53 protein-coding genes, 1 tRNA gene, 2 rRNA genes and 1 pseudogene (2 of these 57 running past the window's edge) are annotated in these 55,740 nt (G+C 68.9%); 38 read left to right on the top strand and 19 right to left on the bottom strand.

Annotation, left to right across the window (positions count from 1 at the left end):
* From ABNQ38_RS21195 to ABNQ38_RS21140, 12 genes are all read left to right on the top strand, one after another.
* Positions 1-249, top strand: a 23S ribosomal RNA gene (locus ABNQ38_RS21195) (it extends 2,495 nt beyond the left edge of the window).
* A gap of 148 nt (positions 250-397) precedes the next feature.
* Positions 398-513 (top strand): 5S ribosomal RNA (gene rrf / locus ABNQ38_RS21190).
* Positions 514-594: 81 nt separating this feature from the next.
* A tRNA-Met gene (locus ABNQ38_RS21185) sits at positions 595-671 on the top strand.
* Positions 672-1,031: 360 nt separating this feature from the next.
* The gene (locus ABNQ38_RS21180) at positions 1,032-1,691 is read left to right on the top strand and encodes a hypothetical protein (protein WP_377810048.1); all 660 of its coding nucleotides are present in this window, start codon (positions 1,032-1,034) and stop codon (positions 1,689-1,691) included.
* A 159-nt stretch (positions 1,692-1,850) separates the two neighbouring features.
* On the top strand, positions 1,851-3,488 hold the full coding sequence (locus ABNQ38_RS21175) for a hypothetical protein (RefSeq protein WP_377810047.1): 1,638 nt from the start codon (positions 1,851-1,853) through the stop codon (positions 3,486-3,488).
* Positions 3,476-5,005, top strand: coding sequence for a GspE/PulE family protein (locus ABNQ38_RS21170; protein ID WP_377810046.1), 1,530 nt, complete (start codon positions 3,476-3,478; stop codon positions 5,003-5,005). Before ABNQ38_RS21175 ends, ABNQ38_RS21170 begins: the two co-directional genes overlap by 13 nt.
* 27 nt (positions 5,006-5,032) lie before the next feature.
* The gene (locus tag ABNQ38_RS21165) at positions 5,033-5,500 is read left to right on the top strand and encodes a hypothetical protein (protein ID WP_377810045.1); all 468 of its coding nucleotides are present in this window, start codon (positions 5,033-5,035) and stop codon (positions 5,498-5,500) included.
* A gap of 183 nt (positions 5,501-5,683) precedes the next feature.
* On the top strand, positions 5,684-6,412 hold the full coding sequence (locus ABNQ38_RS21160; RefSeq protein WP_377810044.1) for a hypothetical protein: 729 nt from the start codon (positions 5,684-5,686) through the stop codon (positions 6,410-6,412).
* 125 nt (positions 6,413-6,537) lie between these two features.
* On the top strand, positions 6,538-7,089 hold the full coding sequence (locus tag ABNQ38_RS21155; protein WP_377810043.1) for a hypothetical protein: 552 nt from the start codon (positions 6,538-6,540) through the stop codon (positions 7,087-7,089).
* The gene (locus tag ABNQ38_RS21150; RefSeq protein WP_377810042.1) at positions 7,077-8,612 is read left to right on the top strand and encodes a type II secretion system protein GspD; all 1,536 of its coding nucleotides are present in this window, start codon (positions 7,077-7,079) and stop codon (positions 8,610-8,612) included. Before ABNQ38_RS21155 ends, ABNQ38_RS21150 begins: the two co-directional genes overlap by 13 nt.
* Before the next feature lie 13 nt (positions 8,613-8,625).
* Positions 8,626-9,807 (top strand): type II secretion system F family protein, encoded by a 1,182-nt coding sequence (locus tag ABNQ38_RS21145; protein WP_377810041.1) that lies wholly within the window; start codon positions 8,626-8,628, stop codon positions 9,805-9,807.
* A gap of 20 nt (positions 9,808-9,827) precedes the next feature.
* Positions 9,828-10,220: a hypothetical protein gene (locus ABNQ38_RS21140; RefSeq protein WP_377810040.1), complete on the top strand. Its 393-nt coding sequence runs from the start codon at positions 9,828-9,830 to the stop codon at positions 10,218-10,220.
* Between the two features lie 6 nt (positions 10,221-10,226).
* Here ABNQ38_RS21140 and ABNQ38_RS21135 read toward each other — a convergent pair whose 3' ends face one another.
* The gene (locus tag ABNQ38_RS21135; protein WP_377810039.1) at positions 10,227-10,742 is read right to left on the bottom strand and encodes a lytic transglycosylase domain-containing protein; all 516 of its coding nucleotides are present in this window, start codon (positions 10,740-10,742) and stop codon (positions 10,227-10,229) included.
* Between the two features lie 189 nt (positions 10,743-10,931).
* On the opposite strand from ABNQ38_RS21135, the gene ABNQ38_RS21130 reads away from it, so the two are divergent.
* A complete protein-coding gene (locus ABNQ38_RS21130; protein WP_377810038.1) occupies positions 10,932-11,882 on the top strand; it encodes an MBL fold metallo-hydrolase in 951 nt (316 codons plus the stop codon).
* Positions 11,883-11,897: 15 nt separating this feature from the next.
* Here the strand turns inward: ABNQ38_RS21130 and tyrS are convergent, their stop codons facing one another.
* The 9 genes from tyrS to ABNQ38_RS21085 all read right to left on the bottom strand — a co-directional run bounded on the left by tyrS (position 11,898) and on the right by ABNQ38_RS21085 (position 20,001).
* Positions 11,898-13,160, bottom strand: a complete 1,263-nt coding sequence (tyrS, locus tag ABNQ38_RS21125) for a tyrosine--tRNA ligase (protein WP_377810037.1) — start codon at positions 13,158-13,160, stop codon at positions 11,898-11,900.
* Between the two features lie 217 nt (positions 13,161-13,377).
* Positions 13,378-14,037, bottom strand: coding sequence for a DUF882 domain-containing protein (locus ABNQ38_RS21120; RefSeq protein WP_174472645.1), 660 nt, complete (start codon positions 14,035-14,037; stop codon positions 13,378-13,380).
* Positions 14,038-14,154: 117 nt separating this feature from the next.
* The gene (gene radC / locus ABNQ38_RS21115; protein WP_377810036.1) at positions 14,155-15,045 is read right to left on the bottom strand and encodes a DNA repair protein RadC; all 891 of its coding nucleotides are present in this window, start codon (positions 15,043-15,045) and stop codon (positions 14,155-14,157) included.
* A gap of 99 nt (positions 15,046-15,144) precedes the next feature.
* Positions 15,145-15,708, bottom strand: a complete 564-nt coding sequence (locus ABNQ38_RS21110) for a cytochrome b (protein ID WP_377810035.1) — start codon at positions 15,706-15,708, stop codon at positions 15,145-15,147.
* A gap of 17 nt (positions 15,709-15,725) precedes the next feature.
* Positions 15,726-15,953: a hypothetical protein gene (locus ABNQ38_RS21105; protein WP_377810034.1), complete on the bottom strand. Its 228-nt coding sequence runs from the start codon at positions 15,951-15,953 to the stop codon at positions 15,726-15,728.
* A 75-nt stretch (positions 15,954-16,028) separates the two neighbouring features.
* On the bottom strand, positions 16,029-17,486 hold the full coding sequence (locus ABNQ38_RS21100) for a sensor histidine kinase (RefSeq protein ID WP_377810033.1): 1,458 nt from the start codon (positions 17,484-17,486) through the stop codon (positions 16,029-16,031).
* Positions 17,483-18,196, bottom strand: a complete 714-nt coding sequence (locus tag ABNQ38_RS21095; protein WP_377810032.1) for a response regulator transcription factor — start codon at positions 18,194-18,196, stop codon at positions 17,483-17,485. The genes ABNQ38_RS21100 and ABNQ38_RS21095 overlap by 4 nt, the downstream gene beginning before the upstream one ends.
* A 143-nt stretch (positions 18,197-18,339) precedes the next feature.
* Positions 18,340-19,293, bottom strand: a complete 954-nt coding sequence (locus ABNQ38_RS21090) for a hydroxyacid dehydrogenase (RefSeq protein WP_377810031.1) — start codon at positions 19,291-19,293, stop codon at positions 18,340-18,342.
* A gap of 39 nt (positions 19,294-19,332) precedes the next feature.
* Positions 19,333-20,001 carry a 4-carboxy-4-hydroxy-2-oxoadipate aldolase/oxaloacetate decarboxylase gene (locus tag ABNQ38_RS21085; protein WP_376958288.1) on the bottom strand — a complete coding sequence of 223 codons (669 nt, stop codon included), beginning with the start codon at positions 19,999-20,001 and terminating at the stop codon, positions 19,333-19,335.
* Between the two features lie 334 nt (positions 20,002-20,335).
* On the opposite strand from ABNQ38_RS21085, the gene ABNQ38_RS21080 reads away from it, so the two are divergent.
* Entirely contained in the window at positions 20,336-21,394 is a 1,059-nt protein-coding gene (locus ABNQ38_RS21080; RefSeq protein ID WP_377810030.1) for a tripartite tricarboxylate transporter substrate binding protein, read from the top strand.
* A gap of 88 nt (positions 21,395-21,482) precedes the next feature.
* On the opposite strand, the gene ABNQ38_RS21075 is transcribed toward ABNQ38_RS21080, so the two are convergent.
* Positions 21,483-22,451 (bottom strand): tripartite tricarboxylate transporter substrate binding protein, encoded by a 969-nt coding sequence (locus ABNQ38_RS21075; protein ID WP_109490633.1) that lies wholly within the window; start codon positions 22,449-22,451, stop codon positions 21,483-21,485.
* A 664-nt stretch (positions 22,452-23,115) separates the two neighbouring features.
* On the opposite strand from ABNQ38_RS21075, the gene ykgO reads away from it, so the two are divergent.
* The 9 genes and pseudogenes from ykgO to ABNQ38_RS21030 all read left to right on the top strand — a co-directional run bounded on the left by ykgO (position 23,116) and on the right by ABNQ38_RS21030 (position 34,574).
* Complete coding sequence (gene ykgO, locus ABNQ38_RS21070) at positions 23,116-23,241, top strand: type B 50S ribosomal protein L36 (protein WP_012973122.1); 126 nt, start codon at positions 23,116-23,118, stop codon at positions 23,239-23,241.
* 234 nt (positions 23,242-23,475) lie between these two features.
* Positions 23,476-24,963 carry an FAD-linked oxidase C-terminal domain-containing protein gene (locus ABNQ38_RS21065; protein WP_377810029.1) on the top strand — a complete coding sequence of 496 codons (1,488 nt, stop codon included), beginning with the start codon at positions 23,476-23,478 and terminating at the stop codon, positions 24,961-24,963.
* Positions 24,964-24,979: 16 nt separating this feature from the next.
* Complete coding sequence (gene glcE, locus ABNQ38_RS21060) at positions 24,980-26,170, top strand: glycolate oxidase subunit GlcE (protein ID WP_377810028.1); 1,191 nt, start codon at positions 24,980-24,982, stop codon at positions 26,168-26,170.
* A gap of 17 nt (positions 26,171-26,187) precedes the next feature.
* Positions 26,188-27,512, top strand: a pseudogene (glcF, locus tag ABNQ38_RS21055) (glycolate oxidase subunit GlcF).
* A gap of 195 nt (positions 27,513-27,707) precedes the next feature.
* A complete protein-coding gene (gene pcsA, locus ABNQ38_RS21050; protein ID WP_098740557.1) occupies positions 27,708-28,415 on the top strand; it encodes a phosphatidylcholine synthase in 708 nt (235 codons plus the stop codon).
* Positions 28,416-28,502: 87 nt separating this feature from the next.
* The gene (locus tag ABNQ38_RS21045) at positions 28,503-29,480 is read left to right on the top strand and encodes a cation diffusion facilitator family transporter (RefSeq protein ID WP_377810027.1); all 978 of its coding nucleotides are present in this window, start codon (positions 28,503-28,505) and stop codon (positions 29,478-29,480) included.
* Entirely contained in the window at positions 29,480-30,229 is a 750-nt protein-coding gene (locus tag ABNQ38_RS21040; protein ID WP_377810026.1) for a DUF72 domain-containing protein, read from the top strand. The genes ABNQ38_RS21045 and ABNQ38_RS21040 overlap by 1 nt, the downstream gene beginning before the upstream one ends.
* Positions 30,230-30,362: 133 nt before the next feature.
* A complete protein-coding gene (locus tag ABNQ38_RS21035; protein WP_377810025.1) occupies positions 30,363-33,173 on the top strand; it encodes a DUF2339 domain-containing protein in 2,811 nt (936 codons plus the stop codon).
* A gap of 84 nt (positions 33,174-33,257) precedes the next feature.
* Complete coding sequence (locus ABNQ38_RS21030; RefSeq protein ID WP_377810024.1) at positions 33,258-34,574, top strand: hydroxyacid-oxoacid transhydrogenase; 1,317 nt, start codon at positions 33,258-33,260, stop codon at positions 34,572-34,574.
* A 9-nt stretch (positions 34,575-34,583) separates the two neighbouring features.
* On the opposite strand, the gene ABNQ38_RS21025 is transcribed toward ABNQ38_RS21030, so the two are convergent.
* Together ABNQ38_RS21025 and ABNQ38_RS21020 are read right to left on the bottom strand one after the other, a co-directional pair.
* A complete protein-coding gene (locus ABNQ38_RS21025) occupies positions 34,584-35,030 on the bottom strand; it encodes a GFA family protein (protein WP_377810023.1) in 447 nt (148 codons plus the stop codon).
* Positions 35,031-35,243: 213 nt separating this feature from the next.
* Entirely contained in the window at positions 35,244-37,040 is a 1,797-nt protein-coding gene (locus tag ABNQ38_RS21020; protein ID WP_377810022.1) for an acyl-CoA dehydrogenase, read from the bottom strand.
* Positions 37,041-37,268: 228 nt separating this feature from the next.
* On the opposite strand from ABNQ38_RS21020, the gene ABNQ38_RS21015 reads away from it, so the two are divergent.
* Positions 37,269-38,315, top strand: a complete 1,047-nt coding sequence (locus ABNQ38_RS21015) for a transglycosylase SLT domain-containing protein (RefSeq protein ID WP_377810021.1) — start codon at positions 37,269-37,271, stop codon at positions 38,313-38,315.
* A gap of 82 nt (positions 38,316-38,397) precedes the next feature.
* A complete protein-coding gene (gene cobT, locus ABNQ38_RS21010; protein WP_174472664.1) occupies positions 38,398-39,423 on the top strand; it encodes a nicotinate-nucleotide--dimethylbenzimidazole phosphoribosyltransferase in 1,026 nt (341 codons plus the stop codon).
* 50 nt (positions 39,424-39,473) lie between these two features.
* Here the strand turns inward: cobT and ABNQ38_RS21005 are convergent, their stop codons facing one another.
* From ABNQ38_RS21005 to ABNQ38_RS20985, 5 genes are all read right to left on the bottom strand, one after another.
* Positions 39,474-39,638, bottom strand: a complete 165-nt coding sequence (locus ABNQ38_RS21005) for a hypothetical protein (protein WP_377810020.1) — start codon at positions 39,636-39,638, stop codon at positions 39,474-39,476.
* Positions 39,608-40,042: a hypothetical protein gene (locus tag ABNQ38_RS21000; protein WP_377810019.1), complete on the bottom strand. Its 435-nt coding sequence runs from the start codon at positions 40,040-40,042 to the stop codon at positions 39,608-39,610. The genes ABNQ38_RS21005 and ABNQ38_RS21000 overlap by 31 nt, the downstream gene beginning before the upstream one ends.
* 22 nt (positions 40,043-40,064) lie before the next feature.
* A complete protein-coding gene (dapE, locus tag ABNQ38_RS20995; RefSeq protein WP_377810018.1) occupies positions 40,065-41,213 on the bottom strand; it encodes a succinyl-diaminopimelate desuccinylase in 1,149 nt (382 codons plus the stop codon).
* A 138-nt stretch (positions 41,214-41,351) separates the two neighbouring features.
* Positions 41,352-42,194 (bottom strand): 2,3,4,5-tetrahydropyridine-2,6-dicarboxylate N-succinyltransferase, encoded by an 843-nt coding sequence (dapD, locus tag ABNQ38_RS20990; protein ID WP_109449959.1) that lies wholly within the window; start codon positions 42,192-42,194, stop codon positions 41,352-41,354.
* Between the two features lie 122 nt (positions 42,195-42,316).
* The gene (locus tag ABNQ38_RS20985) at positions 42,317-42,955 is read right to left on the bottom strand and encodes a pyrimidine 5'-nucleotidase (protein ID WP_377810017.1); all 639 of its coding nucleotides are present in this window, start codon (positions 42,953-42,955) and stop codon (positions 42,317-42,319) included.
* A gap of 351 nt (positions 42,956-43,306) precedes the next feature.
* Between ABNQ38_RS20985 and ABNQ38_RS20980 the strand changes: the two genes are divergently transcribed.
* The 4 genes from ABNQ38_RS20980 to ABNQ38_RS20965 all read left to right on the top strand — a co-directional run bounded on the left by ABNQ38_RS20980 (position 43,307) and on the right by ABNQ38_RS20965 (position 47,810).
* Entirely contained in the window at positions 43,307-45,034 is a 1,728-nt protein-coding gene (locus ABNQ38_RS20980) for a diguanylate cyclase domain-containing protein (protein ID WP_377810016.1), read from the top strand.
* On the top strand, positions 45,031-46,356 hold the full coding sequence (locus tag ABNQ38_RS20975) for a DUF2336 domain-containing protein (protein ID WP_377810015.1): 1,326 nt from the start codon (positions 45,031-45,033) through the stop codon (positions 46,354-46,356). The genes ABNQ38_RS20980 and ABNQ38_RS20975 overlap by 4 nt, the downstream gene beginning before the upstream one ends.
* 31 nt (positions 46,357-46,387) lie before the next feature.
* Complete coding sequence (locus tag ABNQ38_RS20970) at positions 46,388-47,020, top strand: hypothetical protein (RefSeq protein ID WP_377810014.1); 633 nt, start codon at positions 46,388-46,390, stop codon at positions 47,018-47,020.
* A gap of 145 nt (positions 47,021-47,165) precedes the next feature.
* Positions 47,166-47,810 carry a hypothetical protein gene (locus ABNQ38_RS20965; protein WP_377810013.1) on the top strand — a complete coding sequence of 215 codons (645 nt, stop codon included), beginning with the start codon at positions 47,166-47,168 and terminating at the stop codon, positions 47,808-47,810.
* 40 nt (positions 47,811-47,850) lie between these two features.
* Here the strand turns inward: ABNQ38_RS20965 and ABNQ38_RS20960 are convergent, their stop codons facing one another.
* On the bottom strand, positions 47,851-49,203 hold the full coding sequence (locus ABNQ38_RS20960) for a pentapeptide repeat-containing protein (protein WP_377810012.1): 1,353 nt from the start codon (positions 49,201-49,203) through the stop codon (positions 47,851-47,853).
* 333 nt (positions 49,204-49,536) lie between these two features.
* On the opposite strand from ABNQ38_RS20960, the gene ffh reads away from it, so the two are divergent.
* From ffh to yidC, 9 genes are all read left to right on the top strand, one after another.
* Positions 49,537-50,922 carry a signal recognition particle protein gene (ffh, locus tag ABNQ38_RS20955; protein ID WP_109490631.1) on the top strand — a complete coding sequence of 462 codons (1,386 nt, stop codon included), beginning with the start codon at positions 49,537-49,539 and terminating at the stop codon, positions 50,920-50,922.
* Between the two features lie 61 nt (positions 50,923-50,983).
* Entirely contained in the window at positions 50,984-51,340 is a 357-nt protein-coding gene (gene rpsP, locus ABNQ38_RS20950) for a 30S ribosomal protein S16 (RefSeq protein ID WP_063633821.1), read from the top strand.
* A gap of 79 nt (positions 51,341-51,419) precedes the next feature.
* Positions 51,420-52,001 carry a ribosome maturation factor RimM gene (gene rimM / locus ABNQ38_RS20945; protein WP_377810011.1) on the top strand — a complete coding sequence of 194 codons (582 nt, stop codon included), beginning with the start codon at positions 51,420-51,422 and terminating at the stop codon, positions 51,999-52,001.
* Between the two features lie 59 nt (positions 52,002-52,060).
* A complete protein-coding gene (trmD, locus tag ABNQ38_RS20940; RefSeq protein ID WP_377810103.1) occupies positions 52,061-52,807 on the top strand; it encodes a tRNA (guanosine(37)-N1)-methyltransferase TrmD in 747 nt (248 codons plus the stop codon).
* Positions 52,808-52,848: 41 nt separating this feature from the next.
* Positions 52,849-53,244 carry a 50S ribosomal protein L19 gene (gene rplS, locus ABNQ38_RS20935; protein ID WP_098740539.1) on the top strand — a complete coding sequence of 132 codons (396 nt, stop codon included), beginning with the start codon at positions 52,849-52,851 and terminating at the stop codon, positions 53,242-53,244.
* Between the two features lie 101 nt (positions 53,245-53,345).
* Positions 53,346-53,480, top strand: coding sequence for a 50S ribosomal protein L34 (gene rpmH / locus ABNQ38_RS20930; RefSeq protein WP_098740538.1), 135 nt, complete (start codon positions 53,346-53,348; stop codon positions 53,478-53,480).
* 8 nt (positions 53,481-53,488) lie between these two features.
* Positions 53,489-53,875: a ribonuclease P protein component gene (gene rnpA, locus ABNQ38_RS20925; protein WP_098740537.1), complete on the top strand. Its 387-nt coding sequence runs from the start codon at positions 53,489-53,491 to the stop codon at positions 53,873-53,875.
* Positions 53,876-53,890: 15 nt separating this feature from the next.
* Positions 53,891-54,220: a membrane protein insertion efficiency factor YidD gene (gene yidD / locus ABNQ38_RS20920; protein ID WP_174472678.1), complete on the top strand. Its 330-nt coding sequence runs from the start codon at positions 53,891-53,893 to the stop codon at positions 54,218-54,220.
* 55 nt (positions 54,221-54,275) lie between these two features.
* Positions 54,276-55,740, top strand: the 5' portion of a protein-coding gene (yidC, locus tag ABNQ38_RS20915; protein ID WP_377810010.1) for a membrane protein insertase YidC. Its footprint extends 263 nt past the window's final position; the window shows 1,465 of its 1,728 coding nt (coding positions 1-1,465); the start codon lies at positions 54,276-54,278; the stop codon falls past the right edge of the window.

Below are 55,740 nucleotides of genomic sequence, written 5' to 3'. Positions count from 1 at the left end.
CGAGGATCTGTCCCTAGTACGAGAGGACCGGGATGGACATACCTCTGGTGCACCGGTTGTCACGCCAGTGGCATGGCCGGGTAGCTAAGTATGGACGGGATAACCGCTGAAAGCATCTAAGCGGGAAACCCACCTCTAAACCAGAGCTCCCTTGAGAGCCGTGACAGACCATCACGTCGATAGGAGGCATGTGGACGGGCAGCAATGCCTGAAGCTAAGCCTTACTAATCGCTCGATCGGCTTGATCTCGACACCACTAACCGCGCCATGCGCAGCAGCAAGCCTGCTCGAAAACAGCAGCTTGACCAGCGCATCGCCGTTCGATACATCCTCGACATCACTTGCACGAACAAGCATACGCGCTTTCGGTAACAGCGTCGGTCTTGTGCCTCGGTGACCTGGTGGTCATGGCGAGGTGTCAAACACCCGATCCCATCCCGAACTCGGCCGTGAAAAGCCTCCGCGCCAATGGTACTGCGTCTTAAGACGTGGGAGAGTAGGTCGCCGCCAGGTCGCTCAGGCACAAGAGACGCTTCAAACCAAAGCGCACATGCTTGCATCTTCACCAACTCCATGACCCGACAATGATACATCCGCGGGGTGGAGCAGCCCGGTAGCTCGTCAGGCTCATAACCTGAAGGCCGCAGGTTCAAATCCTGCCCCCGCAACCAAATCAACAAGAAGCCCGCCGCGCTCACGCACGGCGGGCTTCTTGCTGTTTCCAGTCTTTGCCATTTGCGACCCTTCCTCCGCAAAAAAAGGCGGCTATGGCCGGAGCATGCGGTCGGTTGTCGCGCTGTGTGGACCCCGCGCTCCTCAAAACGACTGTGCCGCACGGTAAAGCTGAAGCTTTACGGTCAGCGCGCAAATCAACGCCCGCGCGAAATTAACCTCTCATAAACGCCTTCGCGATGAACCTATTTTAGACAAAAGCAAGGCAGAGGGAAGGTCGCCGGGCCGGGAAGGGGCTGGTGGGCCGATCTCTTGTCGCGCGACAACCAGCCGTGTGCCGGCCTCCCCAGGAGACATAAATGTTCAATATTTTGACCGTCATTATTTCGGTCGCCCTCACGGCGGTGATGGGAGCCGCTGGCGTGTTCTACGTGGGTAGCGCCTTCACCACCGCCGGTCCGAAGGCCGCCGCCGTCGGCATCATCCAGGCGTTGTCGCAGGTCGATGCGGCCTGGACGCTGTATGGCAGTAACGGCAACACCACGACCCTGGGTGCCGCAGGTTCGACGTTCCCGACCATGTCCGGCGCGGCGACGCAGACCGACTTGATCAACACCGGCTATCTCGCCGCCGTGCCGACCGCTCCGACGATTTCCGCCACCTGGAACGGCGTCGCCGGTGCCTACACGCTCGACCTGACCAACACCGCGACGGCCACCGGCGTCACCCAGTTCAGCAGCTTTGCCAACGGCGGCATCTTCCTGGTGCTGGGCACCACGGCCCTGTCGCAGTGCACGGAAATCGCCCGTGCCGGCGGCCAAATCTCCGCCACCGGCACGCTGGCCGTTCCCGGCACCGGTCTGACGCTGAGCGTCGCCACCCCGGCCGCCTTCAACACCGCCTTCACCGGCTACAAGTTCGGCTGCGTCCAGATCACCACGGCGACCGCGCTGACCTTCAACAACGTGACTGGCATCGCCGGTGACAACAACAAGTACGTCGCCTACTACAAGTTCTAAGCGTCGTCCGAAACGCCCTGTTGCTGACCGAAACGCCCCGACCCCTGCGGCCGGGGCGTTTTCTTGTGATTTTCCGGGTCTTTTTCCGGAAAGCGTGGCAACGGCATTGGTCCGCGACCGGGCTGCAAGATAGAGTGGGCCCGATTTGGAGGCCATGCCATGACATCGCTGATCTTGATGACGATCATGGCCATCTCGCTGGTGGCGACGACCGGCTACACCGCCTACACCATGGTCGACGCCTCGAACCGGATCAGCCAGGCGCAGCGAAGTGCCGCCGACATGCATCGGCTGGCGGCACTGGTCGAGGCGAACCTGCGCGTTCTCGACAATGACGGAGTCGCCAGCCCGCCGGCGCCCGAGGATCCGCCGCTCCGTGCGGCAACTGCTGCATCCGCAAAGGCGCAATCGTCGACCGGCAAGGTCGCGGCCAAGGAGCCGGTGCAACCGGCCGGCACCCTGCCGCGCTGGCTGATGCCGGGCACCCGGACACCCTGGGGAGCAGTCTACGGCTATTGCGTGTTCGCTCCGGCATCGGACCGGGCCGCGGCGCAACTCCGCACGGCGTCCTGGCCGGCGGGGGCGGCCAGCGGTGGGCGCAGCTACGTGGCGGCCGCACCCGCGGCGCCAACGGAGCTGGCCCGCGCCGGGGTGATCGCCGCAATCGTGGCGCCGCCCATCGGCTCGACCGCTCTGCCGGACTGCACGGCCTTGACCTTCCGCGACGGCCGGATCGAGGTTGCCGAAGGCAGCGCCGTCGCTGTCACCCGCGGGGCCTCGGCCGATCTCGCAGCACTGGCCGCCTCGGCGACCGTCACGCGCCATGTGGCACCGACCGCGCAGGGCGATGCGACCGGAACCAGCCCGGCCGACGCCATGACCCTGTCGGCCGCTCTCGGCCATTGGCAGGCGACCCGGCCCTCGACCATGGTGCTGCGCCTCGCTCCCGGCCGGCACGAGCTTCCGGCGGCGCAGGTGCAGGCATTGGCCGCCGATCAGGACGGTGGCCGGGCGGTGCGGCTGGTGCTGAAGGCGGAGGCGCCCGAAGTCGTGGTATCGACCAACCCGCCGGACGTGGCGCTGCGGCTGCCGACCGATACCCGAATCGAGAATATCGGCTTCGAAATGCCGGTCGAGGCGCTTCCCGGCACCCGGCTGACCTTCGCCGGCAACAACGCCATCTCCACCAACCGGGCCGCCGGGCTACGGGTGGCGCATGCGCGGCTGGACGTCGCGGGCGGAAAACTGACGGTGACGGCGCCCGGCGGCGACGGTGTGCTGGTCGATGGCGGCACCGCCCTGTTCCGCGACGCTGCCGTCGAGGTCACGGTGGGGGCCGGCCGCAGTGCGCTGGTGTCCTCGCTGGGCGCCGGCGTCACCTTCACGGCCGAGTCGCGGCGCCCGTCTTTACAAGTCCATGGCAGGGGACTGCCGATGGCGGCGCTGCGCAGCGGCGGCGGCCAAGCCATCCTCGACCGGACCGACGTTGCCGTTGACAACGGCACGCCCTTCGGCATCGTCATCGAGAACGGGCAGCTGGAGATGAAGTCCTCCGTCATCGGCGGGCCGGCGGCGCGGCCGGGCAGTGCCGGCGTCCTCGACCTTGGCGGGTCGCACGCGGTGGCGGATCCTAACAGCCACATCTGGTCGGCGCCCGGCGGCCGGTGCGCCCAGGGGGCGCTATTTTCCCAGCAGGCTGCCGCGGGGGAGGGGGGGCGCGCCGTTTCCGGGGCCGCCGCATCGGGCGCGGTCCTGCCGTCGGTCGCCAACCGGGCGAGCTGGACATGCCGGTCCTGAAGCCGTCCGCGGCGTTCCGTGAGGAACTTGCCGGCTACCTGCTGCGCAAGGGGCTGGTGACGCGCGGCATCCTCGACGCCGCGATGGCGGAGCAGCGGGTGACCGGCGAATCGCTCGGCGCCATCCTGGTGCGCAACGGCTTCCTTGCCCGCGCCGACCTGGACGAGGCGAAGATCAGCCATGAGACCGCCCTGGAAACGCCGGAGGCGATGGGCGGCACACCGATCCCGCTGCCGCTGCTGGAGCGGCACGCGATCATCGTCACCGGGCTCAGCGACGATGCAGTGCATGTGGCGACGCTGCACGACGAATCGGTGGCCAGCCGGGTGGCCGCCCGTTACTACCCTGGGCGGACGGTGCGCTTCAGCAGCTTCGTCCCCGACCAGTTCGACGAGTTCCTCGACCGCGTCCGCCGCGCCCAGTCCGGGCTGGAGGACAGCGACCCGGTGGAGCAGCTGGTGTCGCGCGCGATGGAGGCCGGGGCGTCGGACATCCACATCCTGCCGCGCCGCAAGACCTGTAGCATCTTCCTGCGGGTGGATGGCATCCGCCGCCTGATGGACGAGACGGCGGCGGCCACCGCCGCCACCATTGTCGCCCGGATCAAGGACCGCTCCGGCATGGATCTGGCGGAACGGCGGCTGCCGCAGGAGGGCCGCTTCGAGATCGAGCATCGCGGGCGGCCGGTCGATTTGCGCGTGACCACCGTGCCGTCGGTGGATGGCGAGATCATCGTCATGCGCATCCTGGATGTGGAGCGGGTGCAGCCGAACCTGGACAGGCTGGGCATCAGCCATGTCGGCGACTGGCGCCGCGCGGTGGACCGGCGTCACGGGCTGTGCCTGGTCTGCGGACCGACCGGGTCCGGCAAATCGACCACCCTGACCGCGACCGTGCGCGAGATGGACCGGCTGGGCCGCGCCATCTACAGCATCGAGGATCCGGTGGAATACCGCATGGCTTATACGGGGCAGGTCAACGTCAACCCGGCGGTGAAGCTGGACTTTGCGCGGGTCGTCCGCACCTTCATGCGCGCTGATCCCGACGTGATCGTGCTGGGCGAGGTGCGCGACGAGGAAACGGCGCAGATCGCGGTGCGTGCCGCCGACACCGGCCATATGGTGCTGACCACCCTGCACACGGGATCGGTGAACGGAGCCATCGACCGGCTGCGCCATCTCGGCGTGCCGGCCCACGACATCAAGTCGCTGCTGCGCGGCGTTCTGGTCCAGTCGCTGGTCCGCACAATCTGCCGGGCCTGCCATGGCGCCGGCTGCGCGGCTTGCGGCAATGCCGGCTATGCGGGGCGGACGGCGGTCAGCGAATGCGCGGTGTTCGACGAGCCCGCCGCCGTGGTCGCCGCGGCGAAGGGCGCGCGGAACTGGCGGTCGCTGTATGAGGATGCGGTCGCCAAATTCCATGCCGGCATCACCACGGCGGCCGAACTGCGCCGCGTCTTCGGCAGCGAGGCCAAGAGTGTGGAGCAGCGCATGCCGGCGCCGCGGCCGAAGAAGTGAGGTCGAAGACATGAGACGTCGGCAGCGATGAACATCATCCAGGCGATCTTCGCCCTTGCCCTGATGGGCATGGTGGTGGCGGGTGGCATCCAGTACGTCAACCCGTCGGCCATGGCGAAAAGCCGGGTCGCGTCGCAGGCGGATTCCGGCTTTTCCGTGCTGGAGGGCGCCTATCGCAGCCGGCAGGCCAGCGGTGCCGCGGTACCGGCCGCCGACGGGTGGCAGGCGGCGCTGTTCCCCGCCTTCGGCACGATGCCGGCGGCGGTGTCGGGGCTGTCCTGGTCCTACGGCGTGCAGGCGGAGGGGACCTGGTTCTGCCTGTCCGGACCGCTGTCCGGCGGCTCTGCTGGCGATCCGGTGACGGGGGCGCTGACCTCCCTCGCCACCCGGCGGCCGGAGGGGCTGTACGAGGTGACGCGCACCTGCGGCGGGGCGGGGGGAGAGCCGGCGGGCACCGTGGCCGCCACCCTGTGGATGCAGCGGACGGCGCGATAGGGGGCTGGCTCCGGTCTTGACGTTGTTTCAGCCCCGGCCATTGACCGCGGGGCGTCGGCGGGCATAGAGATGCTGCGGCGTCCTGTCCGTGCGTGGTAACTTGGACGGACTGTCGCCACCTCTTTCGGTCGAGTCGGGAAGGCAGGGGCGTTCTTGGGCAGCGGCGGTCTCGCGACCAATGTCATGTACGGCTTCCTGGAAGGTGTGGAGCGCCGCGACGCCCTCGCCTATGCGCGCTCGTTCGCGCGGCGCACGGTGGGAAGCTCCGAACGCTGCTGGTACGCGGTCGAGCCGCTGTGGACCGGTTTCCTCTATGAAATCCACGAGGGCGGCCCCGGCCGGTCCTTCCTGCCCGATCTGGTGACGGAGCTCGACGCCAATCCCGGCGGCATCGCGCTGGTGCCGTCGGGGCGCCGGGTGTTCGAACTGACGGTGCGCAACGGGCGTCCGGTCGGCGGGCTGCTGCCCGAGGCCAAGAGCCGGCAGGTCCAGCTTCAGATGGCGGCGATCCGGCCGACGGTGCCGGTCGACGGCAAGGCCTATGGCGTGATGATCCCGCCCTGGGTGACCGCCGATCAGGTCCGGCTGCGCACCATCCGGGCGACGCGGCGGATGCGGCGGGTGGCGACCCCGGTCTCGGTGCCGCTGGCGCTGTCGTCGGTCGGCTTCGCCGCCGGGCTGGGGCTGCTGACCACCGGCGGCGGGCTGTATTACTGGTCGCCGCACCGCGTGCCGCAGCCGCAGGCCCTGACGCTGGAACAGATGCCCCACCGGCAGTGGGAGGCGGCGCTGGCTGCCATCGGTCCGGACAATTACGTCAGCAAGTTGGAATACCGCGACGGCAAGTGGACCATTGAGATTGCGGGCTCGATTGCGGGCCCGGGCGCAGGCCAGACCGCGGGTGCCCGCTGATGCCGCTGACGGTCGCCGATTTACCCATTCTCAAGCATAGCGCTGGGAGTATTGCCGCCGGACCTGATGGTCGCAACCGGCGGGCGGGAATGATGGCGGACCGGGTTTCCGGAATGATCGGGCGGATGGTGGGAGCGGTCTTGCTGGCGGCGTCGCTGTCGGCCGGCCCGCTGCTCCCCGCTGCCGCGCGGGCGGAGGAGAGCCCGTTCCTGCCGCCATCGGCGCGCCAGGACAATCTGGAGCGGCGCCTGCAGCAGCGCATCGACACCGCGGTGTCCGGGCTGGAGGAGCGGGTCGCCAAGGCGATGGTCGATGCGCTCGACGGAAGGGCGCGCGACGGCGCTCTGCCGCGGGCGGTCGAGGATGCGCTGGCCCGCCGGATGGCGGCGCCGGGCGGCGCCTTGCCGGGTGGTGCCTCCGCCGGAGCGATGGCGCCGGGCGGACGCCGCCAGGGGGCGGCTCTGGCCGGAAGCCCGCCGGGGGCGCCGCCGCTGCCGCCGCTGCCCAACATGCCGGGGTCCGCCATGTCGGCGGCCGATCTGGTGCCGTCGGGCGCCACCTTCGTCGGCTGTCTCGACGGCCGCGCCTTTTTCCAGGACCGCGCCGGCACGCCGTTCCTGATCGACCCGCGCGCCTTCCCGGCGACGGGCGGGGGACCCGCCACATGCGCAAGATGACCGTTGTCCGCAAGAGCGGCTTTCTGCTGCCCGCCATGGTGGGGCTGCTGGCTGCCGGGTCTCTGGCCGGCTGTTCCCTGCCGGAGGTGGCCGAACTGCCGAAGCGCGAGACGGTGGTCGCCGCCGCCGAACAGCGCCTGACCGAGGACAACTCCCCGGCGGTGACCGAGGTGCCGGTGGGCCGCGGCATGCTGGTCGCCCAATCCCTGCGCCAGCCGCTGCCGGCCAGCCTCGCGGCGCGCCGAATCTCGGTCAGCTTCCCGTCGGGCGAGAACACGCTGGACCGGCTGACCAGCATGATGACCTATTCCGGCGTGCCGGTCGCCACCCGGTTCGAGGGCACCGACGGGGCGGCGATGCTGCGCCAGACCCTGCCGATCCGCGCCTTCACCGGCAGCTTCACCGATCTGGCAGGCGTGCTGGAGACCGGCATGGGCGTGGTGGCGTGGTGGCAGAACGGCACGCTGTTCCTCAGCAACCGCGACCGTTTCGCCTTCACCGTGCCGCAGAACCAAGCGGTCATCGATTCGGTGATGACCGATCTGAAGACGCTGGGCGCCACCGACATCACCCAGTCGCTGCGCGGCGGACAGGTGGTCTTCTCGGCTTCGCCGACCGTCTACAGCGAGGTGATCCAGCCCTATATCGACCGGCTGCATCGCAACATGGCGATGGTGCGCATCCAGCTGGCGGTGGTCAGCCTGGGCCTGACCGACCAGTCGGCCAGCGGCTTCGACTGGAACGCGCTGGCTTTGCAGTTCAACCGGCTGCAATCGGGCACCACCACAACGACCACCAACGGGACGACGACGGTCAACGGCGGTCTTGGCGGCACGGTCTCGGCGGCCCAGGCGCCGATTTCCGTCAACATCTCCAACCCCGGCACGCTGCTGGGGGTCAGCGGCGTGTTCAATGTTGCCGGCGCCATCTCCTTCCTGTCGAAGTTCGGCAACACCGACACCCGCCAGAATGTAGAGGTGCACACCCTGTCGGGGGCAGAGGTGACGCTGCGCAGCGGACAGACCATCCCCTATGTCACCGGGGTCGGCGTCACCGCTGTCGGCGGGCTCGGCACCACGACCGCCGCGACCGGCAATGCCGCGCTGAATTCGCCGGGGGTGGTGGGGTCGGCGCAGACCGGCACGGTCCAGACCGGGCTGACCATCAAGCTGACGCCGCATTTCGACGCCGACAACCAGATCGTCACCATCGACCTGAACCTGCTGCTGAACAATTTGATTGAGTTCCGCGACCTGAATGCGGGCAACCAGGTGGGCATCCTGACCCAGCCGGTGACGCAGGAGCAGGCGCTGAACGACATCGTCCGGGTGGTCGCCGGCAACACGGTGGTGCTGGGCGGTTTGCAGACCGACAGCCGCGGCTTCAGCGGCAACCAGCCGACGGTGACCCGCGGGGCGATCGACAAGGGGGTGATCGGCAAGCAGGCGCAGGACATCAGCAAGGATGCGCTTTTCCTGATCCTGCGGCCGACCGTGACGGTCTTCCGTCCGGCGGCGCGCTGACGGGACGGCGGCGATGGCATGGTTTGAGGTCAGGCTGCTCGCTGGCGGCCGTGCCCGCTCCATCGAGGTGGAGGCCGCCGATGAACGCCGCGCCCGCGACGCCATCAGCGGCCGGGGCCGCGTGCTGTCGGTGCGGCGACGGCTCAAGGTCGGCGGCTGGGGCCGGCCGCTCGACCGCAACGAACGGCACATCCTGTTCATTCGGCTGGCGGCGATGCTCGACTCGCGGGTTGGGCTGGCCGAGGCGCTGCGCCGCATCGCCGCCGCCTTCCGCGGGCGCATCCGCCGCACGGCCGAGCGCATGGCCGACGCGGTGGAACTGGGCGACGACCTTGCCGATGCCATGCTGCGCCAGCCGCGCAGCTTCCCGCCGGTGCTTGTGGCGCTGGTGCGGGCCGGCGGCTTCGGCGAGGGCACGCCGGCTGCGCTCCGCACTGCCGCCGAGTTCGAACGGCAGCTCGCCGGGGCGCGCCAGGGCTTCCGCTCCGGGCTGGCGCTGGCGGTGCTTTATGTCGTCACCTCCGGCGTGGTGATGGTCGGCACCTCTTTCGTCCTGACGCCGCTTCTGCTCGAGACCGAAGTGTTCCGGCGGGCGGGGGAGGAGGTGAATGTCGACTGGGTCTATCTGCTGTCGAACCTGACCACCGGGCTGGTCGCGATTGTGCTGGCCGCGCTCGCCGTGCTGGGCGGGCTGGCGACGGCCGGCCGGCGGGCGGCACCCGAGCGGGTCGACCGGCTGGTGATGCGGATTCCGCTCTACCGCGACATCGCGCTGGGCATCCAGCACCATGTGATCTTCCGCGAGCTGTCGCTGCTGGTGGCCGGCGGCGTGCCGATCGACCGGGCGCTGCGGCTGACCGCCGACGGCGCCCCTGCCGGTGCGCTCGCCGCCGACCTCAACGAGGCGACGCGGGCGGTCGCCGCCGGGCTGCCCTGGACCGACGCCATGCGGGCGCTGCCCGGCACCGACCGCGCCTCCATCGCCGCGGCGGAGAACCGGGTGGAGCTGGCGCAGAGCCTGTCGGCGCTGGCCGAGCAGTACCGCGACCTCTACCTGCACGCCGTCGCGGTGGCGGAACCGGTGCTGCGCGGCCTGTCGGTGGTGGTGGTCGGGGTGGCCGGCATCGTCATGTTCGGTCTGACCATCGTGCCGATTTTGCAGCTTGCCGAGCACATCGCGCGGCAACCCTTTTAAGCCGAGGAGACTCCACCGCCATGCCCGGCCCCCTCTTCGCTCCCGGATCGGCCCGCACAACCTGCATTGCCCTGACGGCCTGCGGCGTCCTGTTCGCCGGGATCGGGGCGGCTCTGCATGTCCGCAGCTATCTGCTGGGCGAGGCGGTGGCCGAGGGCGGCAGCCGGTCGGACGGCGTCTGCCTCGGTGCCGCCCGCCGGATGGGCGGGGAACTGACGGTGACGCCGGAAGGGTTGCGCGTCACGCTGCCGGACGCGGTCGACCAGCGGACCTCGCTGACCGATGCGTCGGGCCTGCTGGCCTTCTGTCCGGACATGACGCTGTCCTATTTCTGCATGGGGTTGTCCTGCGGCCCCGGCGGCTCCGGCGGCAAGGTCAGCATGCAGGTGGAGCTGACGCGCAAGGCACTTTAGCAGGGCTTATCTGGGCTGGCTGGACAGCGACTTCGCGGCTTCAATGACGCGCCGCAGGTAGCGGGCGTGGAACTCCGGCGTGCGGCTGTGATAGTTGCCGACGGCGGTCCAGAAATTCTCCCAGCCGACGGCGTCGATCTCCCGCCGCAGGATCCAGGCGGTGACCCGGATGTTGTAGCAGGGGTCGAAGGTCAGCGCCTGCTGCACCACCTCCGGCGGGACGCGGCCGGCGGCGATCACCGGGAACCAGATGCTGTTGATCTGCCCCGGCCCGCAATCCTTGGTGCCGTTGCTGTTGGCGGAGCAGGCGCCGGGCGTCCCCTGTTCCACCGCCAGGATCAGCCGCAGCGCGTCGGCCGGCACCTGCCATTCCACCGCCGCCATGTCCAGGCATTGCGGCGGGACGGCGGCGATGCCCTTCGGCGCGCGGTCGGCCAGGGCCGGGGTTGCGGCAACCAGCAGCGCGGATGCCAGCAATCCGGCCGGCATTCTGGCCGGCAGTCCGGCAAAATCGAAACGCACCCACCGCTTCACCCGATGCCTCCCCCGGCGACCCGACGCGGAAAGGAAGCGGCGCTGCCCGCTAACAACCGGTTAATTCAAACGCGTTGCATGGTTTCAAATGAAACGATATGGTTTGCCCAACCGATCAATGACGGCCGTGCTTCCCTTGAGGGTTGGGGATATCGGCTGCGCCTGTGGAGAAAACGGATGTCCAAGAACTTCGCCTCGCACGCCGACCTGGACGAAAAGACCGTCAGTTTCGATAAGCTGTCGGACAACGCCTATGCCTACACGGCGGAGGGCGATCCCAACACCGGCATCGTCATCGGCGACGATGCGGTGATGGTGATCGACACCCAGGCGACGCCGGTGATGGCGCAGGACGTCATCCGCCGCATCCGCGAGGTCACCGACAAGCCGATCCGCCATGTCGTGCTGTCGCATTACCACGCGGTGCGCGTGCTGGGCGCCTCGGGCTATGCGCCGGAGCAGATCATCGCCAGCGAGGACACCCGCGACCTGATCGTCGAGCGTGGCGAGGCCGACATGGCGAGCGAGATCGGCCGCTTCCCGCGCCTGTTCCGCGCCGTCGAATCCGTTCCCGGCCTGACCTGGCCGACCATCACCTTCCGCGGCCACATGACGCTATGGCTGGGCTCGCTGGAGGTGCAGTTGCTGCAACTCGGCCGTGGCCACAGCAAGGGCGACACGGTGGTGTGGCTGCCGCAGCAGAAGATCCTGTTCTCCGGCGACCTCGTCGAATATGGCGCGACGCCCTATTGCGGCGACGCCTATTTCACCAACTGGCCGGCGACGCTCGACGCCCTTGCCGCGCTGAAGCCGGAAAAGCTGGTGCCCGGCCGCGGTGCCGCCCTGACCACGGCGGAGCAGGTGCAGGAGGGGCTGCGCGGCACCCGCGCCTTCACCAGCGAACTGTTCGATCTGGTCAAGCAGGGTGTCGCGGCGGGGAAGGACCTGCGCGCCATCTACAAGGACACCTATGCCGCGCTGAAGCCGAAGTTCAGCCATTGGGTGATCTTCGACCATTGCATGCCCTTCAACGTCACCCGCGCCTATGACGAGGCGACCGGCCATGTCGATCCGCGCATCTGGACCGCCGAGCGCGACATGGAGATGTGGCGCCAGCTGGAGGGCTGACGCCACCTATCCCCATCAGTCGGTGACGATCAGCCGGACATGGCGCTTGCGGCCGGCCGACAGCACGGCCGATGCGGTCAGCGTCGCCGCCTCGTCGGCCACCGGCTGGCCGTCCAGCCGGGCCCCGCCTTCGCGGATCAGGCGGCGCGCCGCCCCCTTGGAGGCCGACAGGCCGGCGGCCACCAGCGCATCGACCAGCGGCACGCCGCCGGTTCCCTCCGCAAGCCGCAGGGCGATCTCCGGCAGTCCGTCGCCGCCGGGGGCGAAGGGGCTGCCGGCGGCCGACGCCGCCCGCTCCGCCTCCGCAGCGCCATGGCACAGGCGGGTCGCCTCCATCGCCAGCACGATCTTCGCCTCGTTGATCTCCGCGCCCCCCAGCCGCTCCAGCCGGGCGATCTCGTCGAGCGGCAGTTCGGTGAACAGGCGCAGGAAGCGGCCGACATCGGCGTCCTCGGTGTTGCGCCAGAACTGCCAGAAGTCGAAGGGGCTGCGCGCGTCGGCGTTCAGCCACACCGCACCGCCGGCGGTCTTGCCCATCTTGGTGCCCGACGCCGTGGTCTGCAGCGGCGTGGTCAGGCCGAACAGCTCGCGCCGCTCGACCCGGCGGGCCAGCTCGATGCCGTTGACGATGTTGCCCCACTGGTCGGACCCGCCCATCTGCAACAGGCAGCCGTGGCGGCGCGACAGCTCCAGGAAATCATAGGCCTGGAGGATCATGTAGTTGAATTCCAGGAAGGTCAGCGGCTGCTCGCGCTCCATCCGCTGGCGCACCGACTCGAAGCTCAGCATGCGGTTGATGGTGAAATGGCGGCCGACGTCGCGCAGGAAGGGCACGTAGTCCAGCCCGTCCAACCAGTCGGCATTGTCGACCATGACGGCGTCGGCCGGGCCGTCCCCAAAGGTCAGGTATTGGCCGAAGACGCTGCGCAGGCCGGCGGCGTTCGCGGCGATCTGCGCCTCGTCCAGCATCGGGCGGCTGGTGTCGCGGAAGCTGGGATCGCCGATCCGGGTGGTGCCGCCGCCGATCAGCACGATGGGGCGGTTGCCGGTGCGCTGAAGCCAGCGCAGCGCCATGATCGACAGCAGGTGCCCGACATGCAGGCTGGCCGCCGTGGCGTCGTAGCCGACATAGGCGGTCAGCGCCCCGCCCGGTGCCGCGGCGGCGATACCCGACAGGTCGTCGGCCGGATCGCTGCATTGATGGAGAAAGCCGCGCTCGCGCAGGATATGCAGGAAGTCGGCTGCGGGCGATTGTGCGGCATTGGACTGGGTCGGCATAGAAGACGTCTCTACGGTTGGCCGGGCCGTCCGGAGACTGTCTCTAGTATGGGGAGAGAACCATGGCCGCCGGACTTGCGACGGCATGGTTTCGGGTATGACCGATCGACGCCGCGCTATGTGAGCGGCGGATAATACATCGGGGCAGTGAGGGCGATGCGGTCGATCATGGCGCACTCCCTACACCGGTATGAGGGAAAGATCCAGCCTTGGACGGTCACTTCCGTCCAAGCATCTGGCGGCGGGCGATTGCCCGGTGCAGCTGCATGCGCTGCGACACCGTGCGCAGGCGGGTGCTGCGGGCACCGGGGGCGAACAGCCCGTCCAGGTTCTGGCCGAACATTTCCCAACTGCGCAGCGGGCCGGTGTCGATGTGCAGGAAGTGGGAGCGCGGATACCAGCCCACCCCGCCGCGCTTCAGGTCGAGCGCGCTGCGGTGCGCGTCGGGCAGGCGCGAAGGTAGGGTGACGTCCAGCGCGCGGCCCAGCAGATGCTGGCTGTGCTCCGCCACGCCCAGGCTGCGGGCGGCGAGCATGGCGTTGGTTTCCGGCGTGCGGAAGGCCGACAGGATGGTCGCCTTGGACTGGCCGACCGCCTCCAGGATATCGGCCAGGAAATCGAGCGTGCCGACGTCGACCGGTCCCTCCTTGTTGGCGCGGTGGTCGCGCAGGAACTTGGCGAGGTCGGCCATCGCGTCGGGCAGCGGGCCGTCGGCGTCGCGATAGGGGCCGTCGAAGGTCTCTCCGGTGTGCTGGTTCGTCAGGGTGAGGCGGCGCGGGGCGGCCGGGGCGGCCATCGCGCGGTCGGACATCAGCACCAGGGCTCCGCAGCCGATCAGCAGGCTGCGGCGCTTCAGGGAGAGGGGCGAGGAGGACATGCGGTCGGTCGATCTTTCGGCGGGGCATCGTCAGGTCAACAAAATGGCGACCGATTCGCAAATGCAAAGTGGCGGCGCATGGCGCGGCTGCATGGCAAGCAGGGGATGAGGAACCGGCTACAGCAGACGCTGCGCCTTGAAGCTGGTGTGCCGGCCGCCCTTGCCGATCACCAGATGGTCATGCACGACAAGCCCCACGGCATTGGCGGCGCGGACGATCTCCTTGGTCATCTCGATGTCGGCGCGGCTGGGGGTGGGGTCGCCGGAGGGGTGGTTGTGCACCAGGATCACGGCGGCGGCCGACAGCTCCAGCGCGCGCTTCACCACCTCGCGCGGATAGACCGGGGTGTGGTCGATGGTGCCGCGCTGCTGCACCTCGTCGGCGATCAGCTTGTTTTTGCGGTCGAGGAACAGCAGGCGGAACTGCTCGGTCGGCTCATGCGCCATGGCGGCGGCACAATAGTCGATCAGCGCCTGCCAGGAGGCCAGCACCGGCTGGTCGATCACCCGCTGCTGCAAGGCGCGCAGGGCCGCCGCCCCGACGATGCGGACAATGGCAATGGCATTGTCGGTGCCGAGCGACACGCCTTCCGCCTTCAGGCCGCGCAGCCGTTCGGGCGGGGCGTTGACCACCCCCCACAGGTCGCCGAAGGTCCGGATCAGCAGCTTGGCCAGCGGCTTCACATCGCGCCGCAGACTGACGGGGAACAGCACCATCTCCAGCAGCTCGTAATCCTCTAGCGCGTCGGGACCGCGGTCGAGGAAGCGGCGGCGCAGCCGTTCACGATGGTCGAGGTAATGGGGATCCTCGGCGGCGGTCTCATCGTCGGCGTCGCCAGCGGGATCTGAGACGGGATCGGTGTCGGGATTGGGGGCGGGACCGGCGCTCGATGCCGGCAGGTCGGGGAAGGGCAGGAGGCCGGCGCTTTGGCCGGCATCGTCCATTTCCGCTCCGCCTGCTGCGCTTCCGGTCTTCCGGCCGCGTCCTGTCGTCTTGCGTTCTGCCATCGCCCATCGCCATGCATATGTATGGCAACGACTATAGCGTCTGGATGCGCGAGCGCCCAGGGGCAGCGCTCGCATCGGTGGAGAAAGAAGGTTGCAGGATCAGTCGGCGAGGCCGGGCTGGCTGCGTCCATGGCGGCCCGGCAGCATGCGGGCCAGCACGCCGTCGCGGCGGACGAAATGGTGCCACAGCGCCGCCGCCGCATGCAGGGCGGCAAGGGCGAGGATCAGGTTGGCGCCAAGCTCATGGATCTCCTTCACCGAGCGGCCCAGCGTGCGGTCCGCCTCGAAGGGAGAGGGGATGGTGAACAGGCCGAAGAAGGTCAGCGTGTCGCCGCGCAGCCAGGTCAGCACCACACCCACCAGCGGGATCGCCAGCATCAGGGCGTAGAGGCCGAAATGGACGAGGTGGGAGGCGCCGCGTTCGGCCGGCGTCATCTCCGGCGGCAGGGCGGGGGTGCCGCGGGTCAGGCGCAGCACGATCCGCGCCAACACCAGCCCGAGCAGACCCAGGCCGAAGGAGATGTGCAGCCACCAGATCGTTGCCCGCATCGGGTGCCCGCGCTCATAGAAATCCTCGCCGAAGGTCAGCAGATAGAGGCCGACGATCAGCAGGGCGATCAGCCAGTGCAGGGTCTTCTGGGTGGTGCTGTAGGTGGTGGGCATCTGGAACGCGCCTCCGGTCAGGCGGTGATGTTGAGCGTGCGGCCGCGGTTGGGGTCCGCCGGCAGGCTGGGGGTGGCGCTGCGCTGCTCGGCGGCCTGGGCGGCGGGGCTCTCGCGGGTGTCGTTGTCGCGGTCGCCGTCGCTGTCGATCCCGGCAGTGGCCGTGGCCGTCGCCGTTGCGGACGGGCGGCTCTGGAGCGGTGAAGGCATCGTCGGCAGGGCGGTCGGGGAAGTGGCGGACAGCATCGGCGGTCATCCTGGCAGGGGCGAAGAGTCCCCACCGGTCTAGACTGCCCAGCTTACAGGGGGCTTACGGCGGGCTTACAGGGGGGTTTGCGGCACGCCGGCGGCAGCCGGAATCGGCCGCACTGCGTCGCTTCGCCGCGGCATGGGCGGAAAACGCAGGGTGAAGGTGGCGCCGCCGCCGGGGGTGTCCTCGACCACGATGCTGCCGCCATGCGCCGTCATGGTCCGGGCGACGATGGACAGGCCCAGCCCGGCCCCGCCGGTTCCGCTGCCATCCGGTCCGGCGCCATGGCGGCTGTCGCGCCCGCCCTGCCAGAAGCGTTCGAACACGCGGGTCCGCTGGTCCGGCGGGATGCCGGGGCCGCGGTCGATCACCCGCAGCAGCGGCCCGCTGTCGGCGGACCGCGCCAGCTCCACGCTGACCGTGCTGCCGGTCGGGGCATGGCAGACGGCGTTCTCCACCAGATTGCGCAGGGCGCGGAACAGCGGGTCATGGGCGCCGCGCACCGGCAGTGGCCGGTCGTCGCCGATCACCTCGATCAGGCGGCCCTTGCCGAGCGCCAGCGGGGCGAGATGGGCGGCGGCCTCCACCGCAAGCCGGGACAGGTCGACCGACTCGTCGGGGGCGATGCGCAGGGCGTCCAGCCGCGCCAGATCGAGCAGCTGGTCGACCAGCCGCGCCATGCCGGCGACATCCGCGCGAATCGGGGCGCCCGCGGCACCGATCAGCGCCAGATGGGCATCCAGTACCGCCAGCGGCGTGCGCAGCTCGTGCGCGGCATCGGCGATGAAGCCGCGCTGCGCCTCGTAACCGGCCTCCAGCCGGTCCAGCGCCTGATTGACGGCGCGGACCAGCGGCAGCACCTCGCGCGGCATCCCCTGTTCCGGCAGCCGTTCCGACACGCTGTCGGGTCCGATCTCCGCGGCACGGGCCGAGGCGCGGCGCAGGGGGCGAAGGCCGCGGTGGATGATGACCAGATTGACCAGGATCAGCACCAGGGCGAAGGGCAGCCAGATCCAGCCGAAATGCTCGACGAACTCTTCCAGCAGCCATTCGATGTGCAGCTCCTCCTCGCCGGAGGCCACCTGAATCCAATAGGGCCGGCCGCCGACCTCAATGCGGTGGCTGAGGCCGTAGAGCGGCGGCTCGCCGTTCTGCGCCGGCACGCGGAAGACGCTGCGCGGCCGTTCGGTCGCCGTCGGGTCGAGCGGACCACCGACTCCGCTGGAGCCGAGCAGCAGCCGGTCCTCCCCGTCGACCAGGGCGAAGGAGGCGGCATTCACCCGCAGCATCGCCTGGATCGGCTCGGACAGGGTGGTGTTCAGCGTGTCGTCGGGGCCGCGCACCGCCTTTTCGATCACGCGGGCGACGCCGGACAGGGTGCGCTGGCGCATCCGGTCGTGGGTGCCCTTGAACTCGACATAGAGCAGCAGCGCCGTGGTGGCGACCGCCAGCAGCGTGACCAGCACCAGCCAGCGCGCGATGGACGCCAGCAGCGACGGCGGGCGCCCTTTGTCCGGGCCGCCGCTCATTGCCCACTCTCCGCGCCGGCCTCCGCCCCCTTCTCCGCAGGCACTTCAGCCAGGATATAGCCGATGCCGCGCAGGGTCTGGACGCCGGCGGTCGCGCCCGCGGCAAGCAGCCGCTTGCGCAGCCGGTGGATCAGCACCTCGACGGCGTTCGACCCGACCTCTTCGCCGAAGCCGTAGAGGCCGTTCTCCAGCGCCGCCTTCGACACCACCCGGCCGGCGCGGCGCAGCAGCAGTTCCAGCGCGTCCAGCTCGCGCCGGCTGAGGTCCAGCGGCTTGGCGGCAACGCTGGCCAGCCGGGCCGCCGAATCGAAGGCGAGGTTCCCCTGTTGCAGCACCATGCCCAGCGCCACCCCCGGCCGGCGCAGCAGGGCGCGGATGCGGGCGACCAGCTCCTCCAGCGCGAAGGGCTTCACCAGATAGTCGTCGGCCCCCAGATTCAGCCCCCTGACCCGGTCATCGACCCCGTCGCGGGCAGTCAGGATCAGCACCGGGGTGGCGTCGGCGCGGGCGCGCAGGACCGACAGCAGCGTCAGCCCGTTGGCATCGGGCAGTCCGAGGTCGAGCAGCACGGCATCGAAGCCGGCGACGGCCAGGGCGGCCGACGCATCCTCCGCGCCGTGGACGAGGTCGACGGCGAAGCCGGCCTTGCCCAGCCCTTCGGCGGTCAGGGCGGCCAGCCGCCGGTTGTCTTCGATCAGCAGCAGCCGCAAAGGAGGGTTTCCGGAACCGGTGGGCGGGAGGGGATGGCCGCGACTCTCCGCCTTTTGCCGCACGGCTGCAAGCCGGCCGGCAGAAGGGCCTTCCCCCGTTTGCCGGCGGAGGAAGGCCCTTTCCGTCAGGTCAGCGGCGGCGCTCAGACGATGGCGGTGTCCGGGATGGTGCCGGTCAGCACGGCGCGGACGTTGTCGGCGATCATGTGGCCGGTGCGGATGCGCGCCTCGTCGGTGGTGGCGCCGATGTGCGGGGTCAGGATCAGGTTCGGCACGCCCTGGAACGGGTTGTCGGCCGGCAGCGGCTCCGTCGCATAGACGTCTAGCAGGGCGCCGCCGAGATGGCCGCTGTTCAGCGCCGCCGCCAACGCTGCCTCGTCGACGATGCCGCCGCGGGCGACGTTGACCAGGATGGTGCCGGGCTTCAGCCGGGCGATCACCTCGGCGCTGACCAGATTGTGGGTGTCCGGCGTGTAGGGCAGGTGGAGCGACAGCGCGTCGGCACTGTCCCAGATGCGGTCGAACGACACCTTCTCCACGCCCATGCGGGCCCAGACCGGATCGTCGGCCGGCACATGCGGGTCGGCGGCGATCACGGTCATGTCCAGCCCCTGGGCGCGGCGGGCGACATGGCGGCCGATGCGGCCGAAGCCGACGATGCCCAGAATCTTGCCCGACACCTCGCGCCCAATCAGCCGGCCGCGCGGCCATTTGCCGGCGGCCACGTCCGGCGTCGCGAAATAGGTGGTGCCGCGCACCAGCATCATCAGGCCGGCAATCGCCAGCTCCGCGACCGACACCTCGTTGGCGCCGGTGGCGGGCAGGACGGCGATGCCGCGCTCCCGGCAGGCCGGCACGTCGATGTTGTCCAGCCCGACGCCCAGCCGGCCCACCGCCTTCAGGTTGGGGAAGGCGTCGAAGAAGGCGCCGCGGATCTCCGTCTCGTTGCGGATGCAGATGGCGCGGGCGTCGCGGCCCATCGCATACAGCTCGTCCAGGCGCTTGTAGAGAGTCTCGTCGTAATGGACGTCGAAGTCGCGGCGCAGGTCGTCCACGGCGCTGGGCTGCATGAATTCGGAAATGATGATGTCGGGCATGGCGGGGGACTTCGCTGGAGGGGGCGGTCGGCGGGTGGATCAGAGCGCGATGTTGGCGGCGTCGAGATAGGGCTTCAGGTTCAGAAGCTCAATGGTCGTCTCGCCGGCTTCCAGCTTGTGGCGGTAGGCTTCTTCCGCGGCCTCGCGGGCGGCGGCCTTCTCCAGCGTGTCGGCGGCCAGACCCTGCGGCACCACCACCACGCCGTCGTCGTCGGCGACCACGATGTCGCCCGGCGAGACCATCACGCCGCCGACCACGACGGTCGTGTTGACGTCGCCCTTGGCGTCGGTCTTGTTGGTGCCCTTCATGTTGGTGCCGCGGCAGAAGACCGGGAAGCCCATGTCGCGGATGGCTGTGGCGTCGCGCACGCAGCCGTCGATCACCAGCCCGCCCAGTCCGCGGGCGATGGCCGACGCGGTCAGAATGTCGCCCCAGGGGCCGGCATCGGTCATGCCCTTGAAATCCACCACCAGCACGTCGCCCGGCTTGGCCAGTGCCACCGCGATATGGATCATCAGGTTGTCGGTCGGCCCGCAGGACACGGTCAGCGCCGGACCGCACAGCCGCATGCCGGGGAACAGCGGCTTGATCGGGTAGCCCATGGCGCCCTTCTTGCCCATCGCCTCGTGCAGGGTGGCGGGGGATTGGGCACGCAGCGCCTCCAGCGTGGCGGCGTCGGGGCGGGCGAAATCCTTGTGAACGGTCATGCCGGGAACAGCCTTTCGCGAATGAACGGCATCCGGTGCGACGCGCCCCGGACGATCCTTATAACGGGTGAATGACGATAGACGGACAAGTATTAGAATATTTGGCTGTAACTGAAAACATCGAAACGGAGGTTGATTGCTGGAAAATCGCCTTTACGATGGAGCGTGCCGCAAGAAGGCGCCGCAATGGCGTCTGATGACCGATAAAAAGCAATTGGAAGATGCCGCATCCGCAGGCGCGGCGGTTTCTGGGGCGGTTCCCGGGGCGGTTCCGGGCACAACGCTGGATCGTGGTCCCGGCCGTGGCGCGGATGCGAACCGAAGGAGGCGATGTATGGATATGAAGGCGCATTCCGCCGTTCAGGATGGATCGACAGGCCCCGCCGCCCCTGCGGCCGGGATCGGCCGGTTCGGCGCCTTGTCGCGACGGATCCTGTTGGGAGGATTGGTGCGACTGTCGGCGGCCATCGCGCTGGCGGCACCGGGCGCGGCCCTGGCCGCCTATCCGGAGAAGCCGATCAGCCTGATCGTCGGCTATGCCGCCGGCGGCGGGTCCGATTTCATCGTCCGGTCGCTCGCCCCCTTCATCGAGAAGGAACTGGGCGGCAGCGCCCGGGTGATCGTGATGAACCGTCCGGGTGCGGGCGGCGAGATCGGCTTCGCCGCCATCGCCGACGCCACCCCCGACGGCTACACCATCGGCCTCATCAACTCGCCCAACGTCGTGACGATCCCCATCGAGCGGCATGCGCGCTTCTCGCTCGACCGGCTCGACCCGCTCTACAATCTGGTCGACGATCCCGGCTCCTTCGTCGTCCACAAGGACAGCCCGTTCCAGACGCTGGCCGACGTCGCCGCCTTCGCCAAGGCCAACCCCAACAATGTGACGGTGGGCACCACCGGCATCGGCTCCGACGACCATCTGGCGATGCTGATGTTCCAGCGCCTGACCCAGACCCAGCTGACCCATGTGCCCTTCCCGGGCAGCGCCGACGCCCACCGCGCCCTGCTGGGCCGGCACATCCAGGTCACCTCGATGAACATCGGCGAATCGGCGCGGGCCCGCGAAGGCGACCCGATCCGCATCCTGGGCGTGATGACGGAAAAGCGGTCGGAGCAGGCCGCCGACGTGCCGACCTTCACGGAACTCGGCTTCGACGTGAAGATGTCGTCGCTGCGCGGCCTCGCCGCCCCGATGGGCTTGCCCCCGGAGGTGCGGACCAAGCTGGTCGACGCCATCGCCAAGGCGGTCCAGCACCCGGAGTTCCAGGACATCGCCCGCAAGGCCTACCAGCCGCTGCGCCTGCTGCCCTCCGACCAGTATGCGGCGGAGCTGAAGACCCAGGAGGCGACCTTCCGCACCATCTGGAAGGAGACGCCCTGGCTGAAGTGAGGGGCTGACTCGAGGGGCCGTTGGACGGAAAAAGGGCGCCGGTGCAAGCCGGCGCCCTTTCCTTATCGTCCGATCCCTGCGGCGGGTCTTACTTCAGCCACGGGTTGGTGGCCCACAGCTCGCGCAGTTCCTTGGTCGACTCGGCCAGTTCGGCGGCATACTGGTCCGGCGCCAGCAGGCGGATCGGCTGATACAGCTCCTTCGCCTTGGCCTGGAAGCCCGGATCGTTGGCGGCCTTGCCCAGCGCGTCGACCAGCTTGGTCCGCACCTCCGGCGGCAGACCCTTCGGCGCCGCGATGCCGCGCAGCGACGACATCAGCGCGTTGAAGCCCTGCTCCTTGAAGGTGCCGACGCCGGGAGCCTGCTCCACCTTCTTCTCGGCCATCACGCCCAGGACGGCGATCGGGTCCTTCTGCTTGTACTGCATCGCCTCGCCGATGTTCACGGCGCTCAGCATGATCTTCTTGTTGGCCAGCGCCGCCTCGTTGGCGGCGGAGCCCTGGAAGGGCACATGGGTGAAGGTCACGCCGGCCTGGCGCTGGAACACCAGCATCGCCAGATGGTCGTCGGAGCCGATGCCGGTGGTGCCGACCGTCACGCTGTTCGGGTTGGCCTTGGCGAAGGTGACGACGTCGGTCAGCGTCTTGAACTGACCTTCGTTGTTGACCGCGAAGGAGCTGGGATCGTCGACCAGATTGTAGAGCGGGTCGAGGCGGTCCAGCGAATAGCGGGCCTGGCGCTCGATCGGGATGGCGTTGACGTTCGGTGAGTTGATGGCGCCGATGGTGTAGCCGTCGGGGGCGGCGTCGGCGATGGCGGCGAAGCCGATCTCGCCGCCGGCGCCGGGCTTGTTCACCACCTCGACCCGGCTGCCCTCACCCAGCTGCTTTTCCAGGAAGGGTGCCAGGGCGCGAATCAGCAGATCGGTGCCGCCGCCAGCGCCGAAGGCCACGATCATCGTGATCGGCTTCTCCGGATAGGCCGCCTCGGCGTTTGTGGCCGACATGAACAGCGCGCCGGCCGCGGCTGCCAGAGAGAGAGCTTTCCAGAACTTCATGATCCCCCCATCGATGATGCGCTGCGCAGGCGGCCGCATGCGGCGTGCCATGCGCGGAACGGGACGGAGTCCGGGCCGATCCGGCACGAATCGACAGCCTTTCCGACGGGATCGGCTGTAATCGTGCGCGATGGCGGTCCGGATGCCGCTGAATATCTGAGGATGTTCCTACATCATCAAGAACAGCCCTTCAACTCCGCAGCATACGATTTCGGATCGTCGCGTCAATACACCGCAGAATATTGCGAAGGATTGATGAAACTATCAGGGCGGCATAAGTAAATACTGTGTATCGGCTCGATTACGTGGCGGTTCTTGTTGGGGTTTTTTAGGGAGGAGAAAGTCGAGAATCGTGGGCGGACAGTTATCTCCGGCCCGCCGCCCATCGGCACCGTCTAACGCGAAGTTGTATATCTTCCATGCAATTTACCGGGCCGCCCCACGAATTTCCCTTTATTGGAGAGATAGCCTTTGCATTGTGTCTCGGAAATATCATCTGCCCACCCGTTCTCCCGCATCTGTCGTTCCGGCGGGGCGGATGGGGTGGGAAATGCTGTGCGGCGGGGAGGTCTTTTTCGGAGCGTTCCCGAGCGTTGACAGTTGGTGGGCACCGCACTATGGTGCGCGCCTTCAATCGAGCCGCCGAGCGTTCAGGAACAGCATCATGAAAATCGTCAACTCCCTGAAGTCGATGAAGACGCGCCATAAGGCCTGCCGCGTGATCCGCCGCAAGGGCCGCGTCTACGTCATCAACAAGCAGAACCCCCGTTTCAAGGCCCGCCAGGGCTGATCGATCCGCAAGGGTCGATCGACTGCGAGGCCGGGCATCGCGCCCAGCCTCCCGTCATCGGGTGTTTACGCAAGAGCCGCGCCTTCGGGTGCGGCTCTTGCGTTTTGTGGCCTGTGCTTTTCGCGGAACGGTTCCGGCCGGATGGGTCGGGAGCGGCATCGTCTTGTCTTAAGGTTGCGGCGGATGGTACGTGTGGCGGACGAGTTCGCCGCAACGGGATAAGGACCGCCCGCCATGAAGATGCCGGTGCCGGACAGCGGGGTGATCGCCCGCCGCCGGGAGATCGTGGAGGCGTTGCGCGCCATCGTTCCCGGCGAAGGCGTGATCGTCGACGAGAACGAACTGCGCGCCTACGAATGCGACGGGCTGACCGCCTACCGCCAGCTGCCAATGGTCGCCGTGCTGCCCAGCACGGTGGAACAGGTGTCGCAGGTCCTCAAAGCCTGCAAGGCGATGGGGGTGAAGGTGGTGCCGCGCGGCGCCGGCACCTCGCTGTCGGGCGGCGCCCTGCCGCTGGCCGACGGCGTGCTCCTCGGCATGGGCAAGTTCAAGCGCATCCTCGACATCGACTATGCGAATCGGTGCGTCACCGCTCAGCCGGGGGTGACCAATCTCGGCATCTCCAACGCGGTCGCGCATGAGGGCTTCTATTACGCCCCCGATCCGTCCAGCCAGATCGCCTGCACCATCGGCGGCAACATCGCCGAGAATTCCGGCGGCGTGCACTGCCTGAAATACGGGCTGACCACCAACAATGTGCTGGGGCTGGAGATGGTGCTGATCGACGGCACCATCCTGCGGCTGGGCGGCAAGCATCTGGACGCCGGCGGCTACGACCTGATGGGCATCGTCACCGGGTCGGAAGGGCTGCTCGGCGTGGTGACCGAGGTCACCGTGCGCATATTGAAGAAGCCGGCGACCGCCCGTGCGGTGCTGCTCGGCTTTCCCAGCAGCGAGCAGGGCGGCGACTGCGTGGCGGCGATCATCGCCGCCGGCATCATCCCCGGCGGCATGGAGATGATGGACCGCCCGGCCATCCACGCGGCGGAGGCCTTCGTCCATGCCGGCTATCCGCTGGACGTCGAGGCGCTGCTGATCGTCGAGCTGGACGGCCCGGCGGCGGAGGTCGACCATCTGATCGACCGGGTGGAGGTCATCGCGCGGGACAAGGGCGCCTGCTATGCCCGCGTGTCGAACAGCGAGGAGGAGCGGCTGGCCTTCTGGGCCGGGCGCAAGGCCGCCTTCCCGGCGGTGGGGCGCATCAGCCCCGACTATTACTGCATGGACGGTACCATCCCGCGCAAGGCGCTGCCGCTGGTGCTGCAACGGATGCAGGAGATGTCGGACCGCTGCGGCCTGCGCGTCGCCAACGTCTTCCATGCCGGCGACGGCAACCTGCACCCGCTGATCCTCTACGATGCCAACAAGCCGGGCGAGCTGGAGGCGGCGGAGGAGTTCGGCAACAACATACTGCGCCTGTGCGTCGAGGTCGGCGGCGTGCTGACCGGCGAGCATGGCGTCGGGGTCGAGAAGCGCGACCTGATGACCGACCAGTTCGACGAGGCCGACCTCCAGCAGCAGCAGCGGCTGAAATGCGCCTTCGACCCCGATGGTCTGCTGAACCCCGGCAAGGTCTTTCCGACGCTGCACCGCTGCGCCGAGCTTGGCCGGCTGCATGTCCACCAGGGGGAACTGCGCTTCCCCGACATCCCGCGCTTCTGAGGGGCCGCCGCTCGCCATGACCATCACCACCTTGAAGCCGGAAACCGCCGCGCAGGTTACCGACGCGGTGCGCTGGGCGCTGTCGGCCGGTGAGCCGCTGGAAATCCTGGGCAGCGGCAGCCGCCGCGGGCTGGGGCGCCCGGTGCAGGCCGGCCATGCGCTCGACCTGTCGGGTCTGTCCGGCGTCATCGCCTATGAGCCGGAGGAGCTGGTGATGACGGCGCTGGCCGGCACCGCGATGGCGACGATCCGCGCCATGCTGGCGGACCGCGGGCAGCATCTCGCCTTCGAGCCCCCCGAAGGAGGGACGCTCGGCGGTCTGGTCGCCAGCGGGTTGGCCGGGCCGCGCCGCATCTCGGCGGGGTCGGCCCGCGACCACACGCTGGGCATCGCCGGGGTCAGCGGACGGGGCGAGGCCTACAAGGGCGGCGGCAAGGTGGTGAAGAACGTCACCGGCTACGACGTGCCGAAGCTGATGGCGGGGTCGTTCGGCACCCTGACCGCGCTGACCGAGATCACGGTGAAGGTGCTGCCGGCGCCGGAGGACACCGCGACCCTGCTGCTGTCCGGGCTGGACGACCAGGCGGCGGTGGCGATGCTCGACCGTGCGCTGCGCAGTCCCTATGAGGTGTCGGGAGCTGCCCATCTGCCGGCGGGGATCGCCGCGCGGTCAGGCGTGTCCGCGGTGTCGGGGGCGGGCGGGGCGGCGACGCTGGTGCGGCTGGAGGGCTTCGGCCCGTCGGTCGCCGCGCGCGTCACCATGCTGCGCGAGGAGCTGCGGGCCGACACCGTGCTGGATCGCGACGAGTCGCTGGCGGTCTGGCGCGAGGTGAGGGACGGGGCGGGGCTGGGCGTGGGGTTGTCGGGAGTGGGGACCGACGCCCACCTCTGGAAACTCTCGGTTCCCCCATCGGCCGGCCCCGCCACCGTCGAGGCCATCCGCCGGACGCGCGACGTCGAGGTCCTCTACGACTGGGGCGGCGGGCTGGTCTGGCTGGCCGCACCGCCCGACTCAGGCGCGGCAATCCGTGGCGCGCTCTCCGCCGGCGGCCATGCCACGCTGGTGCGGGCGCCCGAGTCGGTGCGCGCGGCGACGGACGTGTTCCAGCCCTTGCCCGAGCCGCTGATGGCGCTCAGCCGCCGGGTCAAGGAAAGCTTCGACCCCAAGGGCATCCTCAACCCCGGCCGCATGTATGCGGGTCTGTAACGGGAAGACCGATCTCGATGCAAACCAACTTCTCGCTGGCCCAGCTGGCCGACGCCGCGATCCGCGACTCGGAGCAAATCCTGCGCAAATGCGTGCATTGCGGCTTCTGCACCGCGACCTGTCCGACCTACACCATCCTGGGTGACGAGCTGGACAGCCCGCGCGGCCGCATTTACCAGATCAAGGACATGCTGGAGAAGGGCGGCCCGCCGCCCGAAACCACGGTCAAGCACATCGACCGCTGCCTGTCCTGCCTGTCCTGCATGACGACCTGTCCGTCGGGCGTCCATTACATGCATCTGGTCGATCACGCCCGCGCCCATATCGAGGCGACGCATACCCGCCCACCGGCCGACCGGGCGGTGCGCGACCTGATCGCGCGGGTGCTGCCCAACCCGCGGCTGTTCCGCATGGCCCTGCTCGGGGCATCCATCGGCCGGCCGTTCCGCGCGATGCTGCCCAAGCGGCTGTCCGCCATGCTGGCGCTGACCCCATCCGCGTCCCGGCGCCGAGCTACAGCGACCGGCCCAGCGTTCATCCGGCCGAGGGTCCGCGGAAGAAGCGGGTCGCCCTGCTGATCGGCTGCGCCCAGCAGGTGCTGGCCCCGCAGATCAACGAAGCGACCATCCGCCTGCTGACCCGCCACGGGGTCGAGGTGGTGGTGTCGAAGGGGGCCGACTGCTGCGGCGCCTTGACGCACCATATGGGCAAGGAGGACCTCGCCCACGCCGCCGCGAAGAAGACCATCGACGCCTGGACGAAGGAAATAGAGGGCGGCGGGCTCGACGCCATCGTCATCAATGCGTCGGGCTGCGGCACCAGCGTGAAGGATTACGGCCACATGTTCCGCGAGGATGCGGCCTACGCCGCCAAGGCGGCACGGGTGGCTGGTCTCGCTCGGGATGTCACCGAGCTGATGGACGAGATTGGGCTGGCCCGGCCGGTGGTGGAGACCGGGCAGGCGGTCGCCTACCACTCCGCCTGTTCCATGCAGCACGGCCAGCGCATCAAGGAGCCGCCGCGCGCCCTGCTGCGCGCCGCCGGCTTCCTCGTCAAGGAGATTCCCGACGCGCATCTCTGCTGCGGATCGGCCGGCACCTACAACATGTTGCAGCCGGAACTGGCGGGAGAGCTGCGCAGCCGCAAGGTCGCGGCCATCGAGAGCACCCAGGCCCAGGCGGTGGCGGCGGGAAACCTCGGCTGCATCACCCAGATATCTTCCGGCACCGGGTTGCCGGTGGTCCATACGGTGGAACTGCTGGACTGGGCGACCGGCGGCCCGATGCCCGAGGCGCTGGCCGGACGCCCGGCCTTCCGGCAGGGCGGGGTGCGGGCGGCCTGACCATCGGGGGCCGGGCCGGGAGAAGAGGGCCCGCAGGTCAGCGTGGGCGGAACCGGGGGGTTTGGTACCCCCACAATTCTGTGTTTATCTGCGTCCAACTGTGTCAGAAAATCCGCCCGCCTCACCGCCTATCGTTCCAGCCCCCGCCCCGTCCAGGTCATCGCCTTGTCCTCGCCACCCACGGAAAACATCGGCATGAGCGCCGCCTACGGAATCACCCACCGCCTGTCGGCCTGGGGCGTTCACATCTTCACGGCCAGCGGCGCCGTGTTGGGGCTGCTCGGCCTTCTGGCGGCGGCGGCGGGCGATGCGAAGCTGTGCCTGATGTGGCTGGGCATCGCCCTGGTCGTCGACGGCGTCGACGGCACGCTGGCCCGGCGCGTCTCGGTCAAGCAGGTGCTGCCGGGCATCGACGGCTCGGCGCTGGATCTGGTGATCGATTACCTGACCTACGTCGTGGTGCCGGCGGTGTTCATGCACCGCTTCGGCCTGCTGCCGGAGGGGCTGGTCAGCATCGCGCTGGCGGCCTGGGTCCTGCTGACGGCGCTATACTGCTTCGCCAATGTCGGGATGAAGAGCGGCGACAATTATTTCGTCGGTTTTCCGGCGATCTGGAACGTCGTGGCCCTCTATCTCTGGCTGCTCGACCTCAATCCGTGGTTCAACGCGGCGGTGGTGGTGGCGCTGGGGCTGCTGACCTTCACCACGGTCAAGTTCCTGCATCCCTTCCGCGTCAAGGCGCTGATGGCGCTGAACATCGCAGTGACCACGGTCTGGCTGCTCTGCTGCATCGCGCTGGTGGTGCTGGAGCCGGCGCGGCCGGGCTGGCTGTTCGGCCTGTGGCTGGCGACCTCGGTCTATTACGCCGCGGTCTGCGCCTGGCGGACTCTGCGCGGCCCTTGATCGCTGAGCGGAAGGCATAGGGAACCGCCGCGGCGGATGGACGTTGCTCATGCGCAAGTCCGTCCGCTCCAGCGAAGGGGTCCCGTTTTGGCCGAAGGCTCCACCAAGGTCGTGCTCGCAGCGCTCGGCGGCAACCTGATGATCGCGCTGACCAAGTTCGTCGCCGCCGCGATGACCGGCAGCGCCGCCATGTTCAGCGAGGCGATCCACTCCGTCGTCGACAGCGGCAACCAGCTTCTGCTGCTCTACGGCATCCGCCGCGCCCGCCGCCCGCCGACGCCCCAGCATCCCTTCGGCCATGGGCGCGAGGTGTATTTCTGGTCCTTCGTCGTCGCGGTCCTGCTGTTCGGCATCGGCGCCGGCCTGTCCATCTATGACGGCTGGCACGCGCTGTCCCATCCGGAGCCGGTGGAAAGCCCCTGGGTAAATTTCGCCGTTCTGGGCTTCGCCGTGCTGTTCGAAGGCTTTTCCTGGGTCGTCGCGCTGCGCGAGTTCCGCCGCGGCCAGAGCGGCGTCGGCATCCTGTCCGCCGTCCACCGCTCGAAGAACCCGTCGGTCTTCGTCGTGCTGCTGGAGGACACCGCGGCGCTGATCGGCCTGCTGCTGGCCGGCATCGGCCTGACGCTGGGCGAGGTGACCGGCAACCCGATCTTCGACGCCTACGCCTCCATCGCCATCGGCGTGGTGCTGGCGATTGTCGCAGCGCTGCTCGCCTACGAGTCGAAAGGGCTGCTGATCGGCGAGTCGGCCGACCGCCGCGTCGTCGAGGGCATCCGCCGCATCGTCGGCGAGGAGGCGCGGGTGAAGCGCCCGCTCGACGTGCTGACCATGCATATGGGGCCGGACGACGTGCTGCTGAACCTGTCGGTCGAGTTTCAGGACAGCCTGAACGCCCGCGAGGTGGAGGACGCCGTCTGTTCGCTGGAAAGCCACATCCGCAGCCAGTACCCGATCATCCGTCGCATCTTCGTGGAGGCCGAGTCGCTGCGCGCCCGCCGGGGCCGTGACACTGACGGAGCCGCCCCGGCCCAGGGACTTCCGCCCCAGGGACTCCCGGCCGAGTGATGGCGCAACCCAACGGGCACCCGATCCGGATCGGCACCGCGGGCTGGAGCATCCCCAAGCTCTCGGCCCCCGCCTTTCCCGTGGACGGCACCCATCTGGAGCGCACCGCCCGTGTCATGCCGATGACCGAGGTGAACAGCAGCTTCTATCGCCCCCACAAGCCGGAAACCTGGGCGCGCTGGGCGGCCTCCACCCCGCTCGGCTTCCGCTTCGCGGTGAAGCTGCCCAAGGCGATCAGCCACGAGGCCCGGCTGGTCGGTGCGGAGGTGGCGCTCGACCGCTTCCTGGCCGAGGCGGGGATGCTGGGCGACCGCTTCGGTCCGCTGCTGGTCCAGCTGCCGCCCAGCCTGCGCTTCGACCGGGCGGTGGCGGAGGACTTCTTCACGCTGCTGCGCGCCCGATTCGATGGCGAAATGGTGTGCGAGCCGCGCCACGCCAGCTGGTTCACCGACGCGGCCGAGGCGTTTCTGGTCGCCCACCGCGTCGCCCGCGTCGCCGCCGATCCCGCTCCGGTGGCGGGAGCGGGCGAGCCGGGCGGCTGGGATGGCTTGCGCTACTGGCGGCTGCACGGATCGCCGGTGATGTACCGCTCGGCCTACGAACCGGCGGTGCTGGATGCGCTGGCCGAGAGGCTGGTGGCCGAGGCGGCGCTGCGGCCGGTCTGGTGTGTCTTCGACAACACCGCCGACTTCCATGCCGTCGACGACGCATTGGCGACGATGGCACGGCTGCAAGCGCTCCAGTCCTGAAACGGTGGCCGCTCATCGGCGGGACTCTCCATTGGGGGAGCCTCCAGCACGACCGAGACAGTGCATTGTTGCAAAGCTATCCTGCCACGAAACGTCCCCGAAGGCGGGGCAACGGCGTGCAGGCGGTGCGGTCATGGAGTTCGTTGTCCTACTGCTGATTTTCGGCTTCATCACCCACCGGCTCGACCGGCGGCTGAAGGTGCAGGCGGCGGAGATCGCCCTTCTGCGCGGCAGGCTGGACAAGGCGCTGACCGGCGCCCTGCCACCCTCCGCCGCTGCGCAGGCCGGGCCTGCCGAAGCATCTGCTGAACCGCTCGTAGAAGCGCCGGTTCTAGAGGACGAGCCACCACCCGAAGCGGTGGAAATCGGCGAACCGGTTTTCGCATCGCAAGCGGAGGAAGCGGCGCCCCCAAGGCCCGCCCCGCAACCTGCGGCCCCGGCGGCGCGGACGGGGTGGCGCGAGCTGGAGGAATCGCTGGCCTCGCGCTGGCTGATCTGGCTCGGCGGCGGCACCATGGCGCTGGCGGCGGCCTTCTTCATCAAGCTGTCGGTCGATCACGGCTGGCTCGGGCCGTCGGTCCGCGTCGCGCTGGGGCTGATCGCCGGCCTGGGGCTGATGGTGGGGGGCGAGTGGTTGCGCCGCCGGCCCATGCAGCGCGCCGTCGCCGCCGTGCAGCCGGATTACGTGCCGCCGGCCCTGACCGCCGCCGGCCTGTTCACCGCCTTCATCAGCGTCTATGGCGGCTTCGCCCTGTTCGGCCTGTTCGCCCCGCTGGTCGCCTTCGCGCTGCTGGCCGGCCTGTCGCTGGCCGCCATCGGGCTTTCGCTGCTGCAAGGGCCGCTCATCGCCGCGCTGGGGCTGCTGGCCGGCTATGTCTCGCCCCTTCTGGTGTCCACCGGCGATCCGGACGCCTGGAGCCTGTTCGCCTATCTGCTGGCGCTGAACGGCGCCGGGATGGGGGTGGTGCTGTATCGCGGCTGGCGCTGGCTCGGCTGGGGCGCGCTGGCCGGTGCCGCGTTGTGGCCGCTGCTGTGGATGATCGATCCCTGGCGCAGCGGCGACGAGCTGCCGACCGGCGTCTATCTGCTGCTGACCTCGGCGCTGTTCCTGGTGCCGGCGGTGCGCGGCGTGCTGGACCAGACGCTGCCGGAGCCGGTTCCCGCCACAGGCTGGCGCACGGCTCTGCCCGACTGGGCCCGGCGCAAGCAGCGCCATCCCGCCGACCGGCTGGCGATGACGGCGACGACAGTCTTCGGTGTGCTGGTCGCCGCCGTCACCTGGATCGACTCCCATGGGTCGGTGTCGCTGATCGTCCTCGGGCTGTTCGCCCTACTGGCGATGGTCGGCGGGCGGCGGACCGAGCGGATCGCCGGCGTCGCCTGGATCGCGGCGCTGAGCGTGCTGCTGTCGCTGGCGCCCTGGAGCCTGCCCTATGTCCCGTCCAGCCCGCCGCCGCTGAATGCCGACGGCCAGCCGTTGATCGTCGTCGATCCAGCCGGCTATCCGGCGGCGGTCGCGCATTTCCTGGGGATTGCCGGCGGCTTCGCCGCCCTGTTCGGGATCGGCGGCTTCATTGCCCTGTGGGACGCGCGGCGGGCGGCGCTGTGGGCCTCGATCTCGGCGCTGGTGCCGCTCGCCCTGCTGACGCTGGCCTATGCGTTGGTGGAACCGCCGGAGACCGCCATCGGCTGGCCGGCGGCGGCGCTCGGGCTGGCGGCGCTGCTGGTCGGCGCCACCACGCCGCTGGGCCGTCACCGCCACCGGCCGGGTGCCTCGCTGGGGCTGGCCGCCTTCGCCGCCGGTGCGACCGGCGCCATCGCGCTCGGCGCCACCATGGTCCTTCAGGAAGCGTGGCTGACCGTCGCGCTGGCGATGCAGGTTCCGGTGCTGGCGTGGCTGGAGCGGCAGCTGAACCTGCGCGAACTGCGCGGCGTCACCCTGCTGGTGGCGGTCGCGGTGCTGGTACGGCTGGCGATCAACCCCTCCGTGCTCGATTACGAAGGCTATGGGTGGATCGCCTACGGCTATGGCCTGCCGGCGCTGGGCTTCCTCGTGGCGGCGCGCTGGATGCGGACCGCTCCCGGCGGGAAAGGCGACGATCTGGTGGTGATGGTGCTGGAGGCCGGCGCCCTGATCTTCACCACGCTGATGCTGTCGCTGGGCATCCATCGCTGGATGGCTGGCAGCCTGCAGGAGGCACCGTCCAGTCTGGCGGAGGTGGCGCTGCACACCCTGTCCTGGCTCGGCCTTGCCCTGCTGCTGGCGGCCGACCGACGCTGGAGCGCGCGGCCCGTCGCGGTGTGGGGCCGGCGCCTGCTGGTGCTGCTGGCCGCCGCGACCGCCCTGTTCCTGCATCTGCTGGCGCTGAACCCGCTGTGGAACGACGAGTGGGTGGGCAACTGGCCGGTGGTCAACCGGCTGCTTCTGGCCTATGGAGCGCCGGCCGTGCTGGGGCTGGTCTATCTGTGGTACGACCCGCCGCCGTCGAATGCCCTGCGCAGTGCGGCCCCGGTGCTGCCGCTTCTGCTGATCGCCACCAATCTGGCTCTGGAGATCCGCCGCTCCTTCCAGGGGCCGGTGCTGGACGGCTACGAGATGTCGGACGCCGAATGGTACAGCTACTCGGCCGGCTTCCTGCTGTTCGCGGTGGCGATGCTGGTGGTGGGCATCCGCTTCGGCTGGGGCTGGATGCGCCATGCCGGGCTTGTTCTGGTGCTGGCGGTGGTCGCCAAAGTGTTCCTCAGCGACATGTCGGACCTGGAAGGGATGTACCGCGTCGCCTCCTTCCTCGGCCTCGGCCTCTGTCTGGTCGGCACCGGCTGGCTCTACCAGCGGCTGCTGCGGCCGCCATCGGCCGGAACGCCGCCGGATGCGCCGCCCGAGTTGCCGCTGGAACCGCCGCTGTCGCCCACAGACACTCTGTTGGACCAACGGACGCATTGACAGGCCGGGCGGGGGACGCTCCCATACGGTGAAGGATGGGCCGGAGCGGAAATCCGGCCCCCGCCACCGGAGGAGCAGCCCCTCATGCATAGCGAGACGCACGGCAACGCCTACCCCATCCTCCCCGACGGCGAGGAGGGCTTCACCGTCGAGGCGGCACGGATGAAGTTCGGCCCCGGCATGCTGGCGGAGCTGGGCGGCGACGCGCTGTCGCTGGGCATGACGCGGGTGGCGCTGTTCACCGACCCGCGGGTGGCGGCGACGGCCCCCTTCGCCATGGCGCTCGATGGGCTGAAGCGGGCCGGCGTCGATCCGGTGGTCTTCGACCGCTGCCGGGTGGAGCCGACCAGCGCCTCCTTCCTCGACGCCGCCGATTTCGCGCGGGACGGCGGCTTCGACGGCTATGTCTCCATCGGCGGCGGGTCGGTGATCGACACCGCCAAGGCGGCGAACCTCTATGCCACCCACCCGGCCGACTTCCTCGCCTACGTCAACAAGCCGCTGGGGGAGGGCATCCCGGTTCCCGGTCCGGTCAAGCCGCACATCGCCTGTCCGACCACCTGCGGCACCGGCAGCGAGACCACCGGCGTCGCCATCTTCGACCATGTGGAAAAGCAGGTGAAGACCGGCATCTCGTCGCGTTACCTGCGGCCGAGCCTCGCCGTTGTCGATCCGCGCACCATCGACAGCCTGCCGCCCGGCGCCATCGCCGCCACCGGCTTCGACGTGCTGACCCACGCCATCGAGAGCCACACCGCGCGGCCCTTCCGCTCCCGCCCACGACCTGAGACGCCGACGGCGCGCCCGCCCTACCAGGGGGCCAACCCCTGGTCGGACATCGGCAGCCTGCAAGCGATCCGGTTGGGCGGGCAATGGCTGGAGCGGGCAGTCAACGATCCCGACTGCTCGGAAGCCCGCGATGCGCTGATGTTCGCGGCGACGCTGGCCGGTCTGGCCTTCGGCAATGCCGGCGTCCACATCCCGCACGCCATGTCCTATTCGGTGGCGGGGATGAACCACAGCTTCACCGCCACCGGCTACGAGACGGTGGAGCCGATGGTGCCGCACGGCATCTCGGTGGTGCTGAACGCCCCGGCTGCCTTCCGCTTCACTGGCCCCGCCGCTCCCGAGGCCCATCTGCGCGCCGCCGAGGCGCTGGGGGCGGATGTCCGCGGTGCTGCGCCGGAGGATGGCGGCGAATTGCTGGCGACCCGGCTGATCTCGATGATGCGCGCCACCGGCCTGCCGAACGGGCTGTCGGCGCTCGGCTATGGCGAGGCCGACATTCCGGGTCTGGTCAGGGGCGCCGCCGCCCAGCAGCGCCTGCTGACCATCGCCCCGCGCCCGGTGTCGGAGGACGACCTGCGCGGGCTGTACGCGGATGCGATGCACTACTGGTGAGCGGAGCCGCTATTCCGTCATCGTTTCGCCGGAACCGCCGAACTCGGCCGGGAAGTCCTTCAGCTTCGGCAGACCGTCCCGCATCGGCAGCACGGTCTCTGCATAGTTGATGTGAACAGCGGGGATGAAGGTCAGGGTCGGCAGCGTCGCGGCGAAAACGTCCACGAGGCCGAGCGGCGGGTGATTGGTCATCAGATGCCCGCCGCATTTCGCGCAGTACTGCCGCTGGCTGACCGGCGTCTTCTGGAAGGTCGCGAGATGCTCGGCGCCGGCGGTCACCCGCACTGCGTCCGGCTTCCACAAGGTGAAGGCATTGACCGGGCCGCCGGACCACGAGCGGCAGGACCGGCAATGGCAGTAGCCCATGCCCTCCGGCGCGCCGGTGACCTCCACCTCCACCGCACCGCAGAAGCAGCGTCCCGAATGAGTCTCTGTCTGAGTCTCCGTGCTTGTCATGGCTTTCGACTTCATCTTTGTTGGTAATGCGAACAATGGGACGCTATCACCGATAACAAGGATGTTCAGTTGGTCATTAGGACCATGCTCATTCGATAGGCGATAACAAAGCTCCCCGAAAAAGCGGGGCTGTCGGGAGCCGACGGAAGGATCGAGGTGGGCAACGCAGGAAAAGCCCCTCTCCCGCCTGGAGAGAGGGGCCGGACATGTCGGTCAGAACTGCTCTTCGCTCAGCGCCATCACCGTGTTGCGGGCGCTGGCGATGGTCGGAAGCAGGGCCGGGGCGGTCGCCAGGACCTGTTCGGCGTAGAAGCGCGCGACAATCAGCTTGGTTTCCAGGAAGGAGGCATTGGCGCCGGGCTGGCGCAGGCCCGCCATCGCCTTCATCGCCGAGCGGGCAAGCATCCAGCCGCCGGCAACCGTTCCCCACAGCTTCAGGTAGGCCACCGCACCGGCGGCGGCCCCTTGCAGGTCGCCCTCCGCCTGGGTCGCGACCATCCAGTCGATGGCGCGGTCCAGCGCGTCCAGACCGGCCGACAGCTCGGTCCGGATCACCGCCAGATCGTCGCCGGGGGCGGCACCCAGCTCCGCCACCGTCGCCCGCATGTCGGCAACGAAGGCACGGGCCGCCGCACCCTTGTCGCGGCCGGTCTTGCGGAAGGTCAGGTCGTTGCCGTGGATGCCGTTGGTGCCCTCATAGATCGGGGTGATGCGGGCGTCGCGGTAATGCTGGGCGGCCCCCGTCTCCTCGATGAAGCCCATGCCGCCATAGATATGCACGCCGGTGGACGCCACCTCGCAGCCGATGTCGGTCGACCACGCCTTGACGATGGGGGTCAGCACATCGACCCGCGCGGTTGCGGCGGTGCGGACGCCCGCGTCCTCGTGGTGGCGGGAAATGTCGAGCTGCGTGCCGGCATAGAGCGCCAGCGCCCGCGCCGCCTCGGTCTTGGCGCGCATGTCCAGCAGCATGCGGCGCACGTCGGGATGCTTGATGATGGCGACGCCGGAACCCTTGGGATCGGCCAGATCCTTGCTCTGCACGCGGCTCTTCGCATAGTCGCGGGCCTGCTGATAGGCGCGCTCGGCAATCGCGACGCCCTGGATGCCGACGCCGAGCCGGGCGTTGTTCATCATCGTGAACATGTATTCGATGCCGCGGTTCTCCTCGCCGACGAGGTAACCGACGGCGCCCTCGTCGTCGCCATAGGCCATGACAGCGGTCGGGCTGGCCATGATGCCCAGCTTGTGCTCCAGGCTGGCGCAGCGCAGGTCGTTGCGCTGGCCCGGCGTGCCGTCGGCGTTGGGCAGGAACTTCGGCACGATGAACAGGCTGATGCCCTTGATGCCGGCCGGGGCGTCGGGCAGGCGGGCCAGCACCAGATGGACGATGTTCTCCGTCAGGTCATGCTCGCCATAGGTGATGAAAATCTTCTGGCCGGTGATGCGATAGCTGCCGTCCCCGGCCCGCACCGCCCTGGTCCGCACCGCGGCGAGGTCGCTGCCCGCCTGCGGCTCGGTCAGGTTCATCGTCCCGGTCCATTCGCCGGAGATCATCTTCGACAGATAGACCGCCTTCTGCTCGTCGCTCGCATGCTCGGTCAGCAGGTCGACGGCACCCTGGGTCAGCAGCGGGCACAGGCCGAAGGACAGGTTGGCGGCCTGCCACATCTCGTTGACCGCGAAGGCGACCGTCCAGGGCAGGCCCTGTCCGCCATATTCCGGCTCGAAGGGCAGGCTGTTCCAGCCGGCTTCGGTGAACTGGCCGTAGGCCTCCTTCCAGCCGGTCGCGGTGCGGACGACACCGTTCTCCAGCTTGGCCCCTTCCTTGTCGCCCACCCGGTTCAGCGGGGCGAGCACGCCGGAGGCGAATTTGCCGGCCTCCTCCAGGATGGCGTCGACCAGATCGGGGGCGGCGCTGTCGCACTGGGGCAGGGCAGCGATGGCGTCGAGGCCGACCACCTCGTTCAGGACGAAGCGCAGATCGTCGACCGGAGCGTTGTAGGTCATGGCGGGGCGAGTCTCCCAGTGCAGATTTGTAGGGGGCGGATTGTTTGGTTTACCTATAGGTTAACATACAGCATCGGATGGCGCTTGGCGAGAGGGCGGGATGCCGCGTCCATCCCCATTATCAAGGCTAGGCCAGCCATGGGGCAGCATCAACCCTCCACCCGACTGGCACGGCGTCTGCATAGGAGAGGCTGCCTCCCATCGGGGCCTTCACACGGGGATCGACCCATGACCTACGCTTCCGCCCTCGGCAATCCCAGCAACGCCGCCGCCCAGGCCGCCAGCGCCTCGCGCGGGCCGGCCACTGTGGAGGCCGCCGTGCGCAATGCCAGCGCGAAGACGGGGGTCGATTTTTCCTACCTCATGGAAAAAGCTGCCGTGGAGAGCGGCTACCGCACGGACGTGAAGTCCTCCTCCTCCTCGGCGACTGGGCTTTATCAGTTCATCGACAGCACCTGGCTGCAAACGATGAAGGAGCATGGCGCCGACCATGGCTATGGCAAATACGTCAACGCCATCCAGACGCGCGGCGACGGCCGGCCCTATGTCTCCGACCCGGAGATGAAGAAGGAGATCCTGGATCTGCGCAAGGATCCGACCGCGTCGGCTCTGATGGCCGCGGAATACACCCGCGACAACAAGGAGTATCTGGAAGAGACGGTGGACGGCAAGATCGGCTCGACCGAGCTGTACATGGCGCATTTCCTGGGGGCCGGCGGCGCGTCGAAGTTCCTGAACGCGATGCAGGAGAACCCCGGCCGGACCGCCCGTGACGTCTTCCCCGACGCTGCCGCCGCCAACAAGAACGTCTTCTACGACAAGGCGACCGGCAAGGCGAAGTCGCTGAAGGAAATCTACGACCGCTTCGCCTCCAAATTCTCCGAAAACCCGATGGCGAATTTCGCTCCGGCCCAGGTGGCGAACGACGCGGTGCGCAAGCAGGACATGCCGGACGGCTTCACCACCCAGGTGCCGACGGCCCCGACCAAGGCGCTGAACGGCACGCCGCTGTCGATCTATCAGGTGCTGGCGCTGAACGCGCTGGAGACGCCGGACGAGGTCGACAGCGTCAGCGGCCGCCCGGCCCGCCTGCGCGACAAGGAGCATCGCCGCATGCGCGACGAGCCGGTGCGCACCGACCAGTCGTCGGGCACCGGCGTCGCCGTGGGCTTCGGCCTGGGTCTGGGCCGCATCGTCGGTTCTGAATCGGCGACGCCGGTGGCGTCCGCCACCGCGGGCGCTGCCGGAACCGACGCGGTCTCCAAGACGGCATAATGCCCTACGCTGGCGCTTTGACTTGAGGACCGGATGGGTGCAAGGTCGCGCCGTTTTTGGCGCTCACCCCTCAGGACCGATCATGAGCAACCAGCAGCCCGCCGTCACCTTCGAGGAAATCCGCGCGCTCGTGCGCAACCTGCCCGGCCCCGACCTGGAGGCCGGCACCGCGGCCCTCCAGCGCGAACGGCAGCTGACCAAGCCGGCGGGCTCGCTCGGCCGGCTGGAGGAGATCGCGCAGTGGATGGCGACGTGGCAGGGCCAGCACCCGGCCGAAGCCCGCCGTCCGCGCGTCGCCGTCTTCGCCGGCAACCATGGCGTGGCCGCCCGCGGCGTCTCGGCCTATCCGGCCGAGGTGACGGTGCAGATGGTCGCCAACTTCCAGAACGGCGGGGCTGCGGTCAACCAGCTCTGCGAGGTGGCCGACGCCGACCTGCGCGTCTATGAGCTGGACCTGGAGAACCCGACCGCCGACTTCACCCAGGGCCCGGCCATGGGTGAGGAGGAATGCTGCCGCACCATGGCCTACGGCATGATGGCGGTGGAGATGGGCGTCCAGCTGCTGTCGCTGGGCGAGATGGGCATCGCCAACTCGACCTCGGCGGCGGCGCTCTGTCTCGCCCTGTTCGGCGGCGAGGCGGCCGACTGGACCGGCCGCGGCACCGGCATCGACGACGAGGGGCTCGCCCGCAAGATCGCCGCGGTCGAGGCCGGCGTCGCCGCCAACCCGCAGGCCAAGGACGACCCGTTCGAGGCGCTGCGCTGCCTCGGCGGTTACGAGTTCGCCGCCATCGCCGGCGCCATCCTGGCCGCCCGCGTCGCCCGCGTTCCGGTCCTGCTCGACGGCTTCGCCTGCACCGCCGCCGCCGCGGTGCTCTACAAGGCCGACCGCCGCGCGCTCGATCACTGCATGGTCGCCCACCGCTCGGTCGAGCCGGGCCACACCCGCCTGATGCAGCTGATCGGCAAGGAGCCGCTGCTCGATCTCGGCATGCGGCTTGGCGAGGGGTCCGGTGCGGCGCTGGCGATCAACATCGTGAAGTCCGCCGTCGCCTGCCACGCCGGCATGGCGACCTTCGCCGACGCGGGCGTCAGCACGCAGGGGTAATGGTGGGTCGGGATGTCGTGAGGGCTTCCCTGGCCCTCACAGCATCCCGTTCACAGCATTCCGTCCGCCAGATCGCTGATCGCCGCCGACAGGAACAGGTCCAGCATCACCAGGGCGACCGCAGCCAGACCCGACAGCGACAGGGCGGTGCGCAGGACGAACCACTGGTAGGTCAGCATCGCCATCATGACGCCGAAGACCAGCGCTTCGGACACCCCCGACGGCAGCAGGCCGGTGGCGGACGCAGGATGGCCGGCAGATAAATCCCCATCTGCACCACCGCCGACCAGTTGTAGGCGGCGAGCGCGCCGGGATAGAGTTGCTCCTTGCCCAGCAGCGCCGCGATGCGGAACAGGGCGAGCGGGAAGGCGGTCCAGCTGACGACGTAGGCGATGCCCTCCACCGTCACCAGTTGCAGGACCGGAGTGCCGTCCAGCTGGTCCCACAGGCGGATCGCCAGCAGCAGCGCATAGGCCGGCAGAACCACCAGGGCAGCGTAGAAGGAATTCAGCGCACCATCCGGCGTGCGGTCGAAGAACTCCATCCCAGTCCGGTCGAAGCGGGCCAGCCGCCAGGCGCCGGTCAGCGCGGACAGGATGGCGGGCGTGGTCAGCGGCATCGTGGTGTCCCGGTCAGACCTCTCACCCGGCAAGGCGCGTGAACACGCCCTTCAGGATCGACTCGTAGATGGCGGTCAGCTGTCGCAGATCCTCCACCGAACAATATTCGTCCACCTTGTGCATGGTCTGGCCGACCAGCCCGAATTCCACCACCGGGCAGACATTCTTGATGAAGCGCGCGTCCGACGTGCCGCCGGTGGTCGAGTAGTCCGGACGGCGTCCGGTCACCCCCTCTACCGCCTCGGCCACCAGCTCGGTCAGCGGGCCCGGTGGGGTGACGAAGCTGTCGCCGGAGCAGTAGACCTCCAGCTCATAGGCGCCGCCGACGGCATCGAAGGTCCGGCGCAGCCACGCCTCGATGCCGGCCGGGGTGTGGGCGTCGTTGAAGCGGATGTTGAAGGCCGCCTTGCCCTGCGCCGGAATGACGTTGGTCGCCGTGTTGTCGACATCGATGGTGGTCAGCACCAGGGTGGAGGGCTGGAAATGCGCCGTGCCTTCGTCCATCGGGTGTTCGGTGATGGCGGCCAGCATGCGGACCAGCCGCGGCAGCGGGTTGTCGGCCAGATGCGGATAGGCGACGTGGCCCTGCGCGCCGAACACGGTCAGGAAGCCGGTCAGGCTGCCGCGCCGGCCGATCTTGATCATGTCGCCCAGCGCCTTGGGGTTGGTCGGCTCGCCAACCACGCAGGCATCGATGCGTTCGCCGCGCTCGGCCAGCCAGTCCAGCACCTTGCGGGTGCCGTTGATCGCAACCCCTTCCTCGTCGCCGGTGATCAGCAGGCTGATCGAGCCGACGGGCGGCCCGTCCTCCAGCTGGCGCGACACGGCGGCGACGAAGGCGGCGATGGCGCCCTTCATGTCCACCGCACCGCGGCCGAACAGGCGCCCGCCCATCACCTCGCCGGCGAAGGGATCGACCGTCCAGCCCCGGTCGCCCGGCGGCACCACGTCGGTGTGGCCGGCGAAGCAGAAGTTCGGACCCTCGGTGCCGAGCCGGGCATAGAGGTTCTCCACCGGCTCGGTCCCTTCCTGCTGGAAGCGCAGGCGGTGGCAGGTGAAGCCCATCGGCGCCAGCGCCGCTTCCAGCACGCCCAGCGCACCGTCGTCGCGCGGCGTGACGCTGGGGCAGCGGATCGAATCCTGGGCGAGGGCGACGGGGTCGATGGTCATGCGGCTCTTTTCCAACCGGCCCGGCCTCCGCCGGTCGTCATCCCCGCGAAGGCGGGGATCCAGGTGCAGAGGCCGGAGTGCTGTATGCGACGCCTGGACCCCCGCCTTCGCGGGGGTGACGCTGGAACTGCTGTCGGATCAGTCCCGCAGCAGGTCGTTGATCGCGGTCTTGGAGCGGGTCTTCTCGTCGACGCGCTTGATGATGACGCAGCAGTACAGGCTCGGGCCCGGGGTGCCGTCGGGCAGCGGCTTGCCGGGGAGCGAGCCGGGGACGACGACCGAATAGGCCGGGACGCGGCCCATGAAGATCTCGCCGGTGTGGCGGTCGATGATCTTGGTCGAGGCGCCGATGTAGCAGCCCATGGAGATGACCGCACCTTCCTCGACGATCACGCCCTCGACGATCTCCGAGCGGGCGCCGATGAAGCAGTTGTCCTCGATGATGACCGGATCGGCCTGCAACGGCTCCAGCACGCCGCCGATGCCGACGCCGCCCGACAGGTGGACGTTCTTGCCGATCTGGGCGCAGGAGCCGACGGTGACCCAGGTGTCGACCATGGTGCCGCTGTCGACATAGGCGCCGACATTGACGAAGCTCGGCATCAGGATGACGCCGGGGGCGACGTAGGACGACTTGCGGGCGATGGCGCCGGGTAGGGCGCGGAAACCGGCGTTCTGGAACTGGCCTTCGCTCCAGCCCTCGAACTTCGGCGGCACCTTGTCGTACCAGGAGGAGCCGCCGGGGCCACCGGGGATCATCTCGTTGGCGTTCAGGCGGAAGGACAGCAGCACCGCCTTCTTCAGCCACTGGTTGACCTTCCAGCCGTCCGCGGTCTTCTCCGCGACGCGCAGGTCGCCGGCGTCCAGCGCGTCGAGCGCCGAATTCACGGCATCGCGGACCGAACCGGTGGTGGCGGTGGTGAGATCGGCGCGGTTTTCCCAGGCGGCGTCGATGGTGGCTTGCAGGCTGGCGTGGCTCATGGCGCGGTCGTTCTGCTGTCGATTGTCCAAGGGACGGCACCATGGAGCCGCATCGCGGCCCCTGTCAACCATACCCGCGGCCGCCATCGGCCGGTTTGCGACAAAGCCCCCGAACTCCTCCCTTAAACCCCCGCCACCGCGGCCAGCCAGGAGGGCAGGTCGTCCACGGTGTGGTCGATGTGGACCCCGGCGCCGACGCCGGCCTTCTCGTACTCCTTCTCGCCGCGGACCCAGACGGTGGTCATGCCCAGCGCGTGGGCGGGGGCGAGGTTGCGGGCGATGTCCTCCACCATGCAGGCGTCGGCAGGATCGACGCCGTGGCGTTCCACCAGCGTGGCATAGGGGCGGGGATCAGGCTTCGGCACGAAGCCGCCGGCGGCGATGTCGAACACCGCGTCGAACCGGTCGAGGATGCCGAGTCGGCCGGCGACGTTCTCGGCATGGCGGACCGAGCCGTTGGTGTAGATGATCTTGCGGCCGGGCAGCCGCGCCAGCGCGTCGGCCAGCAGGGCGGAGGGCTGGACCCCGGCCACGTCGATGTCGTGGACATAGTCCATGTAGGCGACCGGATCGACGTCATGCTCCATCATCAGGCCGCGCAGCGTGGTGCCGTATTCGCGGAAGAAGTGCTTCTGCCGCACCCGCGCCTCGTCCATGCCGATGTTGAAATGGGCGGCGATGAACTCGTTGATCCGGAGGTCGACCTGGGCGAACAGGTTGCAGGACGCCGGATAGAGCGTGTTGTCGAGGTCGAAATCCACACGGCGCGGTCGCGCAGGGCGGCGAGGGGATCGGTCGCAGGGCCGGACGTGGAGCCGGTTGTGGAACTGGGCGCCGGTGCGGCGGCCTTGTCCTGGGGGGAGGTCGGGACGGTCATCCCCCAAGAATGGGGCCACCGCCGGCCGGCCGCAAGGCGCTTCACATGGTCGCAGGCGCGCAGCCGCCCTTTGGCCAAGCCGCCGCTATGGGGAGTTCCCCGCGTCGTTGGTTGATTGAAGATTAACCCCTAAAGAGGTAGCATGGACCAGACCTTGTAATGGTTCACAGCCAAAGGTTTCCGCTCCGCCTGCCTCGTGGCCCGCAAGCCTCGTGGATTGCCCTCTGGGATTGCCGTGGACCTTCTTCTGACCACCGGTACCTCTGCCACCGCTTCCGCCTCCACCGGCGGCCAGACCGGCCCCGTGACGCTGGTCGCGCTGTATCCCGGCCCGGCCCTGCGGCTGGATTCGGCGTTGGCTGTCGCCGAAGCGAATGCCGAGGCGGAAGACATGATGGACAGCGATCCGCGCTGGCTGCCGGAGCTGCGCAACTGGCTGTCCGCGTCCAGCGTAGCGCCGGGGCTGCGGTCGGTGCCGGTGGAATCGCTGCGCGGGATCATGATCGTCGAATGGGCCGGCGTGCCGCTGCCCGACGGCGGGTTCCTGCTGCTGGGCCGCGACGACACGCTGGAGCGCCAGCTGCGCCACACGCTTACCGAATCGCGGCGGCGCTACAAGGATCTGGTGGAGGTTTCCTCCGACTTCGCCTGGGAGACCGGGCCGGACGGCACCTTCGTCTTCGTCAGCCACAAGGGCGCGCTGGGCTATCCGGCCGACGCGCTGATCGGCTGCGATCCGCGCAGCCTGGCGCTGGAGGAGGCGGAAGATCTGCCGATGCCGTTCGATTGCCGCCGGGCGGTCGACCAGACCGAATTGTGGCTGAAGAGCGCCGACGGCACGCCGGCCTGTGTCGTCGCCTCCGCCCTGCCGCTGTTCGGGGTGCAGGGCGACTGGATCGGCGCCCGTGGCGTCTGCCGCGACGTGACCGAACAGGTGCTGCGCTCCAACGAGCTGGCGCGCATCCGGAACCGCGAACGGCTGCTGGGCCACATCGTCCACACCCTGCGCGACCGGCTCGACGCCGCGGAAGCGCTGGCCGTCGCCGCGACGGAAACGGCGCGGGCGCTCAGTGCCGACGGCTGCCGCATCTATCGGGCGGAGGAGGGTGCGGCGGGCAGCCGTGTCGTCCTGTCGCTGGTGGCGGAGTTCGGGGCGAAATTGCCGGAGGTCGGCACCGCCCTGCTCGACCGCATCGCCAACAGCGAAGGTCTGGTGACCGACCGGCTGGGCGACGTGCAGCTGATCGGCGAGCGGACCGAGTACCGGCAGGCTGCGAACGGCGCGCTGCTGGTCTGGCGCACCGGCAATTCGGAGCCGTGGGACGAAGACGACCGCCATCTGATGTCTGGCGTGGCCGACCATATCGGCATCGCGCACGCCCATCTCGCCTATCAGGAGCGGCTGCGCCGCCTGTCGGAGCGCGACGGGCTGACCGGCCTGTTCAACCGCCGCACCTTCTTCGAACGGCTGGAGGAGTCGATCTCCCGGCCGGACAGCGGACCGTCGGCCCTGCTCTATGTCGACCTCGACAATTTCAAGGCGGTCAACGACCTGCACGGCCACCAGCAGGGCGATGCCGTTCTGAAGGCCATCGGCACGCTGCTGAGCACCGGGGTGCGGCCGGGCGACCTGCCGGGCCGGCTGGGCGGTGACGAGTTCGTGCTGTGGCTGGGCCGCACCGACGAGGCGAAGGCCCGCATCGTCGCCGAACGGCTGCTGAACGGCATGCGCGATCTGGCCCACCTGTCGGCCAGTCCCGAGAAGCCGCTGGGCCTGTCGATCGGCATCGCCGTCCACACCCCCGGCCGCGGCGAATCGGTGCGGGAGTTGACCGACCGGTCCGATGCCGCCATGTACGACGCCAAGAAGAGCGGCAAGGGCCATTTCGCCCTGGCTCCCGCCTATCGGGCGGCCGCTCAGATACCCTCCTCCGATGTTTCCGCCGCGGAGCCTAACCCGTGACCCCGCCTGCCAATCCGCGTCCCGAGACCCTCGACCCCGCCGACTACGAATCCGCCAAGCGGATGGTGCAGAGCGAGGATCCGGCAGTTCGCCGGAAGGTCGCCGAACATCCCAAGACCCGGCCGGAGCTGCTGTATTTCCTTGCCGCCGATGCCGCGGCCGAGGTGCGGCGCGCCATTGCCACCAATGCCGGCACCCCGCGGCAGGCCGACCTGCTGCTGGCCAAGGACCGCGAGGTCATGGTGCGGCAGGCGGTGGCGCGCAAGATCGCCCGCCTGCTGCCGGAGCTGTCGGCCGACCAGGCGATGCAGATCGAACGGCTGACGGTGGAATGCCTGGAAACGCTGGCCCGCGATCAGGCGACGGAGGTGCGCGGCATCCTGGCCGAAGCGCTGAAGGACCTGCCCAACGCCCCGCACGGCGTGATCAACCGGCTGGCCCGCGACGTCGAGCTGTCGGTCTGCGGGCCCGTGTTGCAGCATTCGCCGATCCTCACCGAGGAGGATCTGACCGACATCATCATGAAGGGGCCGGTGCGCGGCGCGATGACCGCCATCGCCAGCCGGCACAATGTCAGCGCCTCCGTCGCCGACGCCATCGCGCGTTCGGACGACGAGGCGGCGGTAACGTCGCTGCTCGGCAACCCGTCGGCCCAGATCCGCGAAGAGACGCTCGACCGCATCCTCGATCAGGCGCCGCAGCACGAGCCCTGGCATTCGCCGCTGGTCCGTCGCCCGCGGCTGCCGGCCCGCGCGGTGGCGCGGCTGGCCAGCTTCGTCGCCGACAATCTGCTGAAGGTCCTGCAGGACCGCGACGACCTCGACCCGGCCGCCGCGCGCGGGCTGGTGGAGGCGGTGCGCCAGCGGGTGGGGCAGGCGGCAGCCGGCGCGGCACCCGGCCTGCCGCTCGGCCCCGTCGATTTCGGCGACGAGGCGCTTGCCGCCGCCGGACCGGAGAAGCCGGTCGAACGCCCCAGCGACAAGGCGGCGCGCCTGAACAAGGAAGGCAAGCTGACCGAGAAGCTGATCGAAGGCTCGATGGTGGAGGGCGACCGCGGCTTCGTCATGGCCGCCCTGGCGGAACTGTCGCAGATCGAACTCCCGGTGGTGGACCGCATCGTCGCCACCCATGCGCCGCGCGCCGTCACCGCCCTGGTGTGGCGCGCCGGGCTGACCATGCGCTTCGCCCGGCAGGTGCAGTTGCGGCTCGCCCAGATTCCGCCAAAAACAGCGCTTAATGCTCGCGACGGCACGCACTATCCGATGACCGATGAAGAGATGCGCTGGCAGCTCGAATTTTTCGGTGTCGAGGCAAAGGCGTGACGTTTTCCTCCGTTTTCGGGTTCTCTCCGGTATGCGTGTCGCCTTTCTCGCCTTCTTCGTCGTCCTGATCGCCGTCGCCACCAGCTTCGCCGCCCCGCCGCGCGAAACGCCGGAGGAGCGCGAGGTCGCCGCCACCTTCGACGCCGCCCGCACGGCGCTGTCCGAGAAGCGTGGATCGGCGGTGATCCCGCTGCTCACCCGCAATTCGGTCAAGGCGCTGGAGTCGGTGCGCGACGCCGCCCGCCAGCCCGGCGATGCGCCTTTGCAGCGGCTGGAGCCGGCGGAGCGCTTCGCCGCCATGGGGCTTCGCCGCTATCTCGGTCCGGCGGAATTGCGGCGCATGTCGGTCGGCGATATCGCCAACCATGCGCTGAAAGCCGGCTGGCTCGGACCCAACGTCATCTCCCGCAGCGCGCTGGGGCCGGTGCGGGTCAAGGGCGACCGGGCGTCGGGCCTGCTGATGGTCGACAACCGGCCGGCGCTGGTCCCTGCCGATTTCGTCCGCGAGGGCGGGGCGTGGCGCATCGACCTCGCCAGCGTCTTCACCTTCGGCAGCCAGATGCTGAAGGGCTTCGCCGCCATGGCCGGCAAGGACGAGACCGCCTATATCGGCGAACTGCTCGACCGGCTGCCGGCCAAGCCGGGAGCGATGAAGGCGCAGTGATCCGGAAGCGGATCCTCCATCCCTGTCATCCACCCTCTTTTATCCAGCTTCTTTTATCCCTGGGCCCGCATCCATCGGTGCGATTGCAGCGACTCCGGCGATTGCGTAGACTCGCGCCCGCTTCCACCAAGTGTTGGCGCCGACGATGACCGCACCGGAAGAGACCGTTTCCTCACCCACCCCCGGCCGGGCCGTGCCCTGCGGCGCCCGATTCCGTGCCGCCGTTCTGGAGCTTGCCGCTGCCCGCGGGGCAGGGGTGCCGATGCTTGTCGCCGCCGCCCTGATGCTGGCGCCGAAGGCGGGAGCCGATCCTGGCCTGCGCGATCCGGAGGGAGAGGCGCTGCTGGAGGTCGGGGAGACCGACGCCAGCGACGGAGCGATCCGCAAGGCGCTGGCCGCCGCCCTGGCGCTTGCCGATCCCGGTGCCCGCATCCTGTCGGGCGAGGATGTCCGCCGGCTCGAAGCCGCGGTGGAGACGCTGGGCTACCGCAACAAGACGCTGGCCCACGCGCTGCAACGCCTGTCCTTCCAGCCGCTCGACGGCCGCATCACGCATGTGCGCGACGCTGCCCAACTGTTCGGCTTCGTCAATGAATGGTGCTTCGACGAGGATCAGGTGCGGCGGCGCTTCCGCGAACTGGCGCCGGTCTATCACCCGGACACCGGCATCGTCGCCTGCCGCGAGCGGATGGGCCAGCTGATCGACGCCCGCAACCTGCTGGTCCGCCATGTCCGCAGCGTCTACGGTTCCGGCGACTGGATGGCCCGGCAGGGCGGACCGTCCGTTTAAAACTTTGGCCGCCTGAAACCGGAACCCTGGACCGACCAGCTCAGCTGGCCAGCCCGATCGCCTCCTCGACGATCGCCTGGTCCATCGTGGCGCCGTCCAGCACCGCGCCGGTCAGGTCGGCGCCGGTCAGGTCGGCCTCGCTGAGGTCGGCGCCGGTCAGGTCGGCACCGGCGAGATTGGCGCCGGAGAGGTTGGCCTTGCGCAGGTCGGCCTTGCACAGCAGCGCCATGCCGAGCCGGGCGCGTTGCAGGTTGGCGCGCCAGACATGGCCGCTCATCGTCTGGATATGGACGGGGCCGAGCTGGGCGCCGGTCAGGTTGGCGCCGGTCAGGGTGGCGCGTTCGAAATTCACCCCGCGCAGATCGGCCTTCGACAGGTCGGCCTTGCGCAGGTCGGCCAGCGACATGTCGGCTATCGCCATCGCCGCGCCGGACAGGTTGGCGCCGCGCAGCGCGATGCATTGCAGGATCGCCGCCGACAGGTTGATGCCTTCCAGCTTGCGCCCCGACAGGTCCAGCGCCGACAGGTCGGCGCGCTTGCCGGCCTTGCCGCCGCTGTCGATCCAGCTCAGATGCTCCATCAGCATTTCGCGCAGATCGTCTTCCGGGTTCTCCAGCGTCTTGGCCAGCACCGCCGCCTGCAGGTTGGGCGAGCGCATCTGTGCTGCGTCCAGAATGGCGCCGATCAGCGTGGCGCCGCTGAAATTGGTGCGGTTGATGGCGCAGCCGGTCATCACCGCCCCGGACAGCCGGGCGCCCGACAGGTTCGCCTCGGTCAGGTCGGCGTCGGTCAGGTCGCAGCCGGTCAGGTTGGAGCCGGTCAGGTTGGCGCGCATGAACTTGGTGCCGCGCAGGACGGCGTCGGTCAGGTCGGTCTGCATGACGAAGGCGTTGGCGATCTTGGCCCGCGACAGGTCGGCGCCGCGGATGGTCGCGGCCGTCAGTTCCGACGTCAGGACGGAATCCTCATACTCGTGGGCGTACATCTCGCCACTGGAGTCGTAATGCAGCAGCGTGCCGTCGCGCAGGTCGACCTCCACCAGCGTCGCCTCGCTCAGCACGGCACCGCGCAGGCAGGCGCCGCGCAGGTCGGCCCGGCGCAGATCGGCCTTCTCCAGATTGGCGAGCCGCAGGTCGGCGGCATAGAGGTTGGCGTTGGCGAGGTTGGCGCCGGTCAGCCGGGCGCTGAACAGCTTCGCCCCCGACAGGTCGGCGTCGGACAGGTCGATGCCGGAGAGATCGAGATGCGACAGGTCGCGCATCTTCAGGTTGGCGCGCACGCCGCCGGGCTGGCTTTTGCGGAATGCTTGGTGCCGCAACAGGATCGCGTTGAGCTGGCTCTGGGTCAGCTTGGTTCGCGGGCTGTTGGACCCAAAGCCCTGGGCGGACGACATCGCCGGCATACCTTCTCTATTTGGTGACCCATAATCCGAAAGAGTCGCCAAAATTTGGTTAAGGGTTGATGGCTTGTGACAAGCTTGTGGCCGATAACCGCCGTCGGGCAAGGCAGACGTAAGGACGACAGCAAAAGACCGACTGCGGCGGTTGACTCGGCCTGCCGGCTTCTCTATGGTCCGCCGACCTGTCTTCCGCAAAGTCGATAGACCGGGTACCCCGGCCCAACGCCGGGTATCTCCGCCAGTCCGCGAAATTCGCGCACTGGCGCTTTCGTGCTTGTGCGGGTGGCGGCCTTGACGCTGGACCCGGAACTGGGGAACGAGTATCGCATGTTCGAAGGCCTGACCGGACGCCTGGGCGACATCTTCGACAAGCTGCGCCGCCGAGGCGCGCTGACCGAGGAGGACGTCTCCGCCGCACTGCGCGAAGTTCGCGTGGCGTTGCTGGAGGCTGACGTCGCCCTGCCCGTCGTCAAGCAGTTCGTCACCCAGGTGAAGGAACGCGCCGTCGGGCAGGAGGTGCTGAAGTCGGTCACCCCCGGCCAGCAGGTCATCAAGATCGTCCACGACAACCTCGTGGAGATGCTGGGCGAAGGCGCCGAGATCAACCTGAATGCCGCCGCCCCGGTGCCGATCCTGATGGTCGGTCTCCAGGGCTCGGGCAAGACCACCAGCACCGCCAAGATCGCGCTGCGCTTGAAGACGAAGGACCGCAAGAAGGTCCTGATGGCCTCGCTGGACGTCCGTCGTCCGGCCGCCCAGGAGCAGCTGAAGGTTCTCGGCGAGCAGACCGGCGTCGCCACGCTGCCGATCGTGCCGGGCCAGGACCCGGTCGCCATCGCGAAGCGCGCCATCGAGACCGGCCGTCTCGAAGGCTACGACGTCGTCATGCTCGACACCGCCGGCCGCCTCGCCATCGACGAGGAGCTGATGGCGGAGGTCGCGGCGGTCCGCGACGCGACGAAGCCGGTGGAAACCCTGCTGGTCGCCGACGCGATGACCGGCCAGGACGCCGTCACCGTCGCCACCAATTTCAACGACAAGGTCGGCATCACCGGCATCGTGCTGACCCGCATCGACGGCGACGCGCGCGGCGGTGCCGCCCTGTCGATGCGCCAGATCACCGGCAAGCCGATCAAGCTGCTGGGCGTCGGCGAGAAGATCGACGCGCTGGAGCCCTTCCACCCCGACCGCATCGCCGGCCGAATCCTCGGCATGGGCGACGTGGTGTCGCTGGTGGAGAAGGCCGTCGAGACCATCGACAAGGACGAGGCCGAAAAGCTCGCCCGCAAGATGGAAAAGGGCCAGGGCTTCGACCTCGACGACATGGCGATGCAGCTGAAGCAGCTCCGCAAGATGGGCGGCATGTCCGGCCTGATGGGAATGCTGCCGGGCATCGGCAAGATCAAGGACCAGCTGAAGGACGCCAACGTCGACGACGGGATGATCAAGCGCCAGGAGGCGATCATCTCCTCGATGACCAAGGCGGAACGCAAGAACCCCGACATCATCAAGGCTTCGCGCCGCAAGCGCATCGCCGCCGGTTCCGGCACCTCGGTGCAGGAGGTCAACAAGCTGCTGAAGCAGTTCGAGACCATGCGCGGAATGATGAAGCAGGTGCAGAAGCTTGGGAAGAAGGGGATGCTGCGCGGCGGCCTCGGAAACCTGCTGCCGAAGGGACTCGGCGGCTTTGGCGGGAAGGGGCCTTTCGGCTGACCTGACCGCCTCTCGAAATCACCCGATACCTGTTTGACTTGAGAAGAGAAAGTTTCGACCAATGGCTTTGAAGATTCGTCTGGCTCGCGGTGGTGCGAAGAAGCGTCCGTTCTATTCGATCGTCATCGCGGACGCCCGCAGCCCGCGTGACGGCCGCTTCATCGAGAAGATCGGCACCTACAACCCGATGCTGCCGCGCGAGCACGAGCAGCGCATCATCCTGAACGCCGAGCGCGCCAAGCATTGGCTGTCGGTCGGCGCCCAGCCGACGGACCGCGTCGTTCACTTCCTGGCCAATGCCGGCCTGGTCGAGAAGCCCGCCGTTCGCGAGACCCCGAAGAAGTCGGCTCCGAAGGCCAAGGCGCAGGAGCGTCTGAAGGCCGAGGCCGCCGCTGCCGCGGCCGCCGCAGAAGGCTGACCTTGGGGCTGATACAGGTGACGGTGGGCCGCTTGGCCCGCAGGGTTGAGTTTGTGACGACGTGCCAGGTGCTCCTTCGATGACCGCCAAAATCTGTGTCGGCCAGTTCGCGGGATCGCACGGCGTGCGGGGGCTGGTGAAGCTGCGCAGCTTCACCGCCGAACCCGCCGACGTCATGACCTACGGCCCGCTGTCGGACGAGACGGGGACCCGCCGGTTCACGGTGACGATCCAGGGCATGGTCAAGGATAACTTCCTGGCCAAGGTCGACGGGGTGACCAGCCGCGAACAGGCGCAGGCCCTGGCAGGTGTGCGGCTCTACGTGGACCGTGGCGCCCTGCCGGCGACGGAGGACGAGGATGAGTTCTACCATGCCGATCTGATCGGCATGCGTGCGGAACTCGCCGACGGGACCGTCTATGGCACGGTGAAGGCGATCTACGACTTCGGCGCCGGCGACGTGCTGGAGATCAGGACCGCAGGCGGACCTTTGGAGATGCTTCCCTTCTCCAAGGCCTGCGTGCCGGTGGTCGATGTCCGGGGCGGTCGCATCGTCGTCGACCTTCCCGCCGTGATCGAGGCCCGCGAGGGCTCCGGTGACGAGGCGGAGGAGGACGGGGGTGAAGAGGGCGGGGACCGGAGCGGGGAGGAGGGGCCGTGAATCACGGCGCCGACGGTCCGCGGGTCTGGACGGCCAAGGTTCTGACGCTGTTCCCGGAAATGTTTCCGGGGCCGCTCGGCCACTCGCTGGCGGGCAAGGCGTTGGAAAATGGAGTCTGGGCGCTGGAATCGGTGGACATTCGCTCGTTCGCGCGCGATAAACACCGCTCCGTCGACGAGACCCCCTTCGGCGGAGGGGCCGGTATGGTCATGCGGCCCGACGTGCTGGACGCGGCTTTGACTGCGACGGCGGGACCTGTGGGGGCACCGGGACGCGGTCGGGCGATCTATCTGTCGCCTCGCGGACAGGTGCTGAACCAGGAGCTGGTCAAGGAGCTGGCCGCCACCCCGGTGGTGACGCTGCTCTGCGGCCGGTACGAAGGGGTGGACCAGCGGGTCCTCGATGCGCACGGCCTCGAAGAGGTCAGCCTCGGGGATTTCGTGCTGTCCGGCGGGGAACTCGCCGCGCTCAGCCTGATGGATGCCGTGGTGCGCTTGCTCCCCGGCGTCATGGGCAACGTTGAGACGGCGGGCGAAGAGAGTTTCGAACGGGGGTTGCTCGAATACCCCCACTACACCCGGCCGGCGGTCTGGACCGACGGGCAGGGTGTGGAGCGCGCGGTGCCGGAGGTTCTGCTGTCCGGTCACCATGGGAAGGTCAAGGCCTGGCGGCTGGCCGAGGCGGAGAAGATCACGGAGGCCCGACGGCCGGACCTGTGGTCGCTCTACCAGGCAAGCCATCCGGCAGTAACTGTTACGAACAAGGGTCGGCGGCAGGCTCGCCGGCGCGACCCGAAACCGGAGTGACGGTCCGCCGCGAGGCGCGCCGATAGAAAAGGGGTAGTGCTATGAACCTGTTGCAGCAGCTCGAGCAGGAGCAGATCGAGAAGGCCCTCGGTGGCAAGACGATCCCGGAGTTCTCCTCGGGCGATACCGTCCGCGTGAACGTGAAGGTCGTCGAGGGCACGCGCGAGCGCGTCCAGGCCTATGAGGGCGTCGTGATCGCCCGCAAGAACGCCGGCGTGAACTCTTCGTTCACCGTCCGCAAGATCAGCTACGGCGAGGGCGTGGAGCGCGTGTTCCCGCTGTACTCCCCGCGCATCGACTCGATCGAGCTGGTCCGCAGGGGCGCCGTCCGTCGCGCCAAGCTGTACTATCTGCGCGATCTGCGCGGCAAGGCCGCCCGCATCTCCGAGCGTACCAGCGGCCGCGGCATGGTCAACGGCCGCCGGGCTGCCGAGTAAGGCGCCTTTCGGTTCGGTTCAGGTTCATAGGTCCGGCGCCCGGCCGATCGGCTGGGCGTCTTCTTCCCGTCACCATCAGAAAAGCTTAAGGAGTAGGCGCCATGAAGCGCACGTTCCAGCCGTCCAAAATCGTGCGTAAGCGTCGCCACGGCTTCCGCCACCGCATGTCGACCGTCGGCGGCCGCAAGGTGATCGCCCGCCGCCGCGCCCGCGGACGCAAGGTTCTGAGCGCCTGATCCCCGCTATGGCGGCGCCGGGCCATGAGGTCGGGCGCCTGATGCGGCGGCCGGAATTTCTGGCCGTGGCCGGGACACGGCGAAAGCATGTGGCTCCCGGCCTGATCCTCCAGGTGCGCCGGCACGACGACAAGCAGCGGCCCGCCGAAGGCGGTCCGCCGATCCGTCTCGGTTTGACGGCGAGCCGCAAGGTCGGCAACGCGGTGGTGCGCAATCGCGCCCGCCGCCGTTTGCGTGAGGCCGCGCGGCAGATTCTGACCGTTCATGCGGCGCCCGGCCACGACTTCGTGCTGGTCGCCCGCGGCGGCACGGCCGAACGGCCGTGGACCGACCTGCTCGGCGACCTTGCCGCCGGGCTGAAGCGCCTCGGCCTGTGGCGCGAGGCGGAAGGGTAGGAGGCCAGCGACGTCATGTTTCGCATCGCCGGCCTCAGCCCGCTCGCGCACCTGCTCCGCGCGCTCGTCTATCTCTATCGCTGGACCTTGTCGCCCTTCGTGGGCTGGCAGTGCCGTTTCCAGCCGACCTGCTCCTGCTACGCCATCGAATCGCTGGAAAAGCATGGGGCCATCCGGGGGGGATGGCTGACTGTGCGCCGGCTCGGGCGTTGCCATCCCTGGGGCGGGTCTGGCTGGGATCCCGTGCCCGATCCCGTCCCGCGGCCGGCGCCCATGGCGCCGCATCGCTGCGGACTGCGGGAAAAGGGGCATGCGGCGGTTGCCCAGCCCGGCGAAAACCCGTAACAAGGCCGCGCACACGCCGCCCTTCTTCCAAAGGCCCCACGGCAACCGGGACGCCATGACCGACCAACGCAACCTCATCATCGCGATTGCCCTGTCGATCGCCATCCTTCTGGGCTTCCAGTTTTTCTACGAGAAGCCGCGGGTGGAGCAGCAGAAGCAACTCGCCGCCCAGCAGGCCGCCCAGACGGAGCAGTCGGTGCCGGTGCCGGCCCCCGGCGTGCCCGCCCAGCAGCCTCCGGCCACGGCTGAGGTCGCGAAGGAGCGCCCCGTCCTGCTCGCCGAGCAGCTGGCGGCCGGCACCCGCGTGAAGATCGACACACCGGCCCTGCACGGTTCCGTCAACCTCGTCGGCGGCCGCATCGACGACCTGACGCTGGCCCAGTACCACGAGACCCCGGACCCCAAGAGCCCGGAGATCGTTCTGCTGGCCCCGGCCGGCACGCCCGCCGCCTATTACGCCGAGTTCGGCTGGGTCCCACAGGGCGCCGGCATCGCCGCCCCGACCGCGACCACCCGCTGGACCGCCGACGGCGCCGCGCTGACCCCGGACAAGCCGCTGACACTGACCTGGGACAACGGCCAGGGGCTGGTGTTCGAGCGCAAGATCGCCGTCGACCCGGACTTCATGTTCACGGTGACGCAGACCGTCCGCAACACCGGCGCCGCCCCGGTCACCCTGCTGCCCTACAGCCTGGTGTCGCGCAGCGGCACGCCGCATACGTCCGGCTACTATATCCTGCATGAGGGCCCGCTCGGCGTCTTCAACGGCTCGCTGACTGAAGAGAAGTACGACGACGTCCGCAAGGCCGGTTCGATCGCCAAGGACACCACCGGCGGCTGGGTCGGCATCACCGACAAGTACTGGCTGGTGTCGCTGGTGCCCGACCCGAACGAGAAGGTCACGGCGCGCTTCCTCTACAATCAGGTCGCCAACATCGACCGCTACCAGACCGACACCATGGGGGCGCCGGTCACGGTGGCGCCGGGCGCCTCGGCCGAGAACACCGGCCGCCTGTTCGCCGGCGCCAAGCAGGTGAAGCTGCTCGACAGCTACTCCGAGAAGCTGAACATCAAGAACTTCGATCTGGCGATCGACTTCGGCTGGTTCTACTTCCTGACCAAGCCGTTCTTCTACGCACTGGATTTCCTGGGCCGCATCATCGGCAACTTCGGCATCGCCATCCTGGTGCTGACCGTCTGCGTCAAGGCCGTCTTCTTCCCGCTCGCCAACAAGTCCTATCAGGCTATGAGCAAGATGAAGGCCCTGCAGCCCAAGATGCAGGAGCTGCGCGAGAAGTTCAGCGACGATCAGGCCCGCATGAACCAGGAGCTGATGGCGCTGTACAAGCGCGAGAAGGTCTCCCCGGTGTCGGGCTGCCTGCCGATCCTGATCCAGATCCCGGTGTTCTTCTCGCTCTACAAGGTGCTGTTCGTCACGATCGAAATGCGGCATGCGCCGTTCTTCGGCTGGATCCACGACCTGTCCTCGCCCGATCCGACGACCATCTTCAACCTGTTCG

The organism is Azospirillum sp. A29, from assembly GCF_042604625.1.
Lineage (GTDB): Bacteria > Pseudomonadota > Alphaproteobacteria > Azospirillales > Azospirillaceae > Azospirillum > Azospirillum palustre.
The sequence above is the reverse complement of the archived record's forward strand: the minus strand, read 5'-3'. Positions and strand labels throughout refer to the sequence as shown.

Bases quoted from the DNA above. Each gene is read 5' to 3' on its own strand.
- ABNQ38_RS21180 (WP_377810048.1), top strand. From the start codon at position 1,032: ATGTTCAATATTTTGACCGTCATTATTTCGGTCGCCCTCACGGCGGTG.
- ABNQ38_RS21175 (WP_377810047.1), top strand. From the start codon at position 1,851: ATGACATCGCTGATCTTGATGACGATCATGGCCATCTCGCTGGTGGCG.
- ABNQ38_RS21170 (WP_377810046.1), top strand. From the start codon at position 3,476: ATGCCGGTCCTGAAGCCGTCCGCGGCGTTCCGTGAGGAACTTGCCGGC.
- ABNQ38_RS21165 (WP_377810045.1), top strand. From the start codon at position 5,033: ATGAACATCATCCAGGCGATCTTCGCCCTTGCCCTGATGGGCATGGTG.
- ABNQ38_RS21160 (WP_377810044.1), top strand. From the start codon at position 5,684: ATGTACGGCTTCCTGGAAGGTGTGGAGCGCCGCGACGCCCTCGCCTAT.
- ABNQ38_RS21155 (WP_377810043.1), top strand. From the start codon at position 6,538: ATGGTGGGAGCGGTCTTGCTGGCGGCGTCGCTGTCGGCCGGCCCGCTG.
- ABNQ38_RS21150 (WP_377810042.1), top strand. From the start codon at position 7,077: ATGCGCAAGATGACCGTTGTCCGCAAGAGCGGCTTTCTGCTGCCCGCC.
- ABNQ38_RS21145 (WP_377810041.1), top strand. From the start codon at position 8,626: ATGGCATGGTTTGAGGTCAGGCTGCTCGCTGGCGGCCGTGCCCGCTCC.
- ABNQ38_RS21140 (WP_377810040.1), top strand. From the start codon at position 9,828: ATGCCCGGCCCCCTCTTCGCTCCCGGATCGGCCCGCACAACCTGCATT.
- ABNQ38_RS21130 (WP_377810038.1), top strand. From the start codon at position 10,932: ATGTCCAAGAACTTCGCCTCGCACGCCGACCTGGACGAAAAGACCGTC.
- tyrS (WP_377810037.1), bottom strand. From the start codon at position 13,160: ATGCCGACCCAGTCCAATGCCGCACAATCGCCCGCAGCCGACTTCCTG.
- ABNQ38_RS21120 (WP_174472645.1), bottom strand. From the start codon at position 14,037: ATGTCCTCCTCGCCCCTCTCCCTGAAGCGCCGCAGCCTGCTGATCGGC.
- radC (WP_377810036.1), bottom strand. From the start codon at position 15,045: ATGGCAGAACGCAAGACGACAGGACGCGGCCGGAAGACCGGAAGCGCA.
- ABNQ38_RS21110 (WP_377810035.1), bottom strand. From the start codon at position 15,708: ATGCCCACCACCTACAGCACCACCCAGAAGACCCTGCACTGGCTGATC.
- ABNQ38_RS21105 (WP_377810034.1), bottom strand. From the start codon at position 15,953: ATGCTGTCCGCCACTTCCCCGACCGCCCTGCCGACGATGCCTTCACCG.
- ABNQ38_RS21100 (WP_377810033.1), bottom strand. From the start codon at position 17,486: ATGAGCGGCGGCCCGGACAAAGGGCGCCCGCCGTCGCTGCTGGCGTCC.
- ABNQ38_RS21090 (WP_377810031.1), bottom strand. From the start codon at position 19,293: ATGCCCGACATCATCATTTCCGAATTCATGCAGCCCAGCGCCGTGGAC.
- ABNQ38_RS21085 (WP_376958288.1), bottom strand. From the start codon at position 20,001: ATGACCGTTCACAAGGATTTCGCCCGCCCCGACGCCGCCACGCTGGAG.
- ABNQ38_RS21080 (WP_377810030.1), top strand. From the start codon at position 20,336: ATGGATATGAAGGCGCATTCCGCCGTTCAGGATGGATCGACAGGCCCC.
- ABNQ38_RS21075 (WP_109490633.1), bottom strand. From the start codon at position 22,451: ATGAAGTTCTGGAAAGCTCTCTCTCTGGCAGCCGCGGCCGGCGCGCTG.
- ykgO (WP_012973122.1), top strand. From the start codon at position 23,116: ATGAAAATCGTCAACTCCCTGAAGTCGATGAAGACGCGCCATAAGGCC.
- ABNQ38_RS21065 (WP_377810029.1), top strand. From the start codon at position 23,476: ATGAAGATGCCGGTGCCGGACAGCGGGGTGATCGCCCGCCGCCGGGAG.
- glcE (WP_377810028.1), top strand. From the start codon at position 24,980: ATGACCATCACCACCTTGAAGCCGGAAACCGCCGCGCAGGTTACCGAC.
- pcsA (WP_098740557.1), top strand. From the start codon at position 27,708: ATGAGCGCCGCCTACGGAATCACCCACCGCCTGTCGGCCTGGGGCGTT.
- ABNQ38_RS21040 (WP_377810026.1), top strand. From the start codon at position 29,480: ATGGCGCAACCCAACGGGCACCCGATCCGGATCGGCACCGCGGGCTGG.
- ABNQ38_RS21035 (WP_377810025.1), top strand. From the start codon at position 30,363: ATGGAGTTCGTTGTCCTACTGCTGATTTTCGGCTTCATCACCCACCGG.
- ABNQ38_RS21030 (WP_377810024.1), top strand. From the start codon at position 33,258: ATGCATAGCGAGACGCACGGCAACGCCTACCCCATCCTCCCCGACGGC.
- ABNQ38_RS21025 (WP_377810023.1), bottom strand. From the start codon at position 35,030: ATGACAAGCACGGAGACTCAGACAGAGACTCATTCGGGACGCTGCTTC.
- ABNQ38_RS21020 (WP_377810022.1), bottom strand. From the start codon at position 37,040: ATGACCTACAACGCTCCGGTCGACGATCTGCGCTTCGTCCTGAACGAG.
- ABNQ38_RS21015 (WP_377810021.1), top strand. From the start codon at position 37,269: ATGACCTACGCTTCCGCCCTCGGCAATCCCAGCAACGCCGCCGCCCAG.
- cobT (WP_174472664.1), top strand. From the start codon at position 38,398: ATGAGCAACCAGCAGCCCGCCGTCACCTTCGAGGAAATCCGCGCGCTC.
- ABNQ38_RS21000 (WP_377810019.1), bottom strand. From the start codon at position 40,042: ATGCCGCTGACCACGCCCGCCATCCTGTCCGCGCTGACCGGCGCCTGG.
- dapE (WP_377810018.1), bottom strand. From the start codon at position 41,213: ATGACCATCGACCCCGTCGCCCTCGCCCAGGATTCGATCCGCTGCCCC.
- dapD (WP_109449959.1), bottom strand. From the start codon at position 42,194: ATGAGCCACGCCAGCCTGCAAGCCACCATCGACGCCGCCTGGGAAAAC.
- ABNQ38_RS20970 (WP_377810014.1), top strand. From the start codon at position 46,388: ATGCGTGTCGCCTTTCTCGCCTTCTTCGTCGTCCTGATCGCCGTCGCC.
- ABNQ38_RS20965 (WP_377810013.1), top strand. From the start codon at position 47,166: ATGACCGCACCGGAAGAGACCGTTTCCTCACCCACCCCCGGCCGGGCC.
- ABNQ38_RS20960 (WP_377810012.1), bottom strand. From the start codon at position 49,203: ATGTCGTCCGCCCAGGGCTTTGGGTCCAACAGCCCGCGAACCAAGCTG.
- ffh (WP_109490631.1), top strand. From the start codon at position 49,537: ATGTTCGAAGGCCTGACCGGACGCCTGGGCGACATCTTCGACAAGCTG.
- rpsP (WP_063633821.1), top strand. From the start codon at position 50,984: ATGGCTTTGAAGATTCGTCTGGCTCGCGGTGGTGCGAAGAAGCGTCCG.
- rimM (WP_377810011.1), top strand. From the start codon at position 51,420: ATGACCGCCAAAATCTGTGTCGGCCAGTTCGCGGGATCGCACGGCGTG.
- trmD (WP_377810103.1), top strand. From the start codon at position 52,061: ATGTTTCCGGGGCCGCTCGGCCACTCGCTGGCGGGCAAGGCGTTGGAA.
- rplS (WP_098740539.1), top strand. From the start codon at position 52,849: ATGAACCTGTTGCAGCAGCTCGAGCAGGAGCAGATCGAGAAGGCCCTC.
- rpmH (WP_098740538.1), top strand. From the start codon at position 53,346: ATGAAGCGCACGTTCCAGCCGTCCAAAATCGTGCGTAAGCGTCGCCAC.
- rnpA (WP_098740537.1), top strand. From the start codon at position 53,489: ATGGCGGCGCCGGGCCATGAGGTCGGGCGCCTGATGCGGCGGCCGGAA.
- yidD (WP_174472678.1), top strand. From the start codon at position 53,891: ATGTTTCGCATCGCCGGCCTCAGCCCGCTCGCGCACCTGCTCCGCGCG.